42 protein-coding genes (2 of these 42 only partly in view) are annotated in these 57,671 nt (G+C 61.8%); 20 read left to right on the plus strand and 22 right to left on the minus strand.

Annotated features, from left to right (window positions below):
• Positions 1-911: the 5' portion of a M20 family metallopeptidase gene (locus CHU95_RS20450; RefSeq protein WP_094458202.1), read on the minus strand. It extends 238 nt beyond the left edge of the window; 911 of the gene's 1,149 nt are visible here — the first part of the coding sequence; the start codon lies at positions 909-911; the stop codon falls past the left edge of the window.
• A gap of 176 nt (positions 912-1,087) precedes the next feature.
• Positions 1,088-2,350 carry a Zn-dependent hydrolase gene (locus CHU95_RS20455; RefSeq protein ID WP_094458587.1) on the minus strand — a complete coding sequence of 421 codons (1,263 nt, stop codon included), beginning with the start codon at positions 2,348-2,350 and terminating at the stop codon, positions 1,088-1,090.
• A gap of 149 nt (positions 2,351-2,499) precedes the next feature.
• Between CHU95_RS20455 and xdhA the strand changes: the two genes are divergently transcribed.
• From xdhA to CHU95_RS20480, 5 genes are all read left to right on the plus strand, one after another.
• The gene (xdhA, locus tag CHU95_RS20460; protein ID WP_094458203.1) at positions 2,500-3,981 is read left to right on the plus strand and encodes a xanthine dehydrogenase small subunit; all 1,482 of its coding nucleotides are present in this window, start codon (positions 2,500-2,502) and stop codon (positions 3,979-3,981) included.
• Positions 3,978-6,308, plus strand: a complete 2,331-nt coding sequence (gene xdhB / locus CHU95_RS20465) for a xanthine dehydrogenase molybdopterin binding subunit (protein ID WP_094458204.1) — start codon at positions 3,978-3,980, stop codon at positions 6,306-6,308. The genes xdhA and xdhB overlap by 4 nt, the downstream gene beginning before the upstream one ends.
• Entirely contained in the window at positions 6,305-7,147 is an 843-nt protein-coding gene (gene xdhC / locus CHU95_RS20470) for a xanthine dehydrogenase accessory protein XdhC (RefSeq protein ID WP_094458205.1), read from the plus strand. The genes xdhB and xdhC overlap by 4 nt, the downstream gene beginning before the upstream one ends.
• A gap of 123 nt (positions 7,148-7,270) precedes the next feature.
• Complete coding sequence (locus CHU95_RS20475; RefSeq protein ID WP_133065603.1) at positions 7,271-7,726, plus strand: hypothetical protein; 456 nt, start codon at positions 7,271-7,273, stop codon at positions 7,724-7,726.
• 136 nt (positions 7,727-7,862) lie between these two features.
• Complete coding sequence (locus CHU95_RS20480) at positions 7,863-9,428, plus strand: alpha-N-arabinofuranosidase (protein WP_094458207.1); 1,566 nt, start codon at positions 7,863-7,865, stop codon at positions 9,426-9,428.
• 45 nt (positions 9,429-9,473) lie between these two features.
• Here CHU95_RS20480 and CHU95_RS20485 read toward each other — a convergent pair whose 3' ends face one another.
• The 5 genes from CHU95_RS20485 to CHU95_RS20505 all read right to left on the minus strand — a co-directional run bounded on the left by CHU95_RS20485 (position 9,474) and on the right by CHU95_RS20505 (position 15,263).
• Entirely contained in the window at positions 9,474-10,052 is a 579-nt protein-coding gene (locus tag CHU95_RS20485; RefSeq protein ID WP_094458208.1) for a hypothetical protein, read from the minus strand.
• 245 nt (positions 10,053-10,297) lie between these two features.
• Entirely contained in the window at positions 10,298-11,476 is a 1,179-nt protein-coding gene (locus CHU95_RS20490; protein ID WP_094458589.1) for an acetyl-CoA C-acyltransferase family protein, read from the minus strand.
• A 131-nt stretch (positions 11,477-11,607) separates the two neighbouring features.
• Positions 11,608-12,390 (minus strand): enoyl-CoA hydratase, encoded by a 783-nt coding sequence (locus CHU95_RS20495; RefSeq protein ID WP_094458209.1) that lies wholly within the window; start codon positions 12,388-12,390, stop codon positions 11,608-11,610.
• A 137-nt stretch (positions 12,391-12,527) separates the two neighbouring features.
• A complete protein-coding gene (locus tag CHU95_RS20500) occupies positions 12,528-13,670 on the minus strand; it encodes an isobutyryl-CoA dehydrogenase (RefSeq protein WP_094458591.1) in 1,143 nt (380 codons plus the stop codon).
• 93 nt (positions 13,671-13,763) lie between these two features.
• Positions 13,764-15,263 (minus strand): CoA-acylating methylmalonate-semialdehyde dehydrogenase, encoded by a 1,500-nt coding sequence (locus CHU95_RS20505; RefSeq protein WP_207762565.1) that lies wholly within the window; start codon positions 15,261-15,263, stop codon positions 13,764-13,766.
• 277 nt (positions 15,264-15,540) lie between these two features.
• Between CHU95_RS20505 and CHU95_RS20510 the strand changes: the two genes are divergently transcribed.
• The 4 genes from CHU95_RS20510 to CHU95_RS20525 all read left to right on the plus strand — a co-directional run bounded on the left by CHU95_RS20510 (position 15,541) and on the right by CHU95_RS20525 (position 20,795).
• Positions 15,541-16,188, plus strand: coding sequence for a helix-turn-helix domain-containing protein (locus CHU95_RS20510; RefSeq protein WP_094458211.1), 648 nt, complete (start codon positions 15,541-15,543; stop codon positions 16,186-16,188).
• A 75-nt stretch (positions 16,189-16,263) separates the two neighbouring features.
• Positions 16,264-17,646: an aspartate aminotransferase family protein gene (locus tag CHU95_RS20515; RefSeq protein WP_094458212.1), complete on the plus strand. Its 1,383-nt coding sequence runs from the start codon at positions 16,264-16,266 to the stop codon at positions 17,644-17,646.
• Complete coding sequence (locus tag CHU95_RS20520) at positions 17,643-19,031, plus strand: glutamine synthetase family protein (protein ID WP_094458213.1); 1,389 nt, start codon at positions 17,643-17,645, stop codon at positions 19,029-19,031. The genes CHU95_RS20515 and CHU95_RS20520 overlap by 4 nt, the downstream gene beginning before the upstream one ends.
• Positions 19,032-19,103: 72 nt before the next feature.
• Positions 19,104-20,795, plus strand: a complete 1,692-nt coding sequence (locus tag CHU95_RS20525) for a YjbH domain-containing protein (RefSeq protein ID WP_094458214.1) — start codon at positions 19,104-19,106, stop codon at positions 20,793-20,795.
• Positions 20,796-20,803: 8 nt separating this feature from the next.
• Here the strand turns inward: CHU95_RS20525 and CHU95_RS20530 are convergent, their stop codons facing one another.
• Positions 20,804-22,228 carry an ATP-binding protein gene (locus CHU95_RS20530; protein ID WP_094458215.1) on the minus strand — a complete coding sequence of 475 codons (1,425 nt, stop codon included), beginning with the start codon at positions 22,226-22,228 and terminating at the stop codon, positions 20,804-20,806.
• Positions 22,225-22,956, minus strand: a complete 732-nt coding sequence (locus CHU95_RS20535) for a response regulator (protein ID WP_094458216.1) — start codon at positions 22,954-22,956, stop codon at positions 22,225-22,227. Before CHU95_RS20535 ends, CHU95_RS20530 begins: the two co-directional genes overlap by 4 nt.
• Before the next feature lie 170 nt (positions 22,957-23,126).
• Here CHU95_RS20535 and ybaK point away from each other — a divergent pair, with 170 nt between their 5' ends.
• Both ybaK and CHU95_RS20545 read left to right on the plus strand, forming a co-directional pair.
• Entirely contained in the window at positions 23,127-23,612 is a 486-nt protein-coding gene (gene ybaK / locus CHU95_RS20540; RefSeq protein ID WP_094458217.1) for a Cys-tRNA(Pro) deacylase, read from the plus strand.
• A 179-nt stretch (positions 23,613-23,791) separates the two neighbouring features.
• Positions 23,792-24,850: a GGDEF domain-containing protein gene (locus CHU95_RS20545; RefSeq protein WP_094458218.1), complete on the plus strand. Its 1,059-nt coding sequence runs from the start codon at positions 23,792-23,794 to the stop codon at positions 24,848-24,850.
• 4 nt (positions 24,851-24,854) lie between these two features.
• On the opposite strand, the gene CHU95_RS20550 is transcribed toward CHU95_RS20545, so the two are convergent.
• Genes CHU95_RS20550 through CHU95_RS20560 form a run of 3 tightly spaced genes read right to left on the minus strand, consistent with a single transcriptional unit; the run spans position 24,855 to position 29,639 of the window.
• Positions 24,855-26,258, minus strand: coding sequence for an efflux transporter outer membrane subunit (locus CHU95_RS20550; RefSeq protein ID WP_094458219.1), 1,404 nt, complete (start codon positions 26,256-26,258; stop codon positions 24,855-24,857).
• A gap of 25 nt (positions 26,259-26,283) precedes the next feature.
• The gene (locus CHU95_RS20555; protein WP_094458220.1) at positions 26,284-28,266 is read right to left on the minus strand and encodes a MacB family efflux pump subunit; all 1,983 of its coding nucleotides are present in this window, start codon (positions 28,264-28,266) and stop codon (positions 26,284-26,286) included.
• Positions 28,263-29,639, minus strand: a complete 1,377-nt coding sequence (locus CHU95_RS20560) for an efflux RND transporter periplasmic adaptor subunit (protein ID WP_207762566.1) — start codon at positions 29,637-29,639, stop codon at positions 28,263-28,265. Before CHU95_RS20560 ends, CHU95_RS20555 begins: the two co-directional genes overlap by 4 nt.
• Before the next feature lie 223 nt (positions 29,640-29,862).
• On the opposite strand from CHU95_RS20560, the gene CHU95_RS20565 reads away from it, so the two are divergent.
• The gene (locus tag CHU95_RS20565) at positions 29,863-31,032 is read left to right on the plus strand and encodes a glycosyltransferase (RefSeq protein ID WP_094458222.1); all 1,170 of its coding nucleotides are present in this window, start codon (positions 29,863-29,865) and stop codon (positions 31,030-31,032) included.
• A 2-nt stretch (positions 31,033-31,034) separates the two neighbouring features.
• Positions 31,035-32,540, plus strand: a complete 1,506-nt coding sequence (locus tag CHU95_RS20570; protein WP_094458223.1) for a hypothetical protein — start codon at positions 31,035-31,037, stop codon at positions 32,538-32,540.
• 9 nt (positions 32,541-32,549) lie between these two features.
• Here the strand turns inward: CHU95_RS20570 and pssA are convergent, their stop codons facing one another.
• Entirely contained in the window at positions 32,550-33,401 is an 852-nt protein-coding gene (pssA, locus tag CHU95_RS20575) for a CDP-diacylglycerol--serine O-phosphatidyltransferase (RefSeq protein WP_094458224.1), read from the minus strand.
• The gene (locus tag CHU95_RS20580; RefSeq protein WP_094458225.1) at positions 33,401-34,093 is read right to left on the minus strand and encodes a phosphatidylserine decarboxylase; all 693 of its coding nucleotides are present in this window, start codon (positions 34,091-34,093) and stop codon (positions 33,401-33,403) included. Before CHU95_RS20580 ends, pssA begins: the two co-directional genes overlap by 1 nt.
• A 198-nt stretch (positions 34,094-34,291) precedes the next feature.
• Between CHU95_RS20580 and CHU95_RS20585 the strand changes: the two genes are divergently transcribed.
• Positions 34,292-35,077, plus strand: coding sequence for an SEL1-like repeat protein (locus CHU95_RS20585; RefSeq protein ID WP_094458226.1), 786 nt, complete (start codon positions 34,292-34,294; stop codon positions 35,075-35,077).
• 43 nt (positions 35,078-35,120) lie between these two features.
• Complete coding sequence (hrpB, locus tag CHU95_RS20590) at positions 35,121-37,616, plus strand: ATP-dependent helicase HrpB (protein WP_094458227.1); 2,496 nt, start codon at positions 35,121-35,123, stop codon at positions 37,614-37,616.
• Between the two features lie 55 nt (positions 37,617-37,671).
• Here hrpB and CHU95_RS20595 read toward each other — a convergent pair whose 3' ends face one another.
• From CHU95_RS20595 to CHU95_RS22225, 5 genes are all read right to left on the minus strand, one after another.
• Positions 37,672-38,925 (minus strand): polyhydroxyalkanoate depolymerase, encoded by a 1,254-nt coding sequence (locus CHU95_RS20595; RefSeq protein WP_094458228.1) that lies wholly within the window; start codon positions 38,923-38,925, stop codon positions 37,672-37,674.
• Between the two features lie 251 nt (positions 38,926-39,176).
• Positions 39,177-39,770, minus strand: a complete 594-nt coding sequence (gene recR / locus CHU95_RS20600) for a recombination mediator RecR (RefSeq protein ID WP_094458229.1) — start codon at positions 39,768-39,770, stop codon at positions 39,177-39,179.
• Between the two features lie 61 nt (positions 39,771-39,831).
• Positions 39,832-40,587 (minus strand): FadR/GntR family transcriptional regulator, encoded by a 756-nt coding sequence (locus CHU95_RS20605; RefSeq protein WP_094458230.1) that lies wholly within the window; start codon positions 40,585-40,587, stop codon positions 39,832-39,834.
• A 135-nt stretch (positions 40,588-40,722) separates the two neighbouring features.
• On the minus strand, positions 40,723-42,387 hold the full coding sequence (locus CHU95_RS20610; protein WP_094458231.1) for a tetratricopeptide repeat protein: 1,665 nt from the start codon (positions 42,385-42,387) through the stop codon (positions 40,723-40,725).
• 83 nt (positions 42,388-42,470) lie between these two features.
• The gene (locus tag CHU95_RS22225) at positions 42,471-43,736 is read right to left on the minus strand and encodes a glycosyltransferase (protein WP_133065605.1); all 1,266 of its coding nucleotides are present in this window, start codon (positions 43,734-43,736) and stop codon (positions 42,471-42,473) included.
• Positions 43,737-43,867: 131 nt separating this feature from the next.
• Between CHU95_RS22225 and CHU95_RS20625 the strand changes: the two genes are divergently transcribed.
• The 4 genes from CHU95_RS20625 (at position 43,868) to CHU95_RS20640 (ending at position 50,839) form a co-directional block, all read left to right on the plus strand.
• The gene (locus tag CHU95_RS20625) at positions 43,868-45,886 is read left to right on the plus strand and encodes a class I SAM-dependent methyltransferase (RefSeq protein ID WP_165772289.1); all 2,019 of its coding nucleotides are present in this window, start codon (positions 43,868-43,870) and stop codon (positions 45,884-45,886) included.
• 262 nt (positions 45,887-46,148) lie between these two features.
• A complete protein-coding gene (locus CHU95_RS20630) occupies positions 46,149-47,060 on the plus strand; it encodes a calcium-binding protein (protein WP_094458234.1) in 912 nt (303 codons plus the stop codon).
• A gap of 100 nt (positions 47,061-47,160) precedes the next feature.
• Positions 47,161-47,946 (plus strand): hypothetical protein, encoded by a 786-nt coding sequence (locus CHU95_RS20635; RefSeq protein ID WP_133065606.1) that lies wholly within the window; start codon positions 47,161-47,163, stop codon positions 47,944-47,946.
• Positions 47,915-50,839, plus strand: coding sequence for a glycosyltransferase (locus CHU95_RS20640; RefSeq protein ID WP_133065607.1), 2,925 nt, complete (start codon positions 47,915-47,917; stop codon positions 50,837-50,839). Before CHU95_RS20635 ends, CHU95_RS20640 begins: the two co-directional genes overlap by 32 nt.
• A gap of 173 nt (positions 50,840-51,012) precedes the next feature.
• Here CHU95_RS20640 and CHU95_RS20645 read toward each other — a convergent pair whose 3' ends face one another.
• From CHU95_RS20645 to CHU95_RS20655, 3 genes are all read right to left on the minus strand, one after another.
• The gene (locus tag CHU95_RS20645; protein ID WP_094458237.1) at positions 51,013-52,035 is read right to left on the minus strand and encodes a rhamnan synthesis F family protein; all 1,023 of its coding nucleotides are present in this window, start codon (positions 52,033-52,035) and stop codon (positions 51,013-51,015) included.
• A gap of 258 nt (positions 52,036-52,293) precedes the next feature.
• Positions 52,294-53,658 carry an HlyD family type I secretion periplasmic adaptor subunit gene (locus tag CHU95_RS20650; protein WP_094458238.1) on the minus strand — a complete coding sequence of 455 codons (1,365 nt, stop codon included), beginning with the start codon at positions 53,656-53,658 and terminating at the stop codon, positions 52,294-52,296.
• Positions 53,627-55,870, minus strand: a complete 2,244-nt coding sequence (locus CHU95_RS20655; protein WP_245838435.1) for a peptidase domain-containing ABC transporter — start codon at positions 55,868-55,870, stop codon at positions 53,627-53,629. Before CHU95_RS20655 ends, CHU95_RS20650 begins: the two co-directional genes overlap by 32 nt.
• Before the next feature lie 338 nt (positions 55,871-56,208).
• Between CHU95_RS20655 and CHU95_RS20660 the strand changes: the two genes are divergently transcribed.
• Positions 56,209-57,671, plus strand: the 5' portion of a protein-coding gene (locus CHU95_RS20660; RefSeq protein WP_094458240.1) for a glycosyltransferase family 2 protein. Its footprint extends 769 nt past the window's final position; 1,463 of the gene's 2,232 nt are visible here — the first part of the coding sequence; it begins with the start codon at positions 56,209-56,211; the stop codon falls past the right edge of the window.

Consider the following 57,671-nt stretch of genomic DNA (forward strand, 5'->3'; position numbering starts at 1 on the left):
AGCGGCCCCTCATGGGGCGCACGAAAGCCGTTGGTGCCGGTCAGCAGGCGGCAGGACAAATGCTCGGCCTCGGGATGTGCCATCACCAGCGCCTCAATCTCGGCAAAGGCCTCGACGATCTTCTCCTCGGGCAGCAGGCGGCGGTCGATCTCCACGCGTGCCAGATTGGGCACGACATTGGTGTTCTCCCCGCCCCGGAAGATACCGATATTCATGGTCGATTGCTGCTCGCCCACCCGGCGATCCTGCAACCGTGCCGTCATCACACCATCAATATGGGTCATCACCCGCATCAGGCGCAGGATGGCATTGTCGCCTGCCGCCGGGTTGCCGGCATGGGCCGAAAGCCCCCGCGCCGTTACCTCCACCCACATCACGCCGCGCTCCGCCGTGATCAACTGGTTTTCCGTCTGCGTGCCGACCACCAGCATGTCGGGCTTCACCGCCCCAATCTCACGCAGGTAAAAGGCCCCGTCCGGCCCCAAATTCTCCTCATCCCCGCAGAAGGTGAAGATGATCTTGCCGCGCGCCGGTCCACCCCGCCGCGCCACCTGTTCGGCCAGCCAGAGCTGTGCCGCCATCGACCCTTTGCAGTTGCCCGCCCCCAGCCCGTGGACCCGGCCCTCGATGACGGTCGCCACCAGTGGCTCTGTCTCCCACATGGCGCGTTCGCCAATGCCTACGGTGTCGGCATGAGCGTTGAACATCAGGGTGGGTCCTGGTAACGCCCCGTCCCACTCCGCCACCACATTGGCGATCTGTGGCCGGTCACGGTGCAACACCTGCACCTTGTAGCCCACCTTTTCCAGCCGGTCGGCGGCATAGGCACAGATGGCCGCCGTATCCCCCGGCGGAAAGGTACTGGGAATGGCAATCAGGTCGGACAGGATGGAAAGGACCGGATGGGTCATGGTGGAGGAACCTGAGGAGCAGGAGGGCCGTAATTTTTGCCTTCCCGGCGACGGCCGGGACCCAGGGGCCACACGCCCAACCTACCAGCAGCTTTGATCGATGCTGCGGTAAGGTTTGATCCCCTGGGCCCCGGCCTTCACCGGGAAGGCGGTTAGTGCAAGAGGAATGGGACCGCCTACCCCGCCAACCGCGCCAGCGTTTCCGCCAGCACCGCCGCCCCGGCATGGCAATGTTCGGGGCTGGCATACTCCACCTCATTATGGCTGATCCCATCCCGGCAAGGGATGAAGATCATGCCCGTGGGGCAGCGCGGCGCCATGAATTTGGCGTCGTGATTGGCGCCCGACGGCATGTCACGGCTGGCATAGCCCAACCCTTCCGCCGCCTCGCGCACAGCATCCACCACGCCCGCGTCGAAATCCACGGGCGCCGTCGTACTGGTCTCCTTGACCACCACCTCACAGGGGCTGGCCAGGGAATGGATCAGCGGCGCCACCTGATCCCCGCGCTCCTTCACCAATTTTGCGTCAGGATGACGGAAGTCGATGGTGAAGATCACCTTGCCGGGCACGGTATTGGGCGAACCGGGCAGCACCTCAAACCGGCCGAACGTGCAGCGGATAACATCATCCGGGTCATACATCAGCTCGTTCAGCGCATTGACCATTTTCAGGGCCGTCTGGAACGCATCCTTGCGGGCGCCATGGGGCGTGGTGCCGGCATGGGCCTCCTGGCCCGTCACCTCCACCTGGAACCAGCGGCTACCCTGGATACCCTGCACCACGCCGATGGTCTTGCCCTCGGCCTCCAGGCGCGGCCCCTGCTCAATATGCGCCTCAACATAGGCGGCGGCCGGCGATCCGAAATCGCGCACCGGCATGGCAGGCGCCAGGGCCAGCGTCTCGGCCAGCGCGTCACGCACGCTCACCCCTTTCGCATCGGTACAGGCCAGGACCATCTCCAGATCCATCTTGCCCGCAAATAAGGCCGATCCCATGCAATAGGGCTGGAAACGCGACCCTTCCTCATTGGTCCAGGCCACCACCTCCACCGCATGCTTGGTCACGGCACCTGCATCCTCCAGCGCCTCCAGCACCTCAAACCCCGCCAGCACGCCGTACACGCCGTCATAGCGTCCGCCCGTTGGCTGGCTGTCCAGGTGGCTGCCCGTCATCACGGGCGGCAGGGTCGGGTCGCTGCCTTCGCGGCGCACATACAGGTTCCCGATCCCATCGGTGGACACCGAAAATCCGCGCGCCGTGGCCCAACGGGTCAGCAGGGCACGGGCCAAGCCATCCTCACGGCTCAGCGCTTGGCGATTGACCCCACCCTTCTCCGTCGCCCCAATCTTCGCCATATCGGCCAGCCGTTGCGCCAACCGATCCCGGCTGACAAGGGCGGCGATAGAACCGAAGGACCGGTTGCTCGGATAGGTCATGCGTGGGAATCCCTGTTCAAGATCGTTTGTTTCACGGGGACGTTTCCGCCCCAGAACAAAATGTTGCATCGCATCATTGTTCTGTAAAGCGACTTGACAGGGGCCGTTTCCTGTTCTGCCATGCTTTCTTTTGGAACGAATGGAACACCATGGCCGATTGCGTCCGCTTCGTGCACCGGGGACAGGTGGTGACCCTGTCCGATGTGCCGCCCACCCGCACCGTGCTGGATTACCTGCGCGAGGATCGGGGACGGCGCGGCACCAAGGAAGGCTGTAACGAGGGGGATTGCGGCGCCTGCACCATCGTGCTGGGCACGCGGGTCGGGGTGTTGGGCGTGACGGAGGCGGAAAGCATCCAGTACCGGGCCGTCAATGCCTGCATCCTGTTTGTCACCGCCCTGGACGGCAAGGAGCTGGTGACGGTGGAGGATCTGGCCGGGCCCGACGGCACGCTCCACCCCATCCAGCAGGCCATGGTCGACCATCATGGCAGCCAGTGCGGCTTCTGCACGCCCGGCTTTGTCATGTCGCTGTTCGCGCTCTACCACACCGAGGCCGACCCCGACCGGCCACGCATCGACGCCGCCCTTGCGGGCAATCTCTGCCGTTGCACAGGCTATCGTCCCATCGTCGATGCTGCCCGCGCCATGGGCCGCGCGCCCGACACCTATACCGCCCAGATGACAGAAACCCTGGCTTTGCTGCGCAGCATAGAGCGCCACGAAACCCTGTCCCATCCCGGCGGCACGGCGTTTGCGCCCGCCACATCGGACCAGTTGGCCGATCTGCTGCTGGCCCATCCCGACGCCACCATCGTGGCCGGCGGCACCGATGTCGGGCTGTGGGTGACCAAGCAGATGCGCGACCTGGGCACCATCATCCATATTGGCGGCATCAGCGATCTGGCGGGGATCACTCACACCAACGGCCAGATCAACATCGGCGCCACCGCGACCGTGACCGACGCGGCGGAGATTCTGTCCCGGCTCTACCCCGACCTGGGTGAGCTGTTCCGTCGCTATGGCTCTGAACAGGTGCGTAACTCCGCCACCCTGGGCGGCAATATCGCCAATGGCTCCCCCATTGGCGACAGCATGCCGGCCCTGATCGCCCTGGGCAGCACCCTGGTCCTGCGGCGCGGTGGCGTGACGCGCGAAATGCCGTTGCAGGATTTCTTCCTTTCCTATCGCAAGACCGCGTTGCAGCCGGGCGAATTCGTGGCCGCCATCCGTGTGCCGGAACCCAGCGCCGACCGCCTGTTCGCCTGCTACAAGATCTCCAAACGCTTTGACCAGGATATCTCCGCCGTCATGGCCGGCTTCGGCCTGACCCTGAAAGACGGTATCGTGACAGAGGCCCGTCTGGCCTTCGGCGGCATGGCCGGCACGCCCAAGCGCGCCAGCCGCGCAGAGGCCGCCCTGATCGGTCGCCCCTTCGATGCGACATCCGCCAAGGAAGCCGCCGCTGCCTTGGCCCAGGATTTCCAACCCCTGACCGACATGCGTGCCAGCGCCGATTACCGGCTGGTCACCGCCGGCAACCTGATCCTGAAATGGCAGATGGAGCAGGCCCTGCCCGCCACCGCCACCCGCGTGCCCGCCTTCGCCCGCGCCATCGGGGGTGCGGCATGAGTGCGCGTCCCCCTCGCAGCCCGGCACCCATCCCCTTCCCCGCCACGCATCAGAATATCCGCCATGACAGCGCCCCGCTGCATGTGGCGGGCACGGCACGCTATGTCGATGACATGCCGGAACCGCCGGGCCTGCTGCATGTGGCGCTGGGGCAGAGTGCCAAGGCGCATGCCCGCATCCTGTCCATGGACCTGTCTGCCGTGCGCACCTATCCTGGTGTCGTCGCCGTCCTGACCGCAGCCGATATTCCCGGTATGAACGATGTCGGCCCCGTGGTGGCCGATGATCCCATCTTCGCCGAAAGTCTGGTCGAATATGTCGGACAAAGCCTGTTTGCCGTTGCTGCCACCACGCGTATCGCAGCCCGCGCGGCTGCACGGTTGGCCAAGGTCACTTATGAAGAACTGCCGGCGATCATCAGTATCGCCGACGCCCGCGCCACCGACAGCCACATTTTGCCGCCCAAGCGGGTGGAACGCGGCGACCCGCTGGGTACCTTGTCCACCTCTCCGCACCGGCTGTCGGGAAACCTCGCCATGGGCGGGCAGGATCATTTCTATCTGGAGGGCCAGATTTCCATGGCCATTCCGGGGGAGGATGGCGACATGCATGTCCTCTGCTCCACCCAGCACCCGTCAGAGGTACAGCATCTGGTCGCCCGCGCCCTGGGCCGTCCCGACAACCATGTCGTGGTGGAGGTGCGGCGCATGGGGGGCGGCTTCGGGGGCAAGGAAACACAAGCCAGCCTGTTCGCTGCGGTCGCCGCCCTGGTCGCCGACCGCACAGGCCGTCCGGCCAAGCTGCGCCTGGACCGCGACGATGACATGGTGATGACGGGCAAGCGCCATGATTTCGAGGTGGCCTATGATGTCGGCTTTGATGATCAGGGCCGTATCTTGGCCCTGGATATCATTCTGGAAAGCCGTTGCGGCATGTCGACGGACCTGTCGGGTGCCATCAATGACCGCGCCATTTTCCATGCCGACAATTGCTATTACTTGGCCAACGTTCGCATCACCTCCTACCGTTATAAAACGCACACCGTCTCAAACACGGCCTTTCGCGGCTTCGGTGGGCCACAGGGGATGCTGGCGATTGAAGGCGTGGTTGATGACATCGCCCACCATCTAGGCCTGGACCCACTGTCGGTGCGCCGCGCCAATCTCTATGGCGGGCCAGACCGCAACCTGACGCCCTATGGCATGAAGGTGGAGGATTTTATCGCCGACGGCCTGCTGGACCGGCTGGAATCCACCTCCTCCTACCAGGCGCGCCGCACCGCCATTGCCGCCTTTAACGCCGCCAGCCCTGTGTTGAAGCGCGGTATCGCGCTAACGCCCGTGAAGTTCGGCATCTCCTTCACCACCTCCTTCCTTAATCAGGCCGGTGCCCTGATCCAGGTCTATAGCGATGGGTCGGTGCTGCTGAACCATGGCGGGACGGAGATGGGCCAGGGCCTCTATACCAAGGTGGCGCAGGTGGTGGCCGATGTGTTCGGCATCGGGCTGGACCGGGTCCGCATCACCGCCACCCGTACCGACAAGGTGCCCAACACGTCGGCCACCGCCGCCTCCGCCGGGGCCGATTTGAACGGTATGGCCAGTTTCAATGCCGCTCGCACCATCCGCGACCGACTGTCCGCCTTTATCGCCGCCCGCTGGGGGATAGAGCCATCTGCCTTGCGCTTTGCCAATGGCAAGGTGATGGCAAGCGACAACATCATCAGTTTTGATGATCTGGTGCGGCAGGCCTATCTGGCCCGCGTTTCCCTGTCGGCCACCGGATTCTACGCTACGCCCAAGATCGATGTGGATAAGGAAACCCTGATCGGCCGTCCCTTCTATTACTTCGCCTATGGTGCCGCCGTCTCCGAAGTCGTGATCGACACGCTGACCGGCGAGACTAAGCTGCTGGCCGTCGATATCCTGCATGATTGCGGCACCTCGCTGAACCCCGTGCTGGACCGGGGACAGGTGGAAGGGGCCTATGTGCAGGGCATGGGCTGGCTGACCATGGAGGAACTGGTGTTCGATGCGGCGGGCCGCCTGCGCACCCATGCCCCCAGCACCTATAAGATCCCCGGCTGCGGCGACATTCCCGATCATTTCAAGGTCGATCTGGTAAACCAACCCAACCAGGAGGAGACCATCCACCGGTCAAAGGCCGTGGGCGAACCGCCCTTCATGCTGGCCATTTCCGCCTATCACGCCATCAAGGCCGCCGTGGCCGCATCGGGTGGCAATGGCCCCGTGAAGCTGGATGCGCCGGCCACACCTGAACGCGTCCTGATGGCGGTCCGGGCCCGTCAAGCCGGAGCCGGGGCATGAATGCGGACTGGATCACGGCTCTTGCCATCTGTCAGCGTGACGGGCGGGCCAGCGTGCTGGTCACCGTGACAGAGGTCGCGGGCTCCACCCCCCGCGCCGCCGGCACCAAGATGCTGGTCACCACCGATGCGCTCTACGGCACCATCGGCGGCGGCGCATTGGAATTCACAGCCATCGAAACCGCCCGCGCCCTGCTGGACGATCATGTAACGGAATTACGCACACAATCGTATCCCCTTGGCCCCGCTCTGGGCCAGTGCTGCGGCGGGCATGTGAGCCTGCTGTTTGAACCGATCTGCCCACCCGCATTGCGTGTGGGCCTGTTCGGGGCCGGCCATGTGGCCAAGGCGTTGGTCGCCATCCTGGGCACGCTGCCAGCCAGGGTCACCTGGGTGGATAACCGTCCCGAGCTGTTTCCCGCCACCCTGCCCAACAATGTCACAGCCCAGACTCTAGAGGATCCGACCTTGGCTGTGGGCGACGGGTACAGCCACATCCTGATCATGACCCATGACCATGCCCTTGATTATCGGCTTGTAAAAACTGCACTTTCTTTGTCCACATCCTCCTTTGTCGGGGTCATCGGGTCGAAGACCAAACGGGCGCGTTTCGCCTCGCGCCTGCGCGGCGATGGTCTGGACCCGGCCCGCCTCATCTGCCCGATCGGGCTTCCGGGGCTGAACGGCAAGCATCCGGGGGAGATCGCGGTGGCCGTTGCGGCACAGTTACTGAGCCCGCCCAACGCCGTCACCACGCCAAAACCAGCACCAGCGGGGGATGCCAACGGTTGTACCGGCTGCGCCACATCCTGTGGTATGCAGGATTATGACGATATGTGAACCGGTACTGCTGCGGCGCAACATAAACGCATAACTTATCCTCTGGCGGTAACGGAATTACAGGCGTACGCTACCTTCATAAGCGAACCGTTGGCCCAGCGGGACCTGCGGCACCTGGGGGAAATGATCGAGCAAGGCAATCATGACGGCCGGCGCCTGCTACCGTCCAGCTTTGTGAGGATCGCAATGAAGAACCTGTTGTCTGCCTTGCTCCTTTCCATGTTCGTTCTGACCACCGGCAACCCGGTACTGGCCGATGTCGCAAGTTTGAACGCTGCCTGCGGCGGCCTGCCTGCGGCGCCATCCGTTACCAGAGGCGACAGCGCAGACGAAACGGCGATGCGCACCTACGGGGCGGGCATGCGGGCGTACACAGGTCAACTGATGACCTACCTCACCTGTTTGGATGAACACCCCGCCAGTCCAGCAGAAATGGCGTCTGCCGCCTATCGACGGGACGTCATCAGCCATCGCCAGCAGGTGGTTGATCAACTGGAGCGCACAGTCAGCCGCTTCAATATTGAACTGCGCGCCTTCAAAGCCCGGCAGTCACAGGTGGCGTCAGTGCCCTCGCCCTAAGGCACGCGCGGTCTGGCGCGCTGGTGCCGTTGCTGCCGAGAGATTTTATAATATAATCGTACTAATATGCTGCCTCCGCCGCTGAATCCGGTTAGCATGCCCATCACAATGTGGAACGTGCGGGGGAGGAAAACGCATGAAAACTTTGCGCCAAAGTTTGGCCCTGTGCCTTGGGCTGTTAACCGCCACCCCGGTCTGGGGACAGGAAGCCACTGTCACGATCAATGCAGCGCAGCCCGGTCCGATCCTGGCCCCTGAAATCCAGGGACAGTTTGCCGAACATCTGGGCCGCCTGATTTATGAAGGCATCTGGGTGGGGGAAAAATCCGCTATCCCCAATGTTCGGGGGTATCGCAAAGATGTGTTGGAGGCCCTAAAGGCGATCCGTGTTCCTCTGATCCGCTGGCCTGGCGGTTGTTTTGCGGATGAATATCACTGGCGTGACGGAATCGGCCCCAGACATAAACGGCCGGTCGGCGTGAACACCAATTGGGGCGGTGTTGAAGAAAACAACGCCTTCGGCACCCATGAATTCATGGAGTATGCCGAGCTGGTCGGCGCAAAAACCTATGTCAATGGCAATATCGGCACCGGGTCCGCACGTGAAATGGCGGATTGGGTTGAATATATGACCAGTCCCTCCAACTCCACCTTGGCGCAGTTGCGGCGTGCCAATGGCCGGGACAAACCATGGACCCTGGACTGGTTCGCCATCGGCAACGAGACCTGGGGCTGTGGCGGCAACATGCGACCAGAATATTACACCGACCAGCTTCGACAGATCCGGACTTTCATTAAGCCCGCCCCTGGACAGCCGACCAAAATCATTGCCAGTGGCGGCAATTCCGATGATCTGAAATGGACCGATGTTGTGATGGCCGGTTCTGCCAACATGATCGATGCCATCAGCCTCCACCATTATGCTCTGCCCTCTTTCGGGCGAGCGACGCGCGGCACCTGGAAGGACAAGGGATCGGCAACCGACTTCGGCGAAAGCGACTGGTTCGCCTTGATGGTGACAGCAACGCAGATGGATGATCTGCTGACCAGACACAGCGCCGTCATGGACAAACATGACCCCAAGAAAAAGGTAGCGCTGATTGTCGATGAATGGGGCAACTGGTTTGACCCCACACCGGGCACAAATCCTGGCTTTCTGGAACAGCAGAACACGTTACGCGATGCCGTAACGGCCGCCGTCAACCTGAATATCTTCCATAAACATGCTGGCCGTGTCCGCATGGCCAACATTGCGCAGATGGTCAATGTGCTGCAGGCCCTGATCTTGACCGACGGACCGAAGATGCTGTTGACACCCACTTATCATGTCTTTGACATGTACAAGGATTTCCAAGGTGCAACCCAGTTCCCGGTCACTGTGGCAGGGCCGAAATATACCTATGCGGAACGCAGTCTCCCCGCCATCAGCGCCTCATCAGCGCGAGCGAAGGATGGAAGCATCCTGGTTGCGCTGACCAACATCGACCCGAACAACACTGTTACCGCGACCGTTACCCTAGAGGGGGCGGCAGCGGCAACAATCTCCGGGCGTATCCTGACAGCACCAGCCATGAACAGCCATAACAGCTTCGGCCAAGCTGATGCTGTGAAACCTGCGGCATTCACAGGCGCGCGTATACAGGGTGGAGCCCTGTCGGTAACGCTGCCAGCCAAATCGGTAGTGGTTCTGACAGTTCGGTAACAAGGTCTGTCTGGGGGCGGTGGTCTGTGCACCGCCCCCAGATGCTTACTGATGCCCCCATGGCGCCGGCGGGGCAGAGACGGGATTGGTCAGGTCAAAAACCATACGCACCACCCGGCCTGGACGGGACAGTTCATAGGTAAAACGCCCCTGCCCCTGTTCCAGCGCCCAGACATTCTGCTGCGCGCCGGGCGGCAGCTTATTGTCGGCGAACAGGGTTTTGGAGAAGGCATCGGCAGGGAAGTCCTGGCGCGCCGCGGTGCCGGCCGCGATGGTGTCACCGCCATATTGCGTGACCTTATCCTCCGTCCCATCCTGATGGCGATGATCATGTTTCAGGCGCAGGCCATTGGCCGTGCGGGTCACGATCCAGGTGCGCGACCGGTCCTCGCCCACATGCAGGGGAATACGCACCTCCCCCGCCTTGCACTCACGCACATGCATGACCAGCCGCTTGCCCACAAACGGGTCATTGGCGGCGCCACCCTCGTTTGTGGTGATGGTACCCTCAAACGCCTTGCCGCACAGGGGCAACAGGGCGGCCAGGAAATCGTCCGCCGGGGCGGCCGCAGCAGGTAAAGCGGCCAGCAATGACAATGGCAGCAGTATATTTCGGATGTGCATGGACCCCACCTTTATAATGATTATTGTTGAACCGAAACGAAATGACCCACCCCGCCATCTATAGCGTGTTTCCGCTGACCGGAAACACGCTGTAGAGAATTCGTTTCCTCAAGCGCCGGCGCTGCATCCGCAGCTTGGCTTCACGCCGCATAGGCGGCGCTGCGGCAGTCGCCGCCGGCGCTGTTTCCGGTGAGCCGAAAACAGCTCTGAGAGGTGGGCCGAACTTAACCGACGGATGATCCCGGTTACAGCCGTTCGATGACCATGGCGATGCCCTGGCCGCCGCCAATGCACATGGTAATCAGGCCGTAACGGCCACCGGTGCGCTCCAGCTCATACAGCGCCTTGACCGTGATGATGGCGCCGGTCGCACCCACCGGGTGACCCAGCGAGACGCCGGAACCATTAGGGTTCAACTTGTCAGCCGGGAAGCCCAGAACCTTGGACACAGCACAGGCCTGCGCCGCAAAGGCTTCGTTGCTTTCGATCACATCAATATCGGCAACAGTCAGCCCGGCACGTTGCAGCGCAATGGGCACGGCATGGACGGGGCCCAGCCCCATTACCTCCGGCTCCAGCCCGGCATGACCCCAGCTAACAATACGGGCCATCGGCTTGGTCCCACGCTTGGCCGCCTCGGCAGCGGACATCAACACCACAGCGGCGGCACCATCATTGACGCCCGACGCATTGCCCGCGGTGACGGAACCATCCTTCTTAAAGACAGGCTTCAACTTGGCGAAATCCGCCTCGGTCGCGTCAGCACGGAAATGCTCGTCCGTGTCGAACAGTTTGGTGCCGCCCTTGACCTTCACCTCTACCGGCAGGATCTGCGACTTGAACCGCCCCTCGGCGGTAGCACGGGCGGCACGGCGGTGGCTTTCCAGGGCCAAAGCATCCTGGGCGGCGCGGTCAATCTCGTGCCGGGCCGCCACATTCTCGGCCGTAACGCCCATATGGATTTTGTGAAACGGGTCGGTCAAGACGGTCACCATGGCGTCCACCACGGCCGCATCACCCATACGCTGGCCCCACCGGACCGACGGCATGACATGCGGTGACCGGCTCATGCTTTCTGCACCGCCAGCCACGGCCACATCGCATTCGCCCAGTTTGATCATCTGAGCGGCGGAAATGATGGCCTGCACGCCCGAACCACACAGGCGGTTCAAAGTCAGGGCTGGAGCCTGTACCGGCACGCCGGCATTCACGGCGGCAACGCGGGCCAGATACGCATCATGCGGACCGCTGGGGATGACCTGCCCCATCACCACATGCTGCACATCGGCGGCAGCGATACCGGCACGGCTCACGGCCTCCTTGATCACCAGCGTGCCCAAATCGGCGGGGGCATGATCCTTCAGGCTGCCACCGAACCCTCCAATCGCGGTACGGGTGCCAGCAACAATGACGACGTCGTTCAAGCTGCTCACGGGTGATCCTCCCAGATCGGTGTTTTTGCGGTGCGACAGATAAGCCGCATGTAGTGGCGTTGCAACCGTTACAAAAACAAAGGGCGGGGAAGCCCTGACCTCCCCGCCCCTTGCAGAAGCGATTACTTGCCCGTGAAGTTCGGCGGGCGTTTCTCGGCGAAAGCGGCCATGCCTTCTTTCTGATCGGCGAGCGCAAAGGTGCTGTGGAACACCCGGCGTTCAAACAGCAGCCCCTCGGTCAGGGTGGCCTCAAAGCTGCGGTTGACGGCTTCCTTCGCCATCATGGCGGCGGGGCGCGACATGGAAGCGATCTTCTCCGCGGTCTTCATCACCTCATCCATCAGGTCGGCCAGCGGGACGACGCGGGCGACCAGACCCGACCGTTCGGCTTCAGCGGCGTCCATCATGCGGCCCGTGAGACACATTTCCATGGCTTTGGCCTTGCCGATGGCACGGGTCAAACGCTGGGTACCGCCCGCACCGGGGATGGTGCCGATGGTGATCTCCGGCTGACCGAACTTGGCATTGTCGGCGGCAATGATGAAGTCGGCCATCATTGCCAGTTCACACCCGCCACCCAGGGCGTACCCGGCAACGGCGGCAATCGTCGGCTTGCGACAGGTGGCCAGACGGCCCCACTTCTTGGTGATGAAATCATTCAGATAGGCGTCCATATAGGAGAAATTCATCATCTCCTTAATGTCCGCTCCCGCCGCAAAGGCTTTCTCCGAACCGGTAACGACGATGACGTTGATCGCCGCATCCTCCTCAAAGGCGTTCAGGGCCTTTTCCATGTCGGTCACCAGACCGTCGGACAGGGCGTTCAGGGCCTTGGGCCGGTTCAGCCGGATGATGCCGACGGCGCCCTTGGTCTCCACCAGGATATTTTCATAGGTCTCGGTCATTTGCCTTTGCCTTCCTATAGCTTTTCCCACAGACGCCGGGCGCCGCCATCCGGCGGCATGGCTCACGGCGCATGGGCGCCGGGCTGATAATCGCCAGGCTCCAATCTATCAAAGGGCACGCCTTTTCCAGACTGGCATTATGCCCCACCCAACAGCCGGCGGGCGATGATCACGCGCATGATCTCGTTGGTGCCTTCCAGGATCTGGTGGACACGCAGGTCGCGCAGGATGCGCTCCACCGGATATTCGCGGATGTAACCATAGCCACCGTGAAGTTGCAGCGCATCATTGGTGACGGCAAACCCGGCATCGGTGGCAAAACGCTTGGCCATGGCACAATAAAGCGTAGCCTCGGGGTGGCCGGCATCCAGAGCGGCGGCACCCCGGTGGACCATCAGACGGGCGGCCTCAAGCTCTGTCGCCATATCAGCGAACTTGAACTGCAACGCCTGAAATTCGTTGAGTTTTTTACCGAATTGCTGCCGCACCTCCATATGCGCCTTCGCGGCCTCCAGGCAGGCGCGGGCCCCGCCCAGGGAGCAGGAGGCGATGTTGAGGCGGCCGCCATCCAGGCCCTTCATGGCGATCTTGAACCCATCGCCCTCGGCCCCCAGGCGGTTGGTGACAGGAACCCGGCAATCCTCAAAGATGACCTGCGACGTGGGCTGGCTGTTCCAGCCCATTTTCTTTTCCTGCTTGCCAAAGGAGAGGCCTGGCGTGCCCTTTTCCACCACCAGACAGGAGATACCCTTCGGCCCCGGCCCGCCGGTGCGCACCATCACGACGTAAATGTCGGAGGCGCCGCCGCCGGAGATAAAGGCCTTGGACCCGTTCAGGATATAGTGGTCACCCTCGCGCTCTGCCTTGGTGCGTAATGATGCGGCATCAGAACCGGAACCAGGCTCGGTCAGGCAGTAGCTGGCGAACTTGGTCATGGAGAACAGGTCGGGCAGCCATCTGGATTTCTGATCACTGTTGCCGAACGTGTCGATCATCCAGGCGGCCATGTTGTGAATGGAGATATAGGCCGCCGTAGAGGGACAAGCCGCCGATAATTCCTCAAACAGAATCGCTGCATCCAGCCGGCCCAGGCCAGTGCCGCCAGCCGCTTCCGAACAGTAAATGCCGGCAAAACCCAGTTCAGCCGCTTTGCGCAGCGTATCGACGGGGAATATGTGATGCTCATCCCAGTCGCCGGCGAACGGGGCCATGTGTTCGGCTGCGAACCCCCGGGCCAGATCCTGGATGGCGCGTTGATCCTCGGAAAGATCGAAATCCATCGGGCGATCCTGTTCTTGATGGTCGAAGCTGGGCCAATGGCGACGGCCCCGGACCATCTTGCCGGGGCCGTCTGATCAGCGCGAAGGTAGCGATCACCCCATGGTCGGGATGACAAAGGACGCGCCGGAGCGGATGCCCGACGGCCAGCGCTCCGTTACCGTCTTGGTTTTGGTGTAGAAGCGGATACTATCCGGGCCATGCTGGTTCAGGTCACCAAAGCCGGACCGCTTCCAGCCGCCGAAGGTGTAATAGGCCAACGGCACCGGGATCGGTACATTGATGCCGACCATGCCCACGTCAACACGGGCCGCGAAGTCACGCGCGGTGTCACCGTCACGGGTGAAGATGGCAACGCCATTGCCATATTCATGATCTGAAGGAAGGGATAGGGCCGTCTCATAATCCGGTGCGCGCACGATAGAGAGGACAGGCCCGAAAATCTCTTCCTTATAGATCCGCATGTTGGTGGTCACGCGGTCGAACAGGACGCCGCCGACATAATAGCCGCCCTCATAGCCCTGAAGCCTCACCTCGCGGCCATCAACCACCAGTTCGGCCCCTTCCTGCACGCCGATATCGACGTAAGACTTCACCTTTTCCATATGCTGGCGGGTGATGACGGGGCCGAAATCAGCCTTTTCATCGGTGGAGGGGCCAACGCGCAGGGTGCGGACACGCGGGGCCAACCGTTCAACCAGGGCATCCGCCGTCTTCTCGCCCACCGGCACCGCCACGGAAATGGCCATGCAACGCTCACCGGCAGAGCCATAGCCTGCCCCGATCAGGGCATCGGCTACCATGTCCAGATCGGCATCGGGCATGATCAGGGCATGGTTCTTGGCCCCACCAAAAGCCTGAACGCGCTTACCATTGGCCGTGCCACGGGTATAAATATATTCCCCGATGGGGGTGGAACCGACAAAGCCGATGGCCTTGATGTCCGGATGGTCGAGGATGGCATCGACCACTTCCTTGTCACCATTGACGACATTCAGGATGCCCTTTGGCAGGCCCGCCTCATACATCAGTTCCGCCAGCATCAACGGCACAGACGGGTCACGTTCCGACGGCTTCAGGATAAAGGCATTGCCGCAGGCAATGGCCGGAGCGAATTTCCACATTGGGATCATGGCAGGGAAGTTGAAGGGCGTGATGCCGGCCACCACGCCCAGCGGTTGGCGCATCGAATACATGTCGATGCCGGGGCCAGCGCCCTCGGTATATTCACCCTTCAGCAAGTGCGGAATGCCAATTGCGAACTCCACCACTTCCAGCCCACGCTGGATGTCGCCACGCGCGTCGGGCAGGGTCTTGCCATGTTCCAGGGCCAGCTTCAGGGCGATCTTCTCAAAATCACGGGCCAGGAGGTCCAGGAACTTCATCAGAACACGGGCGCGTTTCTGCGGGTTGGTCGCGGCCCAAGCGGGCTGCGCAGCCTTGGCATTGGCGACAGCCTCTGCCAGTTCCACCGTGCTGGCCAGCGGCACCTCGGCCGAAATCTCACCCGTCATCGGGGTGAAGATCGGGGCGAAATGGCCAGACTTGCCTGCAACACGGGCGCCGCCGATAAAATGGTACAGCTTCTCGACCAAGTGATCCTCCCTCAGACTTGTTAATGAGGAAGGTGGCACGGGAGCACGCGCACGACAAGGCGCAGACAAACGCATCCCGATGTGCGTCAACCCACATACACGGGACGTGCGACGGGATGGAGGCCGGCGTCGATCGGGCATAAGGGACGTTGCGAACAACGCTGGGCAAGGCAAAAGCAAGGGGAAAGGCCCCTACCTGAATTTACCGATTAAACTTTCGTAAAAAACGACCTATCCGTTTGGACTAACTCCACGACCTTACTGAGCGCCGGCAACAATGTATGTTTCCTTTGAAGTCTGTCAGGGGAGACATCAACAAGTGCAACATCATGACGGGGTCCATTTGCGCATGATGCGCAACTCACGGGGCATGAGTCTGGCGGCGCTCGCCGCCTCCGCGGGCCTGTCCAAGAGTGAGATATCCAAGTTGGAAAACGGTGTTCGGCCCTTTCGGCCCGACCATGTGATCCGCTTGGCCAAGATTTTTGGCGTCGGCCCGACGGAGATGCTGTCCCCGGCCAGCCCGCTGCGGTCGATGTTGAGCGAAAGCAAAGCAGATGCGGAAGTGCCCGTCTATGAAGGGCGCGATCTGACCCGCGACGGGGTGGAAGCAAAGGCTGCCGGCACAATGCCTCGCTCGCCGCAGATGCGGGGGGTCCAGGGCGCCTATGCCGTGACGGTCCATGACCTGTCCAATGCACCGGCCATCAGTATCGGCACAACGTTGCTGGTTAATCCCAATGCGCCGCCCAATGTCGGTGATCTGGTGATCAACCGTCTTAACTTCGCACCGCTGGCCTTTTATCTGCGCCAGGACGATGAGGGTGTCATCTATGGCATGACCCTGTCACGCCGCCGTGTCGAATTGTCGATGGACGACCTGGACCGACTGCACCGCGTGGCTGGTGTCTGGTTCCCCCACTGACAGACCCTTGACGTTCCCTTAACCGGCCCCGACAGTTGGGCGGACGAACCTGGGAACAGTTGGGGAGTGGTGTGAATGGGGGACGGCTCTGGCGGCATCAGCACAGCCACCATCCATGCGTTGATGGTGGCTGAACGGACGCGATATGCCGCAACCCACCCAGATGCGGCGGCCCGTGTCGGTACGGGAGTTCCTGGTTTTTATCAGGGAGTGCCGATGCATTGGATGCGGGACTGGCCCATGCCATTCCCGTTTCTGGTGGCCAACGCGCAAGGGGCGACACTTACCGATACCGACGGTCATGTGCTGGCCGACTTTTGTCTCGGCGATACTGGCTCGATGTTCGGGCACTCGCCGGAACCGGTGCGCGACGCCATCATCGCCCAGGCCGGGCGGGGCCTGACCTACATGTTGCCCACCGATGATGCCATCGCCGTCGGGCGCCTGCTGACCGAGCGCTTCGGGCTGCCACATTGGCAGGTGGCCACAACCGCCACAGACGCCAACCGTTTTGCCCTGCGTGTTGCACGAGCGGTGACCGGTCGCGGGAAAATTCTGGTCTTCAATGGCTGTTACCACGGTACCGTCGATGAGACATTCGTCCGGCTGATCGATGGTGCCACGGTTCATCGACCCGGCCTTCTTGGGCAGTACACTGACCTGACCGCGCAGACGCGGGTGGTGGAATTCAACGATATTCCGGCCCTTGAAGCGGCGCTCTCCGATGGGCAGGTGGCTTGTGTCATTACCGAACCCGTCCTGACAAATTGCTGCATGGTCTTGCCCGATCCGGGCTTTCATGCGGCCCTGCGCCGCCTGACCCGTCAGAGCGGAACCCTGCTGCTCATCGACGAAACCCACACAATCTCTACCGGCCCTGGCGGGTACACCACCGCATACGGGCTGGAACCGGATATGTTTGTGCTTGGCAAACCGGTGGCGGGCGGGGTGCCGGCCAGCATCTGGGGCTTCAGCGATGATGTTGCGCTGCGGTTGGATTCTGTGCGCGCCCGAACGCCCGCTGGCCATTCCGGCATGGGGACCACCCTGTCGGCCAACGCCCTGGCCCTGGCCTGCATGCGGGCGACACTGGAACAGGTGATGGCACCGGAGGCCTATGCCCACATGGAGCGGCTTTCGGCTCGTCTGGAGGCCGGCCTGTCACAGGTCATCACCAGCATCGGCCTGCCGTGGCATGTGGTGCGGGTGGGGGCGCGGGTGGAGTTCATCTGTGCACCCGGACCTCTGCGTAATGGAACCCAGGCCGAGGCAGCCCATGCCGGGCCGTTGGAACAGGCAATCCACCTGGCCTTGTTGAATCGGGGCATCCTGATCGCCCCCTTTCACAACATGATGCTGGTCTGTCCCTTGACCACCCAGGCCCAGGTCGATGCACTGATCGCCGCCTTTGCCGACGTTGCCGGCATTCTGGCGCAGGGAAAGTTGGGGGCCCCATGAACAGGCAGATCGCCGACTGGTCAGAGGCGCAGGGCTTCCTGGCCGCACACCCGGAGGTAGAAGCCGTGGATATCGTCCTGACTGATGCCAATGGCATCGGGCGGGGTAAGATCATCCGGCGGCATGAGTTGGAAAGCCTGTACCGGAACGGCCGCCATCTCCCCTCGTCCATCCTGGGCCTGGATGTGACCGGCGAGGATGTGGAGGAAACGGGTCTCGTCTGGTCGGTTGGAGACGCCGACCTGCGCGCCTGGCCAATCGCTGGCACCCTGGTGCTGCTGCCCTGGACCCGGCCGCTGCGGGCCCAGGTTCTGCTCGGACTTTATCATCTGGACGGTCGTCCGCATGGGGCGGATCCGCGCCATGCCCTGACCCGACAGTTGGAAATGCTGTCTGCGGCGGGGCATACGCCTGCCGGTGCTTTTGAACTGGAATTCTACCTTCTCGATGCAGCAGCGGGACCAGATGACAAACCGCGACCGGCGGCGATGGCACTGGATGGACGGCGGCATGGTCAGGTGCAGGTCTATGGTCTGGATGATCTGGACGGCATGCAGCCGTTTTTTGGCCCCGTCTATGAGGCGGCAAAGGCACAGGGTTTACCGCTGGAAACGCTGATCTCCGAATATGCGCCAGGACAGTACGAACTGACCCTTCACTACCGCAACGATCTGCTGCGCGCCGCCGATGATCTGGTCATGCTGAAACGGCTGGTCAGAGCATTGGCGCGGCGCCAGGGAATGACGGCCTGTTTCATGGCCAAACCCTTGGCGGGACAAGCCGGATCCGGCATGCATCTACATATTTCCCTCAATGACAGGGCGGGCCACAACCAATTTGCGGAACTGGCAGGGACAGAGGCCCCTAACCCTCTGCTGCGTCAGGCAATTGGTGGGCTGGTCGCCACTATGGGGGATGGCATGCTGGTCTTTGCGCCCCATGCCAATTCCTGGCGCCGGTTTGTGACGAAACTCTATGCACCGGTACAGCCAACCTGGGGGATCAATGACCGGTCGGTCGCCCTGCGCATCCCGGCAGGCGCGGCGCAGGCCCGTCGGCTCGAACATCGGCCGTCCGGGGTGGATGCCAATCCCTATCTTGTGGCCACAACCGTTCTGGCTGGGATACGGTACGGGATCACCCATGGCATTGATCCAGGACCGGCCGCCCAAGGGCAGGGATTTACGCAGCAGACAGCATTTGCCCGGAAGATGCCGGCAGACTGGCGCGCCGCCATCGCGCAAGCCGCAGAGTCCGACTTCCTGAAATCAGCCCTTGGCGACGAGTTGCACACGGCGTTCCTGGCAATCAAACGTGCTGAACTTCTGCGTGTGGCGGAAACCATCCCGGATACGGACTACAAATTGTATCTTCATCACGTCTGACAATCTCAATGGGATTGCTTTTTCTACTGACGCTGATGAATAGTGAAGGCCTTCCACGGATCGCCTTCACAGATGCGCTGTTTGCCCTACCTGTGCCTGCTGCTGTTGGCCCCGATCTGCCGGGCCGATACGCCGCCGACCGATCAGCCCACCGCCTTTCTGACCACCATCGGATCGGGTTGGACGGCAATGGAAATGCCCGCCGATGGGGTGCCTGCGACCAGTTTCGGTGTTCGCCCCGTCCGGGCCCTGCTGACCACCCTTCGCCAGGGCGAGGACGGTCTGGTTGCCGACTTTGCCTTGGAAATGCTGGCCCAGCAGCGGCACATGCCTTCGCTGGTCCTGGACAGCCGTGGCCATGGCGACAGTATCACTGGCCGGCTGGACAGCCTTTTATTAGGTGGCCAAATCGGCAAGGTAGAACTGTCCGCTGGTATTGGCCAGGATTGGCGCGGGCACCTGCGGCCCGTCTTGAATGTCCGTGCTCCGTTCCGGCTGCCTCTGTTGCGTGATGTTTGGATATCCGGTGGCATGGGGGGGCCCGATGGGCCGCTGCTGGAAGCAGGATGGGCGGTTCGGGGGTCTGGGTCTTTTGCGACCCTGGGCTGGCGCCGCGACCGGGGTCTGATCGGCCGGGCCGGCATCCAGTTTGACGGTAAGGCCCTGGCGGAGCCTTGGTTTCGCCGGTCACGACGGCCTGATGGCGGGCGCTTCACCGATATCGGACTCGACCAGTCACCTGGTATGGCCTTGCGGGCCGCCTTGCTGGAGACCGGCTCACCACCGCCGGCCCGGATCACGGTGTCGAGCCATCGGTTGGGCCTGCCCGGTGTGGCAGCCAGTGTCGCCGGCAGCGACCTTGATGCCCTGAGCCGCCACCGGATCAGCCCGGCCGAAATCCGCCGCAACAGTCAGTTCCAGCGGGCCCCGACACCCGAGAGCCTGTCCCACCGGTGGGAAATGCAGGCGGATGTCTTTAACGAGTTCGAACCCGGGCCACGTGGCTCCCCCTGGTCCAGCCGCACATCTGTCGGGGGCCGATTGCATCTGTTGCCCTTTGTCGGCGTGATCTTAACAGCCGAAGGACGGATAGCCATGGCCAGCAATATCGGCTGGCCCCGGCGGGAACCACCATCGGCGGGGCGCGACGATGCCGCCCTTTATCTGTACCGCCGATACAGCCTGGATCGGGTGCAGGTAACCTTTGTCCGCGCCCTGTCCCCGTCTGTAGACCTGCTGGTGGAGACCGGACATCTGGACCCGATGTATGGCGGCGGCGGAGTTGAGCTTCGCTACCAGCCCTGGCGTGCGCGCTGGTCGGTCGGGACGGTCCTCCACCAGGTGTGGAAACGTCCACCGCGGGTGCAGACGCTCTATCGTGGGACCGGCCAACTGACCGGATTTCTCACCGGTGAGTGGGAAGGGCAGGATGGCGGCACCCGCAGCAACCTCTCCTTGGGACGTTATCTGGCCGGCGACTGGGGCGCGACCTATGCTTTGTCGCGGCAGTTCGGAACCGGCGTCACTTGGGCGATCGACGCCACCGTCACAACCGGCAGCAGCCGGATCGGCTTGACCTTAACCCTGCCCCTGATCGGTTTTGGCCAACATGTGGACACCGTGGCGCGCGTCCGGGTACGCCCGATGGCGCGGGAAAATGCCGAAAGGCTGGATCGCACGCTGACCCTTTCCGACCTGCGGTTTGCCGCCGGATATGGCCGTGTCGTCCGGGACTGGGACCATGGCATGGGGCGGGTACGGTAGGGCTGGCATCACGCGGCCTTACGGTAAATCAGGCCTTCATGGTGGGGACCGGACAGGATCGGCAGGGTGATAACCGCATCCAACCCGCCCCCTGGACGGTTATGCAGGCGGATATCCCCGCCATGTCCATGCACCACGGACCGCGCGATGGAAAGGCCCAACCCAACACCTCCGGTACGGCGATTGCGCGACGATTCCAAGCGCACAAACGGCTCGAATACCCGCTCCAAATCGTTTTCCGGAATCCCCGGCCCGTCATCAGCGACCAGTATAACTGCTTCCGTTCCATCAGTACGGATGGAAACCCGCGCGGTGCCTCCATAGGCCAGGGCATTTTCGATCAGGTTACGAATGGCCCGGCGCATTGATCCTGTGCGGCAGATCAGAGGCAGCCGGTCAGCGGCACTGAAGCTCACAGGATGGCCAGTATCCGCAAAATCGTCACAGACACTTTCCACAAGCGTGGAGAGGTCGGCACGCACGGCTTCCTCCCCCAACTCGTCGCGGGTAAAAGACAAGGTGGCCTCTACCGTGGCCCGCAACTCGTCCAGTGTCTCCAGCATGCGGGTCTTTGTCTCCCCCTCATCCAGCAACTCCACACGCAGGCGCAGATTGGTGATGGGGGTGCGCAGATCATGGGAGATGGCCGCCAGGATGCGAGTCCGGTCATCCACGAACCGACGGATGCGGGCACCCATGGCGTTAAAGGCGTGGGCCGCACGGCGCACCTCTTCGGGCCCACGTTCAGCCTCCAGTGTCGGGACCGCTTCCCCGCGACCCAACCGATCGGCCCGGTCGGCCAGATCCCGCAATGGGCGCGACAATCGGCGGGAGATGTAGAAACTGGCCAGGGCCACCATCAGGATGGAAGTCAGCATCGTCCAGGTCGATGTGCTGCTCCACACCGTCGGCTGTATGGTGCGGCGGTTCACGGCATTGAGCCACTGACCATCCGGCAGCCGCACCGAAAACTTCATCCCCATTTCCACCGGTTCAATCGCGGCCCAAGGGTTGTGGAACCAGGAAGGTTCAGCATTCTCGGCCTTGTTCCACATCTTGAACAAAACGGCACTGCGCGGCAGGTCCAGCAGGTCCATCAGTCGGTCACGGGCTGCAATTGCCTGCGGATCGGTCAGCACCAAATCAGGGGAAAGCAGGGGTTTGTCATCAACGGAATAGCGGGTTTCGCGCGCCCGGATGCCACTTAATGTCTTCTGGCGCAGTTCTCGGGGCAGGATGCCCATGATGCGGCTGGTATTGGCAATGCGGGGCAGCATCTCCTCCACATGCGTGCGGCGCACCGTGGCAGCTTTGTCATCCAGCGATGCTGTCCAACTGCCCAGCTTGGCCACCAGCATGGCGCCAATCAACAGCGCCACCATGTGGGTAAACAGGCTGCGCGGCTGCCGCAGCAAAGCCGTCAGCCCTTTCATGCCGCCTTGACCTCAGTCGCCAAGCAGTAGCCGCCACCCCAGACTGTCTTGATCAAAGTAGGATTGCGAGGATCGGGCTCGATCTTGCGGCGCAGGCGGCTGACCTGGTTGTCGATGGATCGGTCGAAAACATCGGCCTCCCGCCCCTTGGTCAGGTCCAGCAGTTGTTCGCGGGTCAGGACCATGTTGGGATGGCGCACAAAGGCTTCCAGCAACGAGAATTCGGCGGTGGACAGCGACACAACGACCCCGTCCGCGCCCAACAATTCACGCCGGTTCAGGTCCAGCAGCCAGCCATCGAACGTCAGACGGCTTTCATCGGCCTTTCGGCGTATCCCTGTCACGGGCAGGCTGTGGCTACGGCGGAGGACCGCGCGGATACGGGCCAGCAATTCCCGTGGTTCAAACGGTTTGGTGACGTAATCATCAGCCCCCATCTCCAGCCCGACGATGCGATCGGTGGCCTCACCAATCGCGGTGAGGAAGATGACAGGCGTATCCATGCTCTCACGGATATGGCGGAACAGGCTGAGCCCATCCTCACCGGGCATCATGACGTCCAGGACAATCAGATCAGCGGCGCAGGCGCGCAGCCGCCGCCGCGCCACCGCCGCATCCTCTGCCGCTGTCACCCGCATCCCATGTTTTTCCAGGAAGCGGGTCAGGGTTTCGCGGATATCGCGGTGGTCATCGACCAGAAGGATATGGGGGTTCTCGGTAGCCTGCATCGGTACTTGATCAAATGATTTGCCTGCCCCTCAACATGGCATGCGTTGATAGTCACGGGAAGGCGTGACTGCGTCTCAAATTGTATCGGTTTGTGGCACCTTGCAGTCTTGACCTTGTGGTGTCGCGCGCAAAAAATGCCGCGTCGACCTCACACCGGAAATTGTCGCCCATGTCCGCAAAGGCAACACCCGCCATCAACGCCCTGAAAAAGGCCGGTGTTGCGTATCGGCTGCTGGAATATGAATACGATCCCGACGCAGATGCGATCGGTATGGCTGCCGCAGCCGCCTTGGGTGTCGATCCGGCATTGTTGTTCAAAACACTGGTGGCCGATGTCGAGGGGGTTGGATTGGTCTGTACCGTCATCCCGTCTCCTGCCCGGCTTGACCTGAAAGCTCTGGCCGTTGCGGCGGGCGGAAAGAGGGCGGCCCTGGCCGACCCGAAGGTGGCCGAAAGGGTCTCGGGCTACGTCATCGGCGGTATCAGCCCGCTTGGCATGCGCAAACGCCTGCCAACGCTGATTGATGCCAGTGCCGCCGACCTGATCGAAATGATCATGAACGGCGGACGGCGAGGCCTTCAGATCGCGGCCGCACCCGCCGATGTGCTACGCGCAACAGACGGGACGCTGGCGCCGATCACTGTTCTCAACTAGCAACAGCTTGATAAAGAACGGAGATCATGGCATCGTCCCTGAGTAATCATTCATCCGCCATAAGCGCTGGCACCGGACTTCCGCTTCCACAGCGAATGGATAGGTATCGCCCACACCCGAAGTGAATATACATTTTGAAACGACAATGATCGCCAGCGATCATGAGAGGTGGGGCGAGCATGACGGCCAGCATCGATACCCAGCCGCCGGACCCACAAGCGTCAGGCGATGACGCCTTTGCCAATCCCTGCGGTCTGCTGTCGGACGAAATTTTGCGTCTGCACGCGCTGGACCGTTATCACATTCTGGACAGCCAGCCGGAACCGCAATTCGATCGTATTGTTGCCCTGGCCAAACGCATCCTCAAGGTGCCGATCGCCCTGATTTCGTTGGTGGATCAAGAACGGCAATGGTTCAAGGCCCGCGAAGGACTATCAGTAGCGGAAACGCCGAGGTCACTGGCCTTCTGCGACCATGCCATCCGGCGGCGGACCGTGATGGTGGTGGAGGATGCGCGCGTAGACCCAAGATTCCAGGACAATCCACTGGTGACCGGAGAGCCGGGAATTCGCTTTTATGCTGGCGCCCCGCTGGTCACCCGCGATGGCCAGGCCCTAGGCACCATCTGTGTGATCGACCGCGTGCCCGGCAGCCTTGACGCAGAGCAACAGGCAACGCTGGCCGATCTGGCCGCCATCGTCATGGACGAGTTGGAGCTACGGCTGGCCAACCGTGAATTATCAGTGCTGGCGCAGACCGACCCGCTGACCGGTGCGCTGAACCGACGCACGTTCTTTTCGCTGGCGGAACGGGAAATCGGGCGGCAGCAGCGGATCGGTTCCGATCTTGCCGTTCTGGTGCTGGATATCGACCATTTCAAAAAGATCAACGATACCTATGGCCATAATACCGGCGATCAGGTCCTGGCGCAGTTCGCTGCCCAAATCAGCCAGTGCATTCGTGTACAAGATGTCTTCGCCCGCCTGGGAGGCGAGGAATTTGGCCTGATACTGCCGGACACCAACGCACATCAGGCGGCTGAGACGGCGGAGCGTCTGCGCCGCAGTGTCGAGCAGACACCCATCCATACCGATTCCGGTTCACCAAGTATCACGGTCAGCATCGGCGGTTCTGTGGTGTTACCCGGAGACACCAGTATAGAGCCGGTCCTGCGCCGCGCGGATGTCGCCTTGTACCGGGCCAAAAACTGCGGGCGTAACCGGGTGATCGCCGCCTGACCCGTCAGGATTGCGACCAGCCGCCGCCAAGAGCGCGGTACATCGACACCGCCGCCTGCAACTCTGCCAGCCGCACCTGCGTTAACTGATCCTGCGCTGACAGGAGTGAACGCTGTGCATCCAACAGGGTCAGAAGATCGGTTGCCCCCTCCCGGTAGCGTGTTTCGGCCAGACGGAACAGTTCGCGCGCCAGACGCACCGCCTCTTCCTGTAACTGCCGCTGGCGTTCGGTATTGCGCGCGGCAGAAAGGGCCGTCTCCACATCGGCAAAGCCGGTCAGAATGGCCTTGCGGTAGGTTTCCACCAATTCCACGCGGCGCGCCTCGGCCACATCCACCTGGGCACTGCGGCGCCCCCCATCAAACAGGCTTTGCGCCAAAGACAAGCCGGCATTGGCAACCGCAGTGGGAGCGTTGACCAGTCCAGACAGCCCCCCCGCGGCCAACGAACCGGAAAGATTGAGTGTGGCTGACGGATAAAGAGCCGCCCGTGCAGCCACGATATCAGCGCCCGCCCCTTCCAACTGCCGGGCCGCTGCCTTCAGATCGGGACGGCGTTCCAGCAGGTCGGCCGGGGTGCCGACGCCAGTGGCTGGCAGGCCCAGCCCGCCCAACCCTGTGGCTCCCAGGGACAAATCACCGGGGCCGCGGCCTAACAGGACAGCAAGGGCATTGGTCGCCGACAGTTCCTGCTGTCGAAGGGCCGGCAGGGCTGCCTGCTGGCTGGTCAGAGCGGTTTTTTGTTGCGCAACCTCCAGCGCGGTGGCGGCGCCATTGCGATAACGGGCCTCGACCACCGCCATCACCCGTTCGGCCAGCCCCAGATTCTCCTCAGCGCTGCGAATGCGATCGCGCAGCGACAGGACCTGGAAATAGGTATTGGCGATGGTTGAGGTGACGGTCAGGGCCACCGTCTCCTGGTCCAGCCGGCTGATGATGGCACTGACCGCCGCGCTGTCAGCGGCGGCACGGTTTGCGCCCCAGAAATCCAGTTCATAACTGGCACTGACACCAGCGCTGGCATTGGTCCGGCCGGAACGGCCACCGGCACCGGCGGCATCCGTTTCCTGGCGGCTGAGACCTGCGGAAGCGCCAAAGTTCGGCAAAAGATCGGCCCCCGCCGCGCGGGCACGGGCATCAGCCTGCAACAACCGGGCGGCGGCAGCCGCCAGATCGGGATTGGCTTTACGGGCGTCCGACAGCAGCGCCACCAGTTCAGCCGACCCGAAACCGCCCCACCAGTCGGCGGATGGCCATGGGGTGGCATTGCTGTCAGCCGCTGCCTGCTGCCAGACAGACGGGGGGGTAACGGGGCTGGCGCTGTGGCCATAGTCACCCTGGGCACAGCCACTCAGGATGGTACCGGACAGCAGCAGCGACAGGATCAGGTGCTGGGATCTGACGATCATTCGGGGACATCATCCGGAAAAGAGGTCAATCGGCGGCCAGCGCCACAACAGGGTCCAGCAACGCCGCCCGACGGGCTGGCGTGTAGCCGAAGATCAGGCCGGTGGCGAAGGCGCAGGAGAAGGCCAGGAGCATGGGCGGTAAGGTCAGTTGGATATCGACCTTGAACAATGTGAGGAACAGAGAAATGCCGATGCCCAACACCACGCCGATGACGCCGCCCAGCGCCGATACCAGCAGTGCTTCCAGCAGGAATTGCTGCATCACATGGCGGGCGCGGGCGCCGGTCGCCATACGGATACCGATCTCCCGTGTCCGTTCAGTTACGTTGACCAACATGATGTTCATCACGCCGATCCCCCCCACCAGCAGCGAGATGGCAGCGATGGAGCCCAGAAGGATGGTCATGGTCTCTCGCATGGCCGACAAGGTGTCGATGAAGGAGGCAGTGTTGCGGATCTGGAAATCCTCTGCCTGATGCCGGGCGATCAGCAGGCTGGTGATCATGGCCTGCGTCTCATCTATCACGGCCAGATCATCGACCAGGACCGTAATTGTCCGCAGGTCACGACGCCCGAACAGGCGGTAAGAACCGGTGGTCAATGGGACAAAGACGACATCATCCTGGTCCTGGCCACCGGGGTTCGCCCCTTTGGGCGCCATGACACCAACGATCTGAAAGGGGACATTGCGCAGCAGAATGTAGCGACCGACAGGGTCCTGACCGGGAAACAGATTATTGGCAACGGTCTGACCGATTACGGCGACCGGTGCATATTGCCCCAATGCCTCCTGGTCAAAGAACGTACCAGATGCCAGATCCCAGGCCCGGGCGGCCTGCACATCGGGTGTGGTTGCCGTGATCTGGGTCTGGTAGTCCAGGTTGCCGGCCCGCACCGTCATATTGCCGGAAAATTCAGGAACGGCGACCACCACATTCGGCACTCTGGCGATGGCCGCCGCATCATCCGGCACCAATGTCGCAACCCCGTTGGCATTGCGCTGGCCAGGCGCACCAGGCCGAATCACCAACAAATTGGTGCCCATGGCGCTGATCCGTTCCACCATGGCCTGTTGCGAGCCATTGCCCACAGCCAGCATGGTGACGACCGACGCCACACCGATGACGATGCCCAACAGGGTCAGTATGGTGCGATAGAGATTGGCCGACAGGGCACGCCGGGCCATACGGAACGCCTCCAGCAACTCCTTCGCTGTCCAGCCTGTGTCCTGGCCCGGTTCAGGGACAAGGATGGTGCGGGCAGCCACTGGCGGTGGGGCCGTTTGGGCCAGCGCGCGGGGTGTCGGCCCGTCGGCCACAATCTGCCCATCCTTGATTTCGACCAGACGGCGGGCGTTGTTGGCCACATCGCGGTCATGGGTGATCAGGATGACGGTGTGGCCCTTGGATGCCAGATCGGACAGCAGGCGCATCACCTCTTCACCACTGCGGCTGTCAAGTGCGCCGGTGGGCTCGTCGGCCAGAATGACCTGACCGCCATTGACCAGGGCACGGGCGATGGACACGCGCTGCTGCTGTCCACCGGAAAGCTGGTTGGGCTTGTGGTCCATTCGTTCTGACAGGCCCAGCGCGCTCAGCAGTTCCTCCGCGCGGTCGCGCCGCGCCTCCCGGCCCAGCCCGGCGTAAATCGCCGGCACTTCCACATTCTCCACGGCCGTGGACATCGAAATCAGGTTGTAGGATTGGAAGACAAAGCCGAACGCTTCCCGGCGCAGCAAAGCCAGCATGTCGCGATCAAAAGTCGAGACATCCCGCCCATCGAACAGGTATTGGCCCGTTGTTGGCCGGTCGAGACAGCCCAATATGTTCATCAGGGTCGATTTACCCGACCCCGACTGGCCCATGATGGCCACAAATTCCCCAGGATGGATCTTCAGCGAGATGCCTTTCAGCACCTGGACTGCCATTTCTCCGGTGGAGTAGGTCTTGGTGATATCGACCAGTTCGATGAGGGGAGAGGCGTCGCCCCGGCTGTGTGGCGTGCTCATAGCATCCCCGGGGGCCGCATGCGCTGCATGTTCTGCTGCTGCTGTTGCTGCTGAACCTTCAACTGGCCGGCGGAGGGTTTGCGGCCCACGACCACAAGGTCGCCCTCATTCAGGCCCGACAGAACCGCCGCATAGACCCGGTCGCTGACGCCAATCATAATACGTCGTTCCTCCACCGTACCATCAGGCTTCAACACCTGGACCATGCGGGGGCGTTCGCGCTGGCCGGCAGGATCAGCCGGCGGCGCACCAGCGGACGTCGCCCCATCGCGGCGACGACGCTCCCCTTCGACACCGGCTTGCGGCGGACCACCAGCCTGCTGCGGGCCACCGGCTTGGCGCGCGGCCGGACGCTGAAACGCCGCGACGGGAACCCGCAGCACATTGTCGGCCGCGGCGACGACAAAGAAGGTCTGCGCCGTCATCTGCGTCATCAGAGCGCCGCCAGTATTCTCCACATCGAACAAGGCATTATAGAGAACAACGTTGTTCACCACCTCAGGTGTCGGATTGATCTTCGCCAATGTACCGCGCCACTGCCGATCGGGGCGACCCAGGGTGGTGAAATAGGCTGGCATGCCGATACGAAGACGCGAAACATCGGCTTCGGACACCTGGGTGGTCACCGTCATCACGGCAAGATCGGCGATCCGCAGGATGATGGGGGCTGACTGGTTGGCGTTCAGCGTCTGACCCTGCTTGGCATTCTGTGACACCACGGTCCCCGACATCGGGGCAAAGATCTTGGTGTAGCCCAAATTGGCCTCGTCGCCGCGCAGGGTGGAGGTTGTCTGACGGATCTGGGCATTCACCGCCTTCACCGCTGCCTCTGCGGCGCGCAGTGTCTTCTCAGCGTTCTGGAAGGCATCCTCGCTGGTTGCATTCTCCGCCAGCAGGTTCTTCTGTCGGGTGAATTGCTGTTGCGCCAGGGCCAGTTCCGCCTGCCGCTGGGTCAGTTGCGCCCCCAGATTTTCAAGCTGGGCGCGATTGGCCTCGACACGGGTCAGATAGACGGTCGGGTCGATTTCCGCCAGCAGGTCGCCTTGATTGACTTGCTGACCGATCTCTACATGCACTTTGCGCAACTGCCCCGACACTTGGGTGCCGACATCGACAAAGTCGCGCGGTTGCAAATTACCAACAGCCGTCACGCTGTCTTCAATATTGCCGCGATCAGCCGCCGCAGTCAGATAATCGGCTGCGCCTTCCCCGTTTCCGCCGCTACCCGCTTGCCACCAGTAGACACCGGTGGCAATAGCCAGCGCAACCACCCCGATCAGGATGTTTCGGAGGCGGAACAGGCTTGGTTTCCGGCGACCGCCCGGCGGCTTGCTATGGGCCTTGGTCGTGACTTGCGCAGCAGGTTGCATCATCGCTTCTTTGGCAGGACTGGTTTCGTAACCTCTTATACGCTGCCCTGCGGCAGACCCTGCGGCAAAAAATGTTTAATTTTTTGGTCACGAGCCAATGAAGACCCTGCTGGTCAGCGCATTGCTGCAATGCGTGCGGTTCCATCATAAACAGGGGCATGGTCAGAAAACTGTCAGCATCGGCCGCTATGGTTGATGACGATATCTGTGACAAACAGTGACTGACATGCATATTGCCCTCTTCCTCCACGCGCTCAGCACCGGGGGCGCGCAGCGCCGGACGGCGATGTTGGCTAATGGGCTGGCCGCGCGCGGTCATGATGTCGATCTGATCACAGCCACCGCTGGCGGACCGCAGGCCGGGCTTGTCGCCGCCAACGTGAATATCATCGCCTTGGCCGCTAACTCTGCCAGTGATGTCGCGACTGGGGGTGTAAGGGCCGGTGAACTTCTTTCGGCCATCCGACCACTCGCCCGCTATATCCAGCAGCAGCGCCCGGCGATGCTGGTGGCCATGGCCAATCACGCCGTTCCACCAGCCGTCATGGCCCATTTGCTCGCACGGCAAAAGGCGACACGTCTGGTTCTGCGTGCCAGTAACCATCTATCCCGCAACCGGACCGGTGGGCCTTCCTTGCGCCGTATGGCCGAGAGTTGGCTGTGGCAGCGTGCTGACGGAGTCCTGGCGGTGTCGGACGATGTGGCACGGGATGTTGCACGCCTGACCGGCCGGAGGGCGGATCGCATCATTTCAGTGCCCAGTCCCATTTTGCCCGACAGCCTGTCCTTGCCCGTCCGATCCCTTCATCCGGATGGCGCCCCGGCAGAGATCCTGGCCATGGGCCGTTTTGTTCGCCAGAAAGGTTTCGATACCTTGCTGCGGGCCTTTGCCCTGCTGCTGGAACGCCGTCCAGCCCACCTGACCCTGGCAGGCGATGGTCCCGATGCAGCGAGCCTGAAGGCCTTGTGCCGGGATCTTCGTATTCAACAGCATGTAAGCTTTCCCGGTCTGGTGAAAGACCCGTTTACGCGCATGGCGGCGGCGGATCTGTTTGTGCTGTCGTCACGCTGGGAAGGGATGCCGGGCGTGCTGGTGGAAGCGATGGCCATGGGCTGCCCCGTGGTCTCAACCGACTGCCCCGGCGGTTCGCGCGAATTGCTGCGCCATGGTGCGCTGGGTCCGCTGGTGCCGGTCGATGATGCCGCCGCATTGGCCGACGGGATGGACGCAGCCCTGTCCCATCCGGTGGCGTCCACGGTCCTACGTGAACGGGTGCGTGGTTTCACGGTGGCTGGCGCGACCGCAGCCTATGAACAGGCGCTGCTGGCCCTGGCAGGACGCCCGTCGAGCTTCCCCAACCAGCCACAGCCCACCCCCCCGCGTCTGGCAGCCTAAGGGTGGATCAGAACCGGTTGGTCCTCGCCTATTGGCTGTTTCTGGGATTGCTGCTGACCGGTTTTGTGCTGGGGCGCGGCTATAATCATGATGAGGAACAGTTCCTGGCCGCCGCCGTACTGGCCATGGATCAGGTGCCGTACCGCGACTTTCTCTATCTGCAACCGCCGGCCTATCCGGCTCTCCTGTCCGGTCTGTTCCGACTGCTGGGTCTGACGGAGGGCTTTTTCCTGGTTGCGCGGCTGGCCAATCTGGGTTTCACGCTGGCTGCGCTGGCCGCCCTCTGGTGCTTTGCGCGCCGGCAGGCGGTGGCCCCGTGGCCGGCATTGGCCGTCACCTTGCTGTTCGCCACCTGCACCGCAATCCAGCCCGCCATCGACAGCATGCGCAACGACATGGCGCCTTGCGCCCTGGCGCTGTGGGCGGTTGTCCTGCTTCTGTGGGAGGGGCAGCGCGAACGGCCGCGACAGGCCATGACGGTACTGGCGGGTCTGCTGCTGGCGGGGGCGGTGGGCATGAAACTGTCCTATGTATTCGCGCCTTGCCTGCTGATCCTCTGGTCGCTCTGGCAACGGCGCACACTGTTGCCCGGCTTGATTGCTGGCGGGTCTTTGGGCGGATTGTTGCTGCTTCCCTGGCCGGTCGCCGGGTGGGATGGTTTTTTGGAGGGTGTGTTTACCTATCACCGTGTCACACCGGCCCTGTGGCATGCGGAAGCCGGTCTAGGCAGTTGGTTCGAGATGGAATATCTGGCGGAGTTCCTGAATCGGCGGGTCTTCACCGATGCCGTGCTGGCGGGCCTGCTGTTCCTGGTAACCGCCTGGGTACTGGGCCGGCGGGATGCGGCAGTGAAGGCGGTGTTGCGGGACCGGCAGATGGGTTTGCTGGCCGCGCTGATGCTGGGGGCGCTGGTTTTCGGGCTGCTGCCGCGCCCGCCCTATATCCAGTATTTCATGCCCTTTGCCGCCTTCACCCTGCTGGCCATGGCGGCGGCTTGGCCGGCCCTGGAAAGTGTGGGGCGGATGCGAGCGGCCCTGCTGACGGCAGTGGTGCTGCTGGGCGCCCTGCCCGGCACGCTGGTCCTGCTGGCCAACGCACCCCGGCTGTTGCAGCCGGAAAAATGGATGGTCAGCCGTATTACCGAAGCGGGGAACGGCATACGGGCGGCCATGCAGGCAGCCAATGTGACTGCCGGCCCCGTCGCCACCCTGTCGCCCATTCCGGTGCTGGAGGTCGGGTTGAGCATCTATCCCGAGCTGTCAACGGGCCCCTTCTTCTACCGCACCGCCGACCGGTTGAGCGCGGAAAGCCTGCAAGCGTTAAACGCAGTGGGACGGCGGGACCTCCCCGCGCTGCTGGCAGCAAAGCCGCCGGCGGCCATCCTGATCGGACGGGAAGGCCTGGCGCTGGAACAGCCGCTGCTGGACTACGCCATGACACACGGGTTTGTGGAAAGACCCGTGCCCGGCCTGCGGGGAATGCGGCTGTTTATCGCCGCCCCCCGCTAACCGCCGGGTTTAGTCTTTAGCGTCCGGTTCCGCCGTCGGCGGCACTTCCTGCAAAATGGCCGCCGCTTCGGCCAGTTCCTTGTAGCGGCGGGCAGAGAAGGGGATGGAAATGATATAGGCCAGCCCCACCACCGACAGCGTCATCCAGGGGGCGCTGACCAAGGCAGCGGCGATGGCCCCCACGCCCAGCAGCACGAAAACGACATAGCGCTGCGGGATGCGCAGCCCCTTCATGGAGAAGGTGGGGACGGCGCTGATCATCAGGCCGGCCACCGCCACCGTCCAGGGGGCGACGATCCAGGGGCTGTCGAACCATCCCGGACCTGCCTCCAGCGTCGCGATCAGCGGTAACAGCGCCAGGAACGCCCCGGCCGGGGCCGGAACCCCCGTAAAGTAATTATAGGCAAAAGCCGGCTTTTCCGCCGCCGCCCCCAGCATGGTGTTGAACCGCGCCAGACGCAGGGCCGCACACACACCCATGAGCAAAGCCGCCATCCAGCCCAGCGTTCGGGCATCGTCCAGCGACCATAGATAAAGGATCATGGCCGGGGCCACGCCGAAGCTCACCACATCGGACAGGCTGTCCAGTTCCTCGCCGAACTTGCTCTGGGCGTTCAGCATGCGGGCGATACGCCCGTCCAGCATGTCGAAGACAGCGGCCACGGCGATGGCAATCACCGCTTCCTGCCACTTGCCCTCCATGGCGAATCGGATCGCCGTCATGCCCGATGCCAGATTGAGCATCGTCAGCATGTTGGGCAGCAGCTTGTTGATGGACAGGCCCTTCAGGCGCGGCGGCCGCAACCGCCGGACCCGGTGCCGATGGTGACCCGCGCGGGGCGGGTTCTCCTCGGACGACATCAGCGGACCTCACCCTCGCGCTGTTCCTCGCTGCTGTTCAGATCGGCCAGAACGGTTTCACCGGCGATCATCTTCTGACCCACAACAACCTGCGGATGGACGCCGTCGGGCAAATAGATATCGCAGCGGCTGCCAAAACGGATCAGACCATAACGTTCGCCAGCCTTCAACGACTGACCCGCCGTCACCCACCAGATGATGCGGCGGGCCACCAGCCCGGCAATCTGCACAAAGGCGATCTCGCGTCCATCGGGCAATCCCAAGCGAATGGACATCCGTTCATTCTCTTCGCTGGCCTTGTCCAGGTCGGCGTTCAGGAACTTGCCGGGCTTGTACTCCGCCGCCTTGATGACACCATCGGCAGGGCAGCGGTTCACATGCACGTCAAAAACGTTCAGGAACACAGAGATACGGGTCAGCTTCTCCTCCCCCATGCCCAGTTCGGGCGGCGGGGCGACCTTGGTGATCAAGGTGACACGCCCATCGGCGGGCGACACCACAAGGCCGGGTTTGGTCGGCGTCACCCGGTCGGGATCGCGGAAGAAATAGACGCACCAGGCGGTCAGGACCAACCCGATCCAGCCCAACGCCGGGGACCAGGTGGCCAGCAGGGCCGAGACCACGGCGAACAGCGCGATAAAAGGCCAGCCGGCCTTGTTGATCGGGACGATGACGGTTTTCAGCGCGGACATATCTTTCGCGGCTACCCGCTAATGGTGGACCCAAGACACCCATACTAGACAGTCGGGACCCGGATTTGAAGCGCCATGGTCAAGCCCTTGGAACAGGTCCACTTTTCCCAACGATGGAGGTAGGCCGGCGGATGTATTGACCCGTATCGACGGGCGGGCGACTATCACCCCGGTTGCATTGCGATGGGAGTTTTACGCTTGTCGATCCGCCTTGCCCCGCTGGCCGCCCTTTGCACCCTTCTGCTGCTGGCCGGATGCGGCACGACCAAGCCGACGGCCCTGGTGGAGCGACCGCCCGATGCCCGCTTCGTTGCCAATCTGCCCGAGGGTCCCATCACCCCGCCCGCAGAGCCGGCAGAAGCAGCAGCGGCGCTGGCCGGCGCGGAGGCTGCGTCCAAGTCGAGAAGTGACGCCGCCACGCAACTGTCGGCGTGGCAGAAGGCGGCGGAGGCCGGCAGTCCGGAAGGCAAGTACCACTACGCCACGCTGCTGTCCTTTGCTGCCGCTGGGCCAGACAAGGTGGGTGACGGATTTGACATGCTGCTGGACCTCGCCAAGAAGGGCCATGGACAGGCGGCCATGTCGCTCTGGCGGCTGTCGAAAATGTCCCGGTCGGGCAATCTGAACCAGCACGCGCCCTATTGGTTCAACATTGCCCGCCGGTCAGGCGATGCCATGGCCCTGGAGGTCTATGGTAAGCTTCTGGCCGATCTCCGCGGCACCGGTGAACTACCTCCCGGCACAGGCACCGGCGATTATTTCGATAGCGCTATGACCTTCACTCAGCCGCTGGCCGGCAGCCATGAGGGTGTGCCGCTGGAATACAAGGTCATGGCGGTACTCTACCCGGGCTGGAAGCGGGTAACGCAGGCGCTTCACATGGACAAGGAAGGTAAGGATTACGATGTGCTGGAACTGGAGAATGTCGACGGGCAGCGGGTGAAGCTGTATTTCGACATTACGGGGTGGATGACGCGGCAGTAAGTGCCCTGGCCTTGCAGCCAACCACCCGCTATAGCATCGGCCCATGCCCGACTTTCCCGCCCTTCCCATTGATGATGCCCTGCCAGCGCTGCTGTCGGCGCTGAACAGTGGCACGACAGCTGTGCTGCAGGCCCCGCCGGGGGCCGGCAAGACCACCCGCGTCCCCCTGGCCCTGCTGGACCAGCCCTGGGCCGCGTCGGGCCGCATCATCATGCTGGAACCCCGCCGTCTGGCCGCACGCGGGGCGGCGCGGCGGATGGCGCAGATGCTGGGGGAAGAGGTCGGGCAGACGGTCGGTTACCGGGTTCGCATGGATGCCCGCGTCTCGGCCGCCACCCGGATCGAAGTGGTGACGGAGGGGATTTTCCTGCGCCGCCTGCAATCCGACCCGTCGCTGGAGGACGTGTCGGCGGTGCTGTTTGACGAATTTCATGAACGCAGCCTGGATGCCGATCTGGCGCTGGCCTTCTGCCTGCAGACGCGCGACCTGCTGCGCGATGATCTGCGACTGGTCGTCATGTCTGCGACCCTGGATGGTGGGCCGGTGGCGGCCCTCCTGGGTGGGGCACCGCTGGTGACGTCGGAAGGGCGGGCCTTTCCGGTGGAGACGCGGTGGGTGGAACCCGGCCCCACAGACCGACCGGACGAGCATATGGCGCGCACGATCCGCCGGGCGCTGGCCGATGAGGCGGGTTCCGTCCTGGCCTTTCTGCCCGGCAGTGGGGAGATCCGGCGGGTGGAGAAGCTGCTGGCCGACGGCCCCCTGCCCGCCAATGTCCTGCTAACACCGCTTTATGGCGACATGAGCCTGGAGGCCCAGGATATCGCTATCCGCCCGGCCCCAGCAGGCCAGCGCAAGGTGGTGCTGTCCACCAGCATCGCCGAGACCAGTCTGACCATCGAGGGTATCCGCATCGTTATTGATAGCGGGCTGTCGCGCCTGCAACGATTTGATCCGCGTAGCGGCATGGGTCGGCTGGAAACTGTTAAATCGTCGCGTGCGTCGGCCGATCAGCGGCGGGGCCGTGCCGGACGTCTGTCGGCAGGTGTCTGTTACCGGCTGTGGTCGGAGGCCAGCGACCGCGCCCTGATCCCCTTCACCCCTGCGGAGATCACCCGCGCCGACCTGACGCCCCTGGCCCTGGAACTGGCGCAATGGGGCATTACCGATGCCGATGAGCTTTCCTGGCTGGACAGTCCGCCCGCCGCAACCCTGGCCCAGGCGCGCAAGCTGCTGCAACAGTTGGGTGCCATTGATGAGGCCTTGCGCATAACGGCCCATGGCAAGGCCATGGCCGGGCTGGGGGTACATCCGCGTCTGGCACATCTGGTCCTGCGCGGTAAGGAGTTGGGCCGCACAAGGCTGGCCTGCCGTATCGCGGCCCTGATCGGAGAGCGGGATATTCTGCGCGGTGGAGGGCGGCGGGATGCCGACCTGCGCACCCGCCTGGAACATCTGGATGAACGCGGGCGCGGCGGCGATGTCGACCGGGGCGCCCTGCATCAGGCACTGGAACAGGCCCGCCAGTTGGAACGGCAGGTGGGCGGACCGCCCGGTCCCATCGACCATGAGGATGCCGGCCTGCTGCTGGCACTGGCCTATCCCGACCGGATCGGACAGCGGCGGGCGGGCGCGGCGGGCCAATTCCGCCTGTCGGGCGGGCGCGGGGCCATGCTGGACCCGACCGATGCGCTGGCCACCGCCGACCTGCTGGCCGTGGCCGATCTGGACGGTCAAGGGCGGGATGCCCGCATCTTCCTGGCCGCACCCGTCACGCAAGGCGCATTGGAAGAGGCCTTTGCCGACGTGATCCGGGCCGAAACGGAAGTGGTCTGGGATGGGCGTGAACAGGTCGTACAGGCGCGCCGGCGGCGGCGGCTGTTCGAACTGTCGCTGAAGGATGAACCGCTGACCAATCCACCGGCCGATCTGGTCCTGCCCGCCATGCTGGAGGGGGTGCGTTCCATGGGACTGTCCTGCCTTCCCTGGAGCAAGGAGCTGGAAGGATGGCGGCGGCGGGTGGCGTTTCTGCACCGTGCATCGCCCGACCGCTGGCCCGATGTCTCTGACGACGGGCTGCTGGCCAGTCTGGAGGATTGGTTGGCGCCCTACCTGTCGGGTATCACGCGGCGGTCGCATCTGGACCGGGTCGATCTGTATGCGGCCCTGACTGGCATACTGGATTGGAACCAGCGCCAGGCCATGGATGCGGAAATCCCCACCCATCTGACGGTCCCCACCGGCAACCGCATCCCCATTGATTATTCCGGTGAGGAGCCGGTTCTGGCGGTACGATTGCAGGAACTGTTCGGGCTGGCCGAAACGCCACGGCTGGGCGGCGGGCGCATCCCGGTGCTGCTGCATCTTCTGTCACCAGCCCATCGCCCAGTTCAGGTCACACGCGACTTGGCAGGCTTCTGGGCCGGATCATACAAGGAAGTGAAAAAGGAGCTGGCGGGACGGTATCCGCGCCATTACTGGCCCGACGACCCTTTGATCGCCGAACCGACGGCGCGGGCCAAACGTCGGGGCACATAATGTGAAGGGGCGTCGGTGCGCACCGACGCCCCTTCCTTCTCATTGTTCCCCGCGCTCAGGCTGCGGCCGTTGACCGGCGGCCAGAGCGTACAGCGTCATTTTCCAGGATGAAACGGCGAACCCGCGGTTCAATCTCTTCGCGCCATTTACGGCCATTGAAAATGCCGTAATGACCGACACCCTTTTGCAAATGATTATGCTTCTTGGCCTGGGGAATGTTGTTGCAAAGATCATGGGCAGCGATGGTCTGGCCCGGAGCGGAGATATCGTCCAACTCCCCTTCGACCGTGAGCAAAGCCGTCTTTTCGATGGCCGAGGGGTCCACAGTCAGGCCCCGCCATTTCATGCGACCAGTCGGCAGCGTGCGCTCCTGGAACACCTGATTGACGGTCTGCAAATAGAATTCTGCTGTCAGATCCATCACCGACAGATATTCATCATAGAACTTGCGATGCCCCTCAGCGCTTTCACCGTCACCGCGCACCAGATGCTTGAACAGCTTCAGATGTTCGCCAACATGCCGGTCGAGGTTCATCGACATGAAGCCCGTCAACTGCACAAAACCCGGATAAACCTGACGCATGGCGCCCGGGTAGTAGAACGGAACGCTGGAGATGACATTGCGTTCAAACCAGCTGATGTCTTTGTCTTCCGCCAGTTTGGTCACGACGGTCGGGGCGGCGGCGGTATTGATCGGCCCCCCCATCAGGGTCATGGTCGCGGGCTGACATGGGTCGTCCAACTGCGCCATCAGGGCCACGGCCGCCAATGTCGGCACCGCCGGCTGGCAGACTGCCATCACATGAGTGTTGGGACCTAAGTGACGGATAAAATCCATCACATAGTCAATGTAATCTTCCAGATCGAAACGACCACGGGCGAGCGGGATGAGTTTCGCATCGTGCCAGTCGGTGATGTAAACATCGTGATTCTGCATCAGTGCCTGGACCGTGCCGCGTAGCAGGGTCGCATAATGGCCCGACATCGGCGCTACAAGCAGCACTTTGGGGTCATCATGCGGAACGGCACGTTCAAAATTGACCAGATTGCCGAACGGACGCTCCAGCACCACACGTTCGGTCACCGCCACTTCCCGCCCATTGACGCGAGTGGTCGGCAGACCGAAATCGGGTTTGCCCCAACGCCGGGTGGTTCGCTCGATCAGTTCTGCACCGGCAGCCACCGCACGGCCAACCTTCGTGTAGGATGCGGGAAGAAACGGGTTCTGGAAGGTCTGCTGTGTTGCTTCCGCCATCAGACGCAGGGGCGTCAAGGCTGCATGGTGAAGATCATAAAGGTGATAGAGCACTTCGAACGTCCCCTTTCAACCAACTGGTCGCCCCAACGCCGGACGATCCTTTACCTACAAAAGTGGTACCCCTGCGGCACCCTGTCTCAGGTCTGCAGCGTAACCACGCCTGACAAGGTTGCAACAGATAAATCTCGAAACAGTTAAGAAGATGCCCCCACGACCAAAGTAGGGGTGTCGCCCTGACACCGGTCTCACCTGCCCGCTTTTGCAGCAGAGCGGATTGTTGACCAGGGGGTGATCTTGGCCGGTTACAGTGTGCGGCGTGACCGGAGCGCTGCCGTCAAGGTGCCATCGTCCAGGTAGTCCAGTTCACCTCCCACCGGCACCCCATGGGCAAGGCGTGATATCCGAACGCCGCAAGGCGCCAACCGGTCTGACAGATAGTGGGCCGTCGTCTGACCGCCGACGGTGGCATTCAAGGCCAGAATCACCTCACCAACCTGTGGCTGGCTTGCCCGCTCCAGCAGGCCAGGGATCGACAGATCATCAGGACCGACTCCATCCAGCGCCGACAGTGTCCCTCCCAGGACATGGTAGCGCCCACGGAAAGCCCCCGTACGCTCCAGCGCCCAAAGATCGCCAACATCCTCTACGACACATAACAGGCTGGGGTCGCGGCCGGCACCGGTGCAGATGAAACAGGGATCGTGGCTGTCCAGGTTGCCGCAGACAGAACAGGTACGGATAGATGATGCCGCAGCGGCCAGCGCCTCTGCCAGCGGACCCATCAGCCCCTCCCGCCGCTTGATCAGGTGCAGCGCCACACGACGCGCGGACCGAGGGCCAAGGCCCGGCAGCTTGGCAAGCAACTGGATTAGGCGGTCGATTTCAGGTCCGATCATGGTGGCGACGCTACAAGATGTTCGCCGAATGTTCCAGAGAAACCTTGCTGGGCGAACAGGTTCACAAGGCGGTACGGCGGGCCAGTTCGCTGCGCCGGGCCGCCACCTCCGACTGGGCCCGTTGCACGGCCTCCATTTCAGTGGCGGTCAACAAATTTTCAATCACCGTGCCTAGGTGGTGATGCATGGCCGCCCGCGCCTTCCTGGGGTCACGGGTTTTCAGGGCGTCCAGGATTTCAACATGATCATCGACCAGCGGGCGGACACCAACTGCACGGGCACGCGCAAGCATGTTCCGACATAGCGGGGATTTGTAGCGCAGGTCCCACAGTGTCTCGACCACCAGGACAATGGCGGTGTTACGTGTGGCCCGAGCGATCGCAACATGGAAGCGACGGTCAGCCTGATCGCCAACAATGTCGCGTTCATTTTCATCCACCATATCCGCCAGAATGGCCGACAGTTCCGTCAACTCTTCATCTGTAATGGTGGTGGCCGCCAGCGCCACCGCCTCACCCTCGAACAACCGGCGCGCCTCCGTCAGCTCAAACGCCCCGATATCCAGATCATCCGACTGTTCAGCCGGGCGCGAATGCGTGACATAGATGCCAGACCCCTGCCGCGCTTCCACCAGTCCCATGATATCCAGGGCGATCATAGCCTCCCGGATCGTAGGGCGGCTGACATTGAACTCCTCCGCCAACTCCCGCTCCGGCGGCAAACGCTGGCCCGGCTGGTAGGTTCCGTTGCGAATGGCCTTGGAAATGGCGGTCGCGATATTCTGGTAGAGTTTGCGGCCTTCGGTGGGGGGCATCATCTCAACAACGCGAAAGAGGTTGATTTACACGGCTTCAAACCATGCACGCCGCGAGCCGGGGCGAGTGGTCTGACCAATACGACCCAACATTACCACAGTTCCGACGAGAACGGGAGTATGATTGGCCTAACCTATTCACGTTCCAGAAGCGGTTAAGGCTCGTGCCGTCGGGTTTGCGGATGTGATCATGTTCCGCACATAGGCGGCCAGCGGGTCACCCAGTGCTGCCGAGCGGTCGAGCCAGAGCTGGGCACCGGTAGCATCCTGGTCCATACGCCACAGCAGTTCGGCAAGCATCGTCATCGCTTCCATGACACCGGCCTCTGCCGGTTCTTGCAACTGCGCGCGCACCTTCACCAAGGTTGCATGATCCTGCGGCCGGTAAAGAAGGGTCATGCGCGCCAGATTGATCTGGGACGACACATGACCCTGTGCGGCCGACGCAGCAAAAAGTTCCAGGGCACGGTCATTGTTTAGTGGCAGTTCCCTGCCCAGCGTCATGGCGTGGGCAACACGGAACTGCCCTGATGCACTGCCCCGTTCCGCCGACAGGATATAGTAGTCGAACGCCGCCTTACGATCCTGCGGCACGCCGTTCCCATGATACAGCAGGGTTCCGTAGTTATAAGTTGCATCCGGATGGCCAAGTTCGGCTGCCATTAACAGATGTTGCGCCGCCTGGGCCGGATCAGCGGGGACGCCGCGGCCGAGGAGGTAGGAAAGACCGAGTTGGAACCGCGCCTCCAGATGTTTGTCAGCCGCCCTGGCAAACAGGTCCGTCGCCCGTACCGGGTCTTTCGGCACCCCCTTCCCCTCCAGATGGGCGAGCCCCATTGCCGTCATGGCGGGGGCGAAACCCGCCTCCATGGCGGCCGCGTACCAGACAATCGCCTCTGCCGGGTTGGGGATATGCGCCTTGCCCAAGGCATGGAGGTCGGCAATGAACACCATGCTTTCAACGTCGCCTTTCACGGCGCCGCGGCGAAACCAGGTTTCCGCCTGCCCGATATCCACAGGCTGATTGCCAATCCCTTTCAGGTAAATCTGCCCAAGCATGCGCATGGCACCGGGAACACCTTCACCGGCCGCACGCAAAAGCCACTTACGCCCTTCTTCCGGATCAGCAGTAACACCTGTCCCGCTCAACAGGCTGCTGCCCAGATAATAGAAGGCTGTTTTGTTACCTTGTTCCGCAGCCCGGCGATACAGCGCGTAGGCATCTTCGGGCCCCTGGCCCGGTACTTCGCCCACACTGATCAGACCGGCCAGACCCACCATTCCGGTGGCGTTGCCCTGTTCGGCGGCGCGGCTGTACCATTCAATCGCTTGGCTGACATCGCGCCCTTCCGGGTCATCGGCCATACTACACAGCCAGCCCAGCAGCACCTGTGCCTCGATATGACCCTGTTCGCTGGCCAGCCGCGCCCAATGCCGAGCCTTGGCTCTGTCCCGAACCACGACCAGCGGACCGCTATCATCCTTCACACTGTCCTTTTTGGAGGGGGCGTTACCGACTCCGGTGGCATAGATGGCCGCAAGTCGTGCCTGCGCAGCGGCCTTTCCCGCGTCCGCTGCCTTCTGGTACCAGTGCATGGCCATGCGAAGATCGCGCAAGGCGCCTTGGCCCTGCCAGACAGCCTCTGCGACGGCCAACTGACAGTCAGCATCGCCTTCCTGAGCCGCACCAAGCCAGATATCCACAGCCTTGGTCAGGCGTCCCTTTTCGGCAGCCTGCTTGCCGCGCGTGAAGGGCGTGCCGTAGAGGCTGGTTTTCAACCGGTCGATATATGTTTTTGCCACGGCACCCTACATGGTCGACCACCGGAACTGACCTTGGACTACCCCAACTCTGGCCCCGGAGAAAGAACGAAGCATTGTCATCATCAACGAGGTCGAGGCAAACCGAATTCCTGGTGAAGCATCTCCAGCCATCCAGGCAGTCCGATGGTTTCCAGATCATAGCGTTCGACAACCGTCCGACGGGCGGCATTGCCCAATCGTAGGCGTTGCGCCATCGGCATGTCCAGCGCAGCAACCAATCCGGACGCGACGGCCGCGGGGTCATGAAACGGCACCAACAACCCATTGACACCATGTTCCACGACTTCTGTGACCGGCCGCGTATCGGACGCAACCAGCACGACACCGCAGGACATCGCCTCCAGCATCGACCAACTGAGGACAAATGGATAGGTGAGGTAAAGATGCGCCCGTGAAAGACGCATCAGGTTGATGAAATCTGCATGCGGGACGCTGCCCAGGAAATGCACCCTGTCGAGGGGGAGGTCCGCGCCCAGTTCGGCCAGCAAACGTTCCCGCCAGTTCCCACCGCCATCGGGCGGTGGTCCATAGGAACAACCATCGCCCCCCGCGATCACAAGCTGTGTCGCCGGGCGGGACCGTAACAGTGGCACCGCTGCCCGCATCATAATGTGAAAACCCCGGTAGGGTTCCAGGTCGCGCGCCACATAAGTGACGATCTCTTGGTCAGCAGACAGCGATCGTCCATCGGACAAAGTAACCGCTTCCGGTGATCCGGGGCTGGCAAAGGCGGTATCGATCCCTTCATGGATCTGTGTCAGACGCTCCCGGAAGGGCGAGGGATGCAGGTTCCGCTGCCAGCGGGTCGGCGACACGCCCCTATCCACCGCTTCGAGTTGTGTCAGGTTCACCATGTTCAGGGTGCGGACACGGGCCAAATCAAAGAGACTGACCGGCCCCGGCGGATCGAAGCCCACATCTGCGCCGGTACCCTGATAGTAAAATTCAAAGTACCCAACAAGTGGCACGGTCGGCCACAGGTCCTTCAGGTACAGCAATTCACCCCAACCATGGTGGCCAATGATCAGATCGGGACGATATCCGCCCTGCGCCAGGAGGGTACAGGCCGCCAGAACGGATTGCCCTTGGCAAACTGCGGCTTCCGTGCGGGTCAGGTAGGGATGAATGCGGCCGTCCCCCTGATTATGGAGATCATAGTGGTGCAACCTGACACCTGCCACGTTGCCGGCGGGGTCACTGGCCATCGCATCGACCTGCACCCCCGGAAATCGGGTAAGGCGACGGGCCAAATGCACAAACTGCCCTGGAAAAAACTTATGGATAAACAATACTTTATACATTGATGTCCCACATGGCCGCCACCGCATTCAGAAGCCCAGGGTCGCGCAACTGTCGATGGGCAGCAAGACAATTGGGTTGCACCACACGGGCAGCCGCTTATGGTGAAAATGCAGACGGGGACGTCCCGGCATCTCTTCAGGACAAGTGGAGCCAACCTTTGCAGTTCATCTGGCCGGACCTATCCAGCGAGCCTGTCCCAGGAAACTGTCCGGTCTGTGCCGATCCGGGACCGCACAGAGCGGCACTGATCCTCACCGGCGCTGGACCTGGCGGTAGCGACTGGTGCGTGATCGAATGCCGTTCCTGCCGGTCCCGATTCTCCACGGATCGGCAAGGGGCCGACTATCATGGCGGCGATGTGCCGGATACGCCCTTCCTGCACTATTATATGGAACAGGGGGCCGGCCTGCGCCCGATGCTGGAACCACTGGGCTTTGCCGAACCAGGACCGCGCCGGATGCTGGAAATCGGTGGTGGGTTTGGCTTTCCCAGTGATTATGTACAGACCGTTTTGGGCTGGACAGCCAAGGGCTTCGACCCGTCCGGCCTTGCCGTTATGGGCCAGCGTTACCTGGGCCTGGATATCACCCGCGACTACTGGACAAGCGACACACCCCTGGAGCAGCCCTTTGATGTCGCCTATGCGTCAGAGGTAATCGAACATATTCCCGAACCGGGACCGTTCCTTGCCGCCATGCGCCGAGCTGTCGGGCAGCAGGGTGTTGTGGCATTGACCACACCCAATGGTGCAGCTCTCAATCCCGGAACGACGCCCGGTATGCTGGTTCCCATTGCCAGCCCTGGACTGCACCTGACGCTGTTCAGCGCGCAAGGGTTGGACCTGGCCCTGCGGATGGCCGGATTTGCCCATGTCCAGGTCGAAGAAGATGGCGCCCAGCTTCGCGCCTTTGCCAGCGCAAGCACCCTGCCGCCGCTGCGCCCGCTGAAAGCTGAGTATTATGTCGAGTATCTGCGACGCCGGATTGCCACCCCGGACATCGCACCCGCACTGCTGTCTGGTTTGCGTTACCGCCTGTTCAAGGAACTGGTCAATCAGGGCGATCAGGCCGGCGCCCTGCAGCTCTATGCCGAAATGGCTGCGGCGCTGCGGCAACGATTCGGTGTTGATCTTGACGACCCGGCAAGTCTGCTGTTGCCGCCAGCCGGGATAGAGAGCCGGGAATGGCTGGCATTAATGCCCGGCAACATTACCGGGCTGCTCTATTTCCGTGCGGTGCTGGCCAACAATGCCGAGCAGGATGCCCGGTCAGCCGCTTTTTATGCCGGACGGGCGGCACAGGCCGGGGCATCACTGCGCTTGGCCTTGCGTGCCGTGGGCATCGAAGATGGCGAAACCGAAGCACTGGCCATGGCTGCCATGCACCTGTATCTGACCGCCGCCGCCGGTGTGGGCGTGGATACCGCACCCTTACTGTCAGCAGTAGAACATGGCGACGAAAACGGCGGTCTGCTGTTGCCCGCCCGTTTCCGTTGCCAGTTACGGGATCTGGTGGTGCGCGACCTGCGGGCGACACGGCATCCGGCGCTGCTGTGGCGGGCTTTGCAGGTCATCAATCCGGCCCCGCTGGACGAGGCGGCAATATTGTCAGACGCCCTGGCCACCGGACTGCCTGTGGCACCCGTGGCAGCGTTTGAAGCCCTGCAGACAGCACCGGATGCCGATAGCGTGCGTCACGCGTTATGGCAAATCTGGTGTACGCCAGGGATCAGCGAGGCGCCGGCCAGCCTCAGCCATGCCCGCAAGCTGGCGTTGATTCGGTTGGTTCTGCTCGGTGCTTATGCGGATGCGGAGACATTATTCGAGGTCTGGGAAGATCAGACCCTGGCGGATGACCGGTCGGTCGCTGACGCCCTCGCCATTGCCGCCGCCGCAAGACGCCAGGGTCGCGTGACACCGGCGGGTGACTACACAGCCATCGAACAAGCAGCCGATGCCCAAGGCGTCAAACAAGCGCTTTGGGCCCTGTGGACACGGCCGGGTGCCGCGGAGTCGCCGGCCCTGATCCGGCAGGCCCGCAAGCTGGCCCTGATCCGGCTGGTTCTGCTGGGCGCATTCGCAGATGCGGAATCACTTTTCACAGCTTGGGAAGATCCGGGTTTGGCCAACGATGAGCCCGTTGCCACAGCGCTTGCCATCGCCGCGTCGGCCCGCTGATCGGACAGGTTACTCCCTACCCCCTTTGCGGTACGCCCACGGGCATGAATATCCAAACCCTTTCCAATCAGATACATAGGATGCAGCACCTTCGGCCCTGATGGGGCCTATAACTTTTGATCGAAGAGTTGACGCTTCTAACGCCATTGCGAAAGACAGCGAAGGGTGATAAATAAAGATAAAATTTGATGCGGCTGATTGGGGCTGCCGGTTATCCCCTGTTGGGCGGACCGGGTTGATGTTTTGGAGATGGGGGTAGGTTATGGCTACGTTGGCTGGCGGCACGACGGTCGCAACAGTGGGGACGACCCAGCAGGAGAACACGACGATCTCGCAGATCCTGCAGTCCAACTTTTCAACTGCGCCTGTCATTCAGCAGACCGTGACGTTCACGCCCCCGGTCACGCAAACTCAAACGATCAACGTCGGCACCTTTGATGCGACATCAGTATCGAATGTGACAGTGAGTGCCACCGGCACCAATGCCGTGGTTGTGGCAAACGTCTCCTCAGGAAGCAGCTCGTCGGGCTCCATCAACAATTTGGTTGTGGACAACAATATCGGCAGCGTCCTGATCCAGGGTACCCCTACTGGCACTGTCACTGGCCTCGTGATTTCGTCCAATAGCACAGCGTCGTTGATTGTTGGCGATGCCGGGACGCAGTTGATTGATGCTTCTCAGAGCACCGTCAACCAAACCATCGTGACCGGTGCTGGCAATGATACGGTTGTTTCCGGTGGGGGTAACGATACTGTTCGCCTCGGCGATGCTGGTGTGGCCAATGGTGGCGCTGGCGCTGATACAATTGTTGGCGGTCTTGGGGTAGCGACGCTTGGCGGTGGCGGCGGCGCTGACAGTATTGTGGCATCCTCTGGCGGCGGCGTGCTGATTGGCGAGTCTGGCAACGATACGATGGTTGGCGGTGGTGGTAAGGACGTCTTCATCTACACCAGCGGCGGTGGCAATGACGTGATCTCGTCTTTTGATCCCGCCAACGATACGCTTGGGATGGCGAATTTCGGTGATATTACGGCTGCTGGTCTGACCTTGGTTGATATTATCAACCGTGCAACGGTTTCCGGCGGGAACACGATCCTGACGATGCCGGATGGCTCGACCATCACCATCGCAGGTGTCACAGGCATTAATGTCAGTTGGTTCACTCTTAAGTAAGACCCTACCCAAGCTCATCATTCGTGGAAATGGCGGACTTATGTCCGCCATTTTCATTTGTTAGTCTGCTTATGCAGAAGCTGCTTTGAATGTGGTGGTCATGTCGATGACGAATGGGTTGGTTTCAACGGCAACGATTGATGGCGGTGCGCATCGTTTTCGGGCCACACCACAGGTCGTGGGATTGCCGGAGGGCTTATACCTCGCTGCCTTGAAACCGGCCTTTCAGGTCCCGACTCTGGTGAATGGCGTATCCTTTCCAGCCACCCAGATTTCCAGCATTCCGCAGCCTGGAACAACAGCACCCATCATCTTGCATAAGGGCAATCTTTCGCCAGTCGTTTGGCTGAGCGGCCTTGATGTTGCGGTCATCACCGTGCCTGCTGGTGCAGCACCCCTGTTGATTACAAACTATCTCTACGGTCCGGAATTGCAGAAATCCATGGATCTGGAGATTACAAGGCTGGACCGTGTACAGAAGACACCGCCGGTCGGTTTGATTGTTCATGCCCATATTCAGCAAGTGGGTGAACAACGATTTGCCGCAGGTGAATGGGCGGCAGCCGATGCGCCCTATTGGATCGAGGCCTTATGGTTGGACGTCACGCCCAGCATCGGACAATTGCTGCAATACCGGGTCCCGGGTGTCAGCACAACCGATGGTGCCTGGACCCCGGCTCCAGGTCGAATCGGCACGCCGGGTGGAGCACCATTGGCGGGCATCGCCTTCCGTCTGTTACCACCTTTGGCAGAAACCCATCGGGTCGTGTATGCCGCTCGCTTCCTGCGCCATGGTGAGGTCACGGGTACCGATGGCGAACCCTGCCGATCCGCACAGGCACAGGACCCCCTGATTGCCGTTCGGGTGGCCGTTGTCCCCCGGTGACGACAGGGATAGGGACGCCCACCCAGCCGCGCCGGCAGCGTCCCCGACCGATCGGTCAGCCATCCGGGCCCGTATCTTTACGGCCATCACCAATCGGGACTTTGATCAGGCCGCGCTGTTTGCCCAGTATCTGGCCCGGATATCCCCTGTTCATGCCGATGATCTGACCGTTGCTGCGCTGGCCTGGGCCTGCAAGGGGGAACTGGTGGCGGCGCGGCGACTGCTTGACCAAGCGTTGGAGTTGGACCCGCACCAAAAGATGGCGGCGATGACATTGGCACGGGTGGCCCCCCCCCTGACCGCATCGGCCTTGCGCGCTTTACGTTGGCATACGGAAAGCGACCCGGCTGTCATCGATCTGCTTGTTTCCCATGTGGTCGCAACGGGCGAACCGCAGGGTTACGTGGTCGCGCGGACCGTCCGATGTCTGTTGCCACCTTTGGCCCGGCATGCCGCCCTCCGCTGGCGACACCTCACCCTGGCGGAAATACATCTGGAACCGTCGGATCAGGTCCGCCAGATCGCGCTGCCCGTCCCTGGACCGTTGCGTGGGATCGTCGATCCCACATTGTTTGTCGATGGGATCGCTCTGCCGCAGGGGCCTTTCCCCGCCAGCCTATTGGCCGCACCCCGATTGGCCGCTGTTACCCAGGTCATGAACCCCAGCCTTTGGCATGTACAGGCGATGGACCGGGCAGCACCGGACCGACCGGTTGCCCTGCAATTGCGCAACGGCGATCAGATTATTGGCCGCCATATCTGTGTACCGGTCACGAATTATGCCGTTACTGGTCTCGAAGACATACCAGCCACACCTATCGAAATTCCAGCAGGCACCGAAAACCCTGTTCTTTACGCCGACCTGACCGGGGAACCGATCGGCCCCCCGCCCCCTGTCGGCGCCGATGATGGCATCGTGGATGTCATCATCCCGGTGCATGGCGATTTCGACGCCACCCAATCGTGTTTTACCGCCTTGCTGACGCAGGACCCCGGTACGCCCATGCGGGTGATTGCCATTGATGATGCCAGTCCGGATCCCCGGATCAGCGCTATGCTGGATGATCTGGCCCGGGGGCGACGGATCGCGCTGGTCCGCAATCCCACCAATCTTGGCTTCGTGCGATCGGTGAACATCGGGATGGCCCTGCATCATGGCAGGGACCTTGTATTGTTAAATGCTGACACGGTGGTAGCGGCCGGCTGGCTGGGGCGCTTGCGCCAGGCGGCGCTGGCCAGCACGGAAACCGGAACGGTCACGCCCTGGTCCAATGACGCCACGATCTGTTCTTATCCCGCCGCCAACCAGCCAACGCCGCTGGCTGGCCTGGATATCGCGGCATTGGACCGGTTGGCGGCAAGCACCCTGTCCGGACATACCATCCGCCTGCCGACGGCTGTCGGCTTCTGCATGTATATACGCCGTCCCTGCCTGGCCCAGACAGGATGGTTTGATGCCGATACGTTCGGTATCGGCTATGGCGAAGAAAATGATTTCTGTCTGCGGGCCACCGCCCAGGGGTGGCAGCATCGGATGGCGCTGAATGTGTTTGTGGGCCATGTTGGCGGCGGTTCTTTCGGCACTGCCAAGCAGGCGCGAATCCAATCGGCTCTGCGCGTTCTCGAACGGCTTTATCCCGGTTATGGCGAGGAGGTGCAGTCCTTCATTGCAACCGATCCCTTGCGGACCGCCCGCCGGATATTCGATCTGGCGCGGTTACGTGACTTATCGGAACAATGGCCGTTGCTGATCCTGTGCGCCAGTCTGGGTGGGGGCACCGACCGTTTTATCCGCACGCAAATCGACCAGGCCCAAGTTCAAGGACGGCGCGCCCTTATCCTGCGCCCGGAAAAACAGGGCGATATCGTCACCTTGCGCCTGGAAGTGCCAGATCGGCTGGATTTTCCCAACCTTGTTTATGATCCCCGTGTTGAATTGCCGCAGTTGCGCGATGATCTCAACGACATGGGTGTTGCGACGTTGGAACTGCATCACGCCATGAACCTGCCGCCTTCCCTACTGCTGGAACTGGCCTCTTGGTTCCCGAACCACGCCTATATCCATGATTACGGGTGGATCTGCCCGCGTTACACCTTGATTGACGGTTCTGGCCGGTATTGTGGGGAACCGCAGGACACCAAAATCTGTGATCAATGTGTCGCCGACCATGGTGATCTGATGGGGCTGGGCATACCGGTGGCCGAATGGCGGGCAATTGCCGGGCGGGTGCTGGCGGCTGCCCAGTCCGTTACCTGTTCCAGTGCTGATACGGCCCGCCGCATGGGCCGCTACGTGCCAACAGCACGGTTTAAGCTGTTGCCAGCAGAGGCCGCACACACACCGCCGTCGGCAATAATGGCGCCGGCACGGTCCTCCACAAGCGAACCGCTGCGCGTTCTGGTGCCGGGTGCCATCGGCCCCAGCAAGGGCTATGATGTCCTTCTGGCCTGCGCCCATGATGCCGCCCACCGGCAGCTTCCACTGCAATGGCAGGTGCTGGGGTACAGTATGGATGATGCAGCCCTACTGGAAACCGGTCGGGTGGTGATCAGCGGACAGTATCGGGAAGAAGAAGTACCGGCCCTGATGGCGCAGTTGCGGCCCCATATGGCGTTTCTGCCGTCAGTCTGGCCGGAAACCTGGTGTTATGCCTTGACCCATGTGATGGCGGCGGGCCTGTTTATCGCCGCCTTCGACCTGGGGGCACAGGCAGAGCGGTTGCGCCAACGTGGCCACGCCATGCTATTGCCGATCCACGCCGCTGCACCGGCTATCAACGATGCGTTGCTGCAAAGTGCTGCGTCTTTCACCCCAGACCAACTGGGTCTGCACGTGCCTGCGCACTACAATGACGCAGATTCTCCCACTCGCTACAGCCCTGACCAGGAATAAGCGTGCTGCGGCCAGTGGCCACCCTCGGCCCGGTCGCCGCAGTGCAGGGGTAGGACGGATCGCCGGTGTACCAATCCCTTCTATACCCCGATTCTCACCCTGGATAGGGTCGACTTCTCTCGCACCTTCCGGCCCTGGCCGCCCCACCATCAGGGGTGCCGGGCGCAGCGGGATCAATAAACCCGGTTACGCATCGAATATTCCAGATGCTTAACGATTAACTTCCCGTCATAGGACGAGACTTCATTCATCAGTATTTCCCAATGATGCAAATAGGGAATAGCGATCGGGTTACGCTGCAACAAGTCGCGTTTGATGAAGGGACAGCGTGCCGTCACCAGCAACTCGTCCCAGAAAAAATGGGTCTGATTCAACGCCACGCCTTCCCGCAAGAAACGGGCGATCATCTCCAGATAACGATACCGGATGGGGTCTTTTTCGACGTCGGTTTCTTCCAGATAGGCTTCAATCCGGGGCGCAACATTGGCAACCATGGCCCTGTAGGGAAACAAAGCCTGACAGCGCAGCGACCGACGCAGGAAAAACTGGGTCAACCCGATCTCACCATATTTGATAACCCAGTGCTTATGACGGAAATAGGGAAGATAGCCCCAGAAACGCTTGAATGAAGGCGACTGCAACGCTGCGCGATGAAACAGCAGAAAGTAGCTTTGCAGGTGATAATAGTGGGACCAGCAATCCGTGATACCCCAGATTTCTGCTTCCTGCGGGTCAGCCTTCTCAATAACGCTTACAAGATCCTGCAACGGGCCATAGATACTGTCATTCGTCACCAGAAGCATTTCAAGGGCGGTGACATCGGGCACCTGAGCAATGCCATCCTTGAAGGCGCCGAAATCATAGCCGACATTTCTGCGCCACAGAATCCGGGCGACCAGGGGGGTCAACCGGTCGACGCTCGCCTGCGGGAACTTGGGTGAATTGCTTGTAAAGACAATGGCGAAGCCGGCCCGTTTCAATTCGCTGAGATAAAAGACAACATAATCATGGATGATGCCCCTTTTGTCGTAGTGATTGAACACAACAACACGACGCGCACTGTTGATGTCATCGGCACCGTCCCATTTACGCCGAATGTAATTCGGCCGAAATGGGAGCATCGCATAGGCGCGCCCAAAATCCACATAATCGAGGGTTTCATTCCAAAGACGATTGATCTTATGCTTAAGCGCCATGATTATTTTCGATCCGTAATATTAAAACCATAAAAGGCAAACAGACCAGGCATTCTTTTTAGGTTTCTGACGCTCACCCACTGAAAACCCAACGCACACGCCGGCCCCGTCGGCGTCAATTATACGGGTTCGGGGCATCCAACCAAAGACAAAACATAATAGAGGGACCCGATCCTGTGCGACAGTGGCGGAGCAGGCCTGCGGACACTGCCCCCCGCTGCCCATAAGGATTTCCACAGGGGCCTTCGAAGGGACGGATCAGGGTTCCCGCAATCCCTCCTGGGCATTGGCAATGACACGATCCAGAAGATTCGCGATGATCGGACGGCTCCCCACCACTATGTCAGCCTGTAGTGGCATCCCCGGCACCAACCGCAGATTCTCCGGCACGTTGCGCAGCTCAATGGCTTTGATCTCCGCCCGAACCTTATAAAAGCGTTCTGCTGCCACCGTACCGTCGTCACGCTGCGAGAAACTGTTCTCGCTGATCGAACGCACTTCCGCCTTGACCATACCGTATCGCGTAAACTCGTAGGCATTGAGCTTGACCTGAACCTCATCCCCTACCTTGACGAAGCCCTGGTCCATACCAGCAACATCTGCTTCTACCTCCAGGGCGGCATTGACCGGCATCAACGACACCAGCACTTCGCCCGACGGCACCACAGCACCAGAACCAAGATCGGCGACACTGACGACCGTGGCGTCCGCCGCAGCCCGCAACTCAACAAGGTCGCGGATATATTCCGCCTTGGACAAGCTGTCTTCGACCTGAGAAAGCTCGGTCCGTTTGCTGGCCAACTGTGTGGTCAGTTCCGAGCGCCATTGCTGCAAAAACGCTTCACGCTCGGCACGGATGGATTCAAGCTCGTTGCGGGAGGTCAGGACCTGCTGTTCACTGTTGGATAGATTGCGCGCAATCTCGGCTTTTGTGTCCTGGGCGATCAGAACGTTGAGCCGACTGCCCACTTCCTTGCGGGCCAGTTCGGACCGCATACCTTCGATTTCTTCACTGACCTTCAGGCGGGCCCGGAAATGTTCTGCGTCGCGCAGGCCGCTGGCAATCAGCCCGGTGGTTGCCTGAATACGCTGGTCAAACACGGACAGACGCGCTTCCCGTTCGGCCTGCCGCGATGTCCAGATCGAAAATTCAGTCACGGCCGCCTGATCATTCGCATCCGGCGGGTCAAGGGGACGCTCCTCCTGTTCCGCTGACAGCCGGGCAACCTGGGCCTTCAGCGCCGCGAGATTGGAGCGCAGGGTCGAGACATCGGCAGCGGAGATCGTGGGGTCAAGGGTCGCAAGGACATCGCCCTTTGCCACCTGGTCACCAGGACGCACCATGATTTCCCGCAGGACCGAGGATTCCAGCGGTTGCACTAACAGTGTTGGCGTCCGGGAGACCAGTCGGCCCGTCGCGGTCACGACGCGATCAAGGTGCACAACGAAGCTAAGGGTGATGGCGATGACCACCATCAGTACCAGCACATGGACCGTGACACGCAGGCTACGGGGATAAGGCGCACCAATGATTTCAGCCATATGCGACTGGAAATCGTTGATGGTCTGATCGGCGGCTTTGTCCCGACGGTCAGGACGCAGGGCCAGTGATCGACCGTTCATGGCTTGCTCCGGTGTGTGGGGACTGGTGACGGTTCTGCTGATACCAGAAATGGCGATAGATCGCGCAGCGATCCAGAAGCTGCTCGTGAGTACCGATATCGAAGACTTTGCCGCGCTCCATGACGATAATCTGGTCACATTCCACAAGCGACGCCAACCGGTGCGAAATCACGATCATCGTCCGACCAGCAGCAATATGCCGCAGGTTGTTGTTCACGATCGCCTCGCTGTCCGGGTCCAGCGCACTCGTCGCCTCGTCCAGGATCAGGATTGGCGGGTCCACCAGCAGCGCACGGGCAATGGCCAAGCGCTGCCGTTGACCACCCGACAGGTTGCTTGCCCCCTCGCTCAGCACCGTGTCATAGCCGGCAGGAAGCCGCTCAATGAACTCCTCGGCTCCAGCCAGTCGGGCGGCCTCAATAATGTCCTCAAACGTGGCCTCGGGTCGGACAATGCCGATATTCTCCCGGATCGTGCCAGTGAACAGGAAATTCTCCTGCAGGACGACGCCCAGATTGGCACGAAGATGTAGCAGATCCATCTGACGCAGGTCAGTGCCATCGATCTTGATGAGACCGTCATAATCCTGGTGCAAGCCCTGGAGCATGCGGGTGACCGTGGTCTTGCCAGATCCGCTCCGACCCATGATCCCAGTGACACTGCCGGGTGGGAGTTGGAAACTCACCTGATCAAGGGCATAGGCTTGTGCACCGGGATAGCGGAAACGCACCTCGTCAAAGACAATGTGCCCAACGAAACGCGGGCGCAGACCATGCGTCGACCGCGTGTCCTCTGCGGGTACATTCACCAGCGAGGCCACCTGCGACAGTGCTCCCCGAATTTCCTGTAAGGATTGAAGCAGACCGGCGATCTGCACAAAGGGCTGGGTGATGCGGCCGGCCAGCATGGTGAATGCCACCAGACCGCCAATGGCCACAGCTCCTTCCTTCGTGGTCAGGGCCAGATAGCAACCAAGCAGCAGTGAGCCGGAATAGATCAGCTTCTCGATGGGCTGCAATATCGTCTGCGGCAGGTTCGTCAAAAAACTCATATCGCGGAAGGCCTTCACGGCCTCGGCCGCCGCATCGTCCCATTGGTGCCGTCGGCGCCCCTCCAGGGCCAGGGTCTTGATGGTGCGCATGCCGTGGATTGTTTCAATCAGCAACGCCCCCTTTTGCTGCTCCGCCCGGACAAGCCGTCCATAGGCCCGACCAATGGATGGCATGAACAGCACGATGGTGATGAACATGAGCAGCGCCAGACCAAGGACAAAAAAGGTCAGGGGGGCGTGCATGTAGAACATGACCGGCAGCAGGACGATCAGAACCGTACTGTCCAGCAATGTGGAGAAGGCTTGGCCCGTCAGAAAGGCCCGAATACGGTTTGCTTCACCCACCTTGTAGCTGATGACGCCTGTGCTTTGTCGCTCAAAGACATCCAGCGGCAACCCGATGACACGGTCAAAAATATAGGTGCCGATGCGGGCATCCACGCGGGCGGTGCCTTCGGCCACCAAACGACGGCGCAGATATCCAAAGATCGTGTCGAAGACCACGACAAAGGCCACGCCGACAACCAACACAAATAAGGTGGATAGCCTCTGGTGAACAAGAACGCGGTTGACCACCAGGAAGTACAACAGCGGCGGAACCAACGCAAAGATAGACATCACGATGGCCGAAAGCCCGACATCGCGATAAATCGCCCTGTCCTTGCCCAGTTGCCGGATCAACCAACCCAGGCTGAAATCGCTGTTATCTGCCTGCGCCGCCTGCTTGCGCTTGAATACAATAACCTCGCCGTCCCAAATGGCGGACAGGCCAACCTTGTCAACCGGCACCGGCTGGCTGCCATCCATCGGGTGACGCAGGACCACAACCGGCGGCGATCCACCGGCATGAACGGTGACCAGAATGCGTGCAGTGCCGTCGCGCAAGCGAAGCAGGGCGGGAATGGCGCGGCCTAGGCGGAGGAGATGGTCAAAGCGCATGCGCGAGACTTTGGCCGCCAGGCCGGACCGTTCCGCAGCACCAACAATGACCGCAGAGGAAACCTCGTCTTCATCGCGTACATATTGACGTAAAAGCTGCTCGCGCGACAGATGAAGTCCATGATGACGCGCAACATACCGCAATCCTTCGAGCATACTGTGGGCGTTGGCTTTCTGCAGGACCTCTTCCGCCCCCACGGTTGCCTCGTACTCCGTCTGCACTCTGCACATCCTTCCAGGCAACTACCACCGGCTCGCGTTGGGAAAGTGGCCGCTTAGGCAGGCAGGTGTCAAGTGACGGTCGCGCATCAGCCTATTGATCAACGGCTTGCGGTCGCTGCCCAGAGCGCACGACCTTCATCCACAAAAGGTCATAGCATGTCCGAGCGGCGATATTCGTACCTATCGCACTTGGCCACTTCTTTACGTTATACAACAGCGTGACATTGCGGCGATGTGATGGTGCCGCCGCAGATCGTACCGATCATGGCCTGTGCTATGGGGTGGCAGGGGGTAACCGGAACTCCACGTCGTGACCCGGAATAATCGTTGGGGTGAGGATGCGTATCGTCGGGTATGTCGAGGGCTACGCCGAAAACACCCTGGTTGGTTGGGCGTACTCACCAGACCGACAGGGGGAACGTCTGGTGCTGCTGGTGGAATGTGATGGCGTTCCCGTCGCCGCCGGTCTTGCCAATCTTGATCGTCAGGACGTTGCTGCGGCCGGACATGGTGATGGGCAGTGCGGTTTTCGGATCAGAGTTCATCTCCCACCCGGTCAGGAACTGGTGGTGCGAGAGGCGTCGACCGGCACCCTCGCCTTCAGCCATGCCAACAAAGCCGAGCAGGATGACGGCACGGATGGGGGTGACCGGCCCGCACTGCGGTCGGATATTGTTCAAGGAAATGTGGATAATGTGCTGGGCACAGTGATCCGCGGCTGGTGTTGGCAACCCAGCCATCCAGACCGGCATGTCAAGGTTCAAGCCATGGTCGATGGCCGGATCGTGGCTGAAGCCATGGCCAACGAGATTCGCGGAGATCTGGTCAATGCCGGTATCGGCGCGGGTGATCATGCCTTTAACCTGCGCATGCCCTATTGGTGTCTGGACGGCCGACAGCGCGATGTCATGGTGCATGCAGAAGGGCATGGCGCCATCCATGAATTTGCCATTCCTTTCCTCTGTTTTGCAGGCGGTCCGCTTTCGCTTCTGGAGCAGGCGACGACCGATGCCAACATGCGCAACCCCGATACGGCAACCGCGGTGCGCTTGCTGCAATGCTATCTGGAACAGGTCCAACAACAGATACCCGCAAGCATAGGGTTCGGGTTTTACCCCGAATGGCGGGCGGCCCTTACCGGCACCCAAAAGGACGACGTCCCCGCAGCCTTTGCAGCAGACAGACCCGGCTTAAACGCAGCCGTGCAGATGATCCGTCAGCCGGACGGCGCTGAATGGATCGCCGTGCTGGATCAAGGGGCCTTGCTCTATCCCGGCGCCTTGTCCCGGATCATAGATGTGATGCAGACCGTGGATGCCGACATCATCTATGGCGACGCTGATCTGCCGGTCGATGGTGGCCTGATGCCCTGGTTCCGCCCCGACTGGAACTATGATCTGTGTTTGTCACAGGACTACACCCGGGGATTGACCCTGTTCAGGGCAGCTTTGCTGCGGGAGATAGGGTCTTGCTCCTCAGCGACCCTGCTGCGCCTGCGCGCGTTGTTAAGGCAGGGGCCGAACGGGCGCATCCATCATGTGCCGGAGGTATTGTCCCAGCTCACCCGTTCACCGGGACCTGAGCTGGCCCTACATGCCCGTCAGGCGGTCTTGGAACATTTGCATAGTCGGGGGGCAGATCAAGCCATTGTAACGACTATCGACGAGCATGAAGGGCTGCGGCGCGTGGAATGGCCATCCCCCAAGGAGCCCCCCTTCTTCAGCCTGATTATCCCAACCCGCGACCGGTTGTCGCTGGTTAAGGCGGCGGTCGACAGTATCGAGGCTAAGACGGTCGATGC

The organism is Niveispirillum lacus, from assembly GCF_002251795.1.
GTDB lineage: Bacteria > Pseudomonadota > Alphaproteobacteria > Azospirillales > Azospirillaceae > Niveispirillum > Niveispirillum lacus.

Coding starts and splice junctions, on each gene's coding strand:
- CHU95_RS20455 (WP_094458587.1), bottom strand. CDS start 2,350: ATGACCTATCCGAGCAACCGGTCCTTCGGTTCTATCGCCGCCCTTGTC.
- xdhA (WP_094458203.1), top strand. CDS start 2,500: ATGGCCGATTGCGTCCGCTTCGTGCACCGGGGACAGGTGGTGACCCTG.
- xdhB (WP_094458204.1), top strand. CDS start 3,978: ATGAGTGCGCGTCCCCCTCGCAGCCCGGCACCCATCCCCTTCCCCGCC.
- xdhC (WP_094458205.1), top strand. CDS start 6,305: ATGAATGCGGACTGGATCACGGCTCTTGCCATCTGTCAGCGTGACGGG.
- CHU95_RS20475 (WP_133065603.1), top strand. CDS start 7,271: ATGATCGAGCAAGGCAATCATGACGGCCGGCGCCTGCTACCGTCCAGC.
- CHU95_RS20480 (WP_094458207.1), top strand. CDS start 7,863: ATGAAAACTTTGCGCCAAAGTTTGGCCCTGTGCCTTGGGCTGTTAACC.
- CHU95_RS20485 (WP_094458208.1), bottom strand. CDS start 10,052: ATGCACATCCGAAATATACTGCTGCCATTGTCATTGCTGGCCGCTTTA.
- CHU95_RS20495 (WP_094458209.1), bottom strand. CDS start 12,390: ATGACCGAGACCTATGAAAATATCCTGGTGGAGACCAAGGGCGCCGTC.
- CHU95_RS20500 (WP_094458591.1), bottom strand. CDS start 13,670: ATGGATTTCGATCTTTCCGAGGATCAACGCGCCATCCAGGATCTGGCC.
- CHU95_RS20510 (WP_094458211.1), top strand. CDS start 15,541: ATGTATGTTTCCTTTGAAGTCTGTCAGGGGAGACATCAACAAGTGCAA.
- CHU95_RS20515 (WP_094458212.1), top strand. CDS start 16,264: ATGGGGGACGGCTCTGGCGGCATCAGCACAGCCACCATCCATGCGTTG.
- CHU95_RS20520 (WP_094458213.1), top strand. CDS start 17,643: ATGAACAGGCAGATCGCCGACTGGTCAGAGGCGCAGGGCTTCCTGGCC.
- CHU95_RS20525 (WP_094458214.1), top strand. CDS start 19,104: ATGCGCTGTTTGCCCTACCTGTGCCTGCTGCTGTTGGCCCCGATCTGC.
- CHU95_RS20530 (WP_094458215.1), bottom strand. CDS start 22,228: ATGAAAGGGCTGACGGCTTTGCTGCGGCAGCCGCGCAGCCTGTTTACC.
- CHU95_RS20535 (WP_094458216.1), bottom strand. CDS start 22,956: ATGCAGGCTACCGAGAACCCCCATATCCTTCTGGTCGATGACCACCGC.
- ybaK (WP_094458217.1), top strand. CDS start 23,127: ATGTCCGCAAAGGCAACACCCGCCATCAACGCCCTGAAAAAGGCCGGT.
- CHU95_RS20545 (WP_094458218.1), top strand. CDS start 23,792: ATGACGGCCAGCATCGATACCCAGCCGCCGGACCCACAAGCGTCAGGC.
- CHU95_RS20550 (WP_094458219.1), bottom strand. CDS start 26,258: ATGATCGTCAGATCCCAGCACCTGATCCTGTCGCTGCTGCTGTCCGGT.
- CHU95_RS20555 (WP_094458220.1), bottom strand. CDS start 28,266: ATGAGCACGCCACACAGCCGGGGCGACGCCTCTCCCCTCATCGAACTG.
- CHU95_RS20560 (WP_207762566.1), bottom strand. CDS start 29,639: ATGATGCAACCTGCTGCGCAAGTCACGACCAAGGCCCATAGCAAGCCG.
- CHU95_RS20565 (WP_094458222.1), top strand. CDS start 29,863: ATGCATATTGCCCTCTTCCTCCACGCGCTCAGCACCGGGGGCGCGCAG.
- pssA (WP_094458224.1), bottom strand. CDS start 33,401: ATGTCGTCCGAGGAGAACCCGCCCCGCGCGGGTCACCATCGGCACCGG.
- CHU95_RS20580 (WP_094458225.1), bottom strand. CDS start 34,093: ATGTCCGCGCTGAAAACCGTCATCGTCCCGATCAACAAGGCCGGCTGG.
- hrpB (WP_094458227.1), top strand. CDS start 35,121: ATGCCCGACTTTCCCGCCCTTCCCATTGATGATGCCCTGCCAGCGCTG.
- recR (WP_094458229.1), bottom strand. CDS start 39,770: ATGATCGGACCTGAAATCGACCGCCTAATCCAGTTGCTTGCCAAGCTG.
- CHU95_RS20605 (WP_094458230.1), bottom strand. CDS start 40,587: ATGATGCCCCCCACCGAAGGCCGCAAACTCTACCAGAATATCGCGACC.
- CHU95_RS22225 (WP_133065605.1), bottom strand. CDS start 43,736: ATGCGGTGGCGGCCATGTGGGACATCAATGTATAAAGTATTGTTTATC.
- CHU95_RS20630 (WP_094458234.1), top strand. CDS start 46,149: ATGGCTACGTTGGCTGGCGGCACGACGGTCGCAACAGTGGGGACGACC.
- CHU95_RS20635 (WP_133065606.1), top strand. CDS start 47,161: ATGTCGATGACGAATGGGTTGGTTTCAACGGCAACGATTGATGGCGGT.
- CHU95_RS20645 (WP_094458237.1), bottom strand. CDS start 52,035: ATGGCGCTTAAGCATAAGATCAATCGTCTTTGGAATGAAACCCTCGAT.
- CHU95_RS20650 (WP_094458238.1), bottom strand. CDS start 53,658: ATGAACGGTCGATCACTGGCCCTGCGTCCTGACCGTCGGGACAAAGCC.